Below are 56470 nucleotides of genomic sequence, written 5' to 3'. Positions count from 1 at the left end.
AGACCGACCTGTTGCGTTCCCACATCAAGGGTGCCGACCTGTCGGCCCCGGTCCCGTCCTGCCCCGGCTGGACCGTCAATCAGCTGCTGCGCCACCTCGGCGGCGCGCAGCGCTGGGCGGCGGACCTGGTGCGGAGCAGGGCGACCGAGCCGCTGCCCGACGACCACTTCCGCGATCTTTCTCCGTACGCCGGCGAGGACCCGGCCGAGCTCGACGGCTGGCTCGCCGAGGGGGCGGGGCAGCTCGCGGACGCGCTGGGCGAGGCGGGCCCCGACGGGGAGCTGTGGACCCCCGTTCCGGGCGAGCGGTCCGCGTTCTACGCCCGCCGCTTCGCGCACGAGACGGTGATCCACCGGGCCGACGCGGCGCTGGCCCTCGGCGTGGAGTACGTCCTCGACGAGGAGGTGGCGCTGGACGCGGTCGACGAGTGGCTGGAGCTCGGCTCGCTACCGGTGATGTTCGAGTACCACCCGGAGCTGCGGGAACTGCTGGGCCCCGGCCGCACCCTGCACTTCCACGCCACGGACACCGCGCCCGAAGCGGAGGCGGAGTGGGTCGTCGATCTCACCGGCGAGGTCATCGAGTGGCGCCGGGCGCATGAGAAGGCCGCTGTCGCGGTGCGCGGCCCGCTGACCGAGCTGCTGCTGACGGTCTACCGGCGGCGGCCCGCCCATCGGGACGGCATAGAGATCCTCGGCGACGCGGAGCTGCTGGACTTCTGGCTGGACCGGGTCTCCTTCGGCTGAGGGGAGAGCCGGGCCGGTAGCGGTGGCCGGTGGCTCACACCGTCCAGTCGAAGCGCGGTGCCCGGCGCTCCAGGAAGGCGGCGACGCCCTCCGCCGTGTCGCCGCTGCCGCGCGCCTGCTCCTCCCAGTACGCGATGCGCGCGTCGTCGGCGGGGCCGGCGGCGAACTCCTTCGCCGCCGCCTGGGTCAGCTGCGACCGGCTCGCCAGTACGGCCGAGAAGTCCGCGACCCGCTTGTCCAGCTCGCCCTCCGGCAGCACCTCGTCCACGAGCCCGGTGCGCAGCGCCCGCTCGCAGCCGATCAACTCACCCGAGAAGAGGAGGTACTTGGCGGCCGCCGGGCCGACCAGCCGCACCAGCCGCTGGGTGGACGCGGCCGGGTAGACGATGCCCAGCTTCGCCGGCGTGATGCCGAACAGCGCGCCTTCTTCGGCGAACCGCAGGTCGCAGGCGGCCGCCAGCTGGCTGCCGCCGCCCACGCAGTACCCGCGGATCGCGGCCAGCGACGGCTTCGGGAAGGCGGCGAGCGCCTCCTCGGCGGCCAGCGCGAGGCCCCGGTTCTCGTCCCCCGACTCCCGCAGCGACCCGATGTCCGCGCCCGCGCAGAAGGTGTTCCCCTCGCCGGTCAGCACGAGCACGCGTACGGACCCGTCCCCGGCCAGCCGCTCCACCAGCTCAGGGACCGCGCGCCACATGTCAGCCGTCATGGCGTTCCGCTTGGCGGGGTTGCTGATCGTGACGATCGCGGTGCCGTCGCTGACGCGCGTGCTGAGCCCTGGGTTCATGAAGGGGATCGTAGAGCGGCGGAACCGGCCACGTCCCGGCCCGTGGAGCGTGATCACCACCACGCCCGGCACGTGGGCCGCCTACCCGGCCGCCCGCCCACCGCACCGGCCACGCCACCCGCGCACCCACCGCCCCACCTCCCTCCTCCAACCGAAATCCCGGCGACCGCCCCCCACCCCCGCCGCTACGATCGGCGGTCTGATGTCTGCCACCCTCGTTGCCAAGAATCTCGCCGCCGGGCACGGCGACCGAACCCTCTTCTCCGGGCTCGACCTCGTCGTCGCGCCCGGTGAGGTGATCGGGCTGGTCGGTGCCAATGGCGCGGGCAAGTCCACGCTGCTGCGGCTCTTCGCGGGGCTGGACGGCCCGCAGGAGGGCGAGGTGCGGCTGAGCCCCGCCACCGCGACCGTCGGCCACCTCCCGCAGGAGCCCGAGCGCCGCCCGGGGGAGTCCGTCCGGGACTTCCTCGCCCGCCGCACCGGCGTCGCCGAAGCCCAGCTCGCGCTGGACGAGGCCACCCAGGCGCTGGTCGAGGAGAAGCCGGGCGCGGACGACGCGTACGCCGTCGCCCTGGAGCGCTGGCTCGCGCTCGGCGCCGCCGACCTGGACGAGCGGGCCGAGGAGACCGCGGCCCAGCTGGGCCTGGCCGTCGGCCTGGACCAGCCGATGACCTCGCTCTCCGGCGGCCAGGCGGCCCGCGCCTCGCTCGCCTCCCTCCTCCTCTCCCGGTACGACGTCTTCCTGCTCGACGAGCCGACCAACGACCTGGACCTCGACGGCCTGGAGCGGCTGGAGCGGTTCGTCACCGGGCTGCGCGCCGGCACCGTCCTGGTCAGCCACGACCGCGAGTTCCTGACCCGGACCGTGGACCGGGTGGTCGAGCTGGACCTGACGCAGCAGCAGGTGAACACCTTCGGCGGCGGGTACACCGCGTATCTGGAGGAGCGCGAGCGGGCGCGGCGGCACGCGCGCGAGGAGTACGAGGAGTACGCCGAGACCAAGGCGTCCCTGGAGGCGCGCGCCCACCTCCAGCGCAACTGGATGGAGAAGGGCGTCAAGAACGCCCGCCGCAAGGCCCCCGACAACGACAAGATCGGCCGCAAGGGCCGGGTGGAGGCCACCGAGAAGCAGGCCGCCAAGGCCAAGCAGACGCAGCGCATGATCGAGCGGCTGGACGTCGTCGAGGAGCCGCGCAAGGAGTGGGAGCTGCGGATGGAGATCGCGGCCGCGCCGCGCTCCGGGGCCGTCGTCGCCACGCTGCGCGGCGCGCGCCTCAAGCGCGGCGACTTCCGCTTCGGCCCGGTGGACCTCCAGATCGACTGGGCGGACCGGGTCGCGATCACCGGCCCGAACGGCTCCGGAAAGTCGACGCTGCTCGGTGCGCTGCTCGGCCGGCTCCCGCTGGACGAGGGGCAGGCGTACCTGGGTCCCGGCGTGGTCGTCGGGGAGATCGAGCAGGCCCGCGGGCAGCTCTTCCAGCGCCCGGAGGCGGCCGGCGAACCGCTCCTGGACGCCTTCCGCCGCTCCGTCCCCGAGATGGCGCCGGCGGACGTCCGGACGCTGCTGGCGAAGTTCGGGCTCAAGGCCGGACACGTGCTGCGCCCGGTGGCCACGCTGTCGCCGGGGGAGCGGACCCGGGCGGCGCTCGCCCTCCTACAGGGCCGCGGGGTGAACCTCCTCGTACTGGACGAGCCGACCAACCACCTCGACCTCCCGGCTATCGAGCAGCTGGAGTCCGCGCTCGGGTCGTACCAGGGCACGTTGCTGCTGGTCAGCCACGACCGCCGGTTGCTGGAGGCGGTGCACACCACGCGGCGGATCGAGGTGGCGGACGGGCGGGTCGCCGAGCGCTGAGCACGCGAGCCCGGCGCACGGGCCCGCCCGCGCCCGGGCGTACGGGCCCGCCCGGGCGCGCTGACCGGAAGCCGCCGCACGGCGTCCGGTAATGGATTTGGCCCTGTGGCACGGAACCCGTAAGGTGGTGTTCACCGACGCGGGGTGGAGCAGCTCGGTAGCTCGCTGGGCTCATAACCCAGAGGTCGCAGGTTCAAATCCTGTCCCCGCTACTGACGCAACAGTGCGTGTCAGAGGCCCCTTCCTCCGGGAAGGGGCCTCTGGCGTATGCACGCGCTCTCCGCGAAGATGGCGCTCGGGGCGAAGCGGGAGAAAGGTATCCCTTCCCGGCAGTTCTTGAAACGGGAATAAAAGGGTCAGAGTCGATCCCCGGCGTGATCGCCACGCAGAAAAGCGGTCGGAAGCTGTCGATAATTGCTGACTTTTCGTCAGCAGGCCAGTCCGGACGGTGGGATTCCCAACACTCGAAGGGTGAGGATGCCTTCCGGACCCCCAGCCGAACCCCCCGAGGAGCTGACGGCCCCGCTCGCGTACGAAGGTGTCTGGAGGTTCACCGCTCCGGCACTGGAGTCCTCGGTGCCACAGGCGCGGCACGCGGTACGGGATCTGCTCCGCGACCAGCGCGTACCGACGGGGCCCGACATCGTGGACGGCCTGCTGCTGATCACTTCCGAGCTGGTCACCAACGCGGTGCAGCACGCGGCCCTGCTCTCCCCGCAGATCACCGTCGAGCTCGCGGTCGGCGCCGACTGGGTGCGGGTCGCCGTCGAGGACAACCACCCCTACCGACCCAAGGCGCTGGAGGCCGACGAGGACGACCTCGGCGGCCGCGGCCTCTGGCTGATCAAAATGATCACGGCGGAGGCCGGCGGGAAGAGCGGCGTGGAGCACACGGCGAGCGGCGGCAAGGTCGTCTGGGCCGAACTGCCGCTCGCTCGTGTGCCGACGCCTACCAGCCCGCCGTCGACCCTGTGAGCTCCCGGATCGCCGGACGCGCCGCGTCCAGCACCGTCATGAACCACACCGAGAACGGCGCCTCGGAGTGCCGCCGGGCCAGCTCGTCCGGCGTCACGAAGGCGTACTCCCCGACCTCCTCGGGGTCCGGCTCCGGAGCGTCCCGGACCAGGCCCACGAAGAGGTGGTTGTACTCCTGCTCGACCAGCCCGGACTCCGGGTCCGGGTGGTTGTAGCGCACGGTGCCGGCCTCGCCGAGCAGCGACGGGGCGATGCCCAGCTCCTCGGCGGTGCGCCGCGCGGCGGCCGCGAACGGCTTCTCGCCCGGATACGGATGGCCGCAGGCCGTGTTGGACCACACACCGGGGGAGTGGTACTTCCCCAGCGCCCGGCGCTGCAGCAGCAGCCGGCCCTGCTCGTCGAAGAGGAACACGGAGAAGGCCCGGTGCAGCTGCCCGGGCGCCTGATGGGCGGCGAGCTTCTCCGCCGTGCCGATCGTTCTACCGTCCTCGTCCACCAACTCCAGCATGATCGGCTCGTCGGCCGCGTCCGTCGCCGTCATCGCGGCGGTCCCGGTGGTCTGTCCGTTGGCAGGTGTGATCGGCATGCCCATCCTTCGCGTTTCCTCGGTCCTCGATGGTCAAGTCTGCCCTAGTAGCGCCCGTATCAGGCGTACGGCGACGCCTTATGTGCCGCGTGGCAGAACCCGCGGCGCACAGCAGTGGCCGCGCGCCGTCTCAGACGGACCGGGCGCCCTCTTCCCGGGCCTCCGGGTGCCGCAGGCACCAGCCCTCCCAGGCCGAGGCGACCATCGCGTCGATGCCGTGCCGCGCGCGCCAGCCCAGCTCCTTCGTGGCCAGCTCGCAGGAGGCGACCACCCGCGCGGGGTCGCCGGCCCGCCGCCCCTTGACGACGGGCGCCAGGTCCGAGCGGCCGCTGATCCCGAGGACGAGGTCCGCCATCTCCCGCACGGAGACGCCCTGGCCGGTGCCCACGTTGAGCGTGAGGTCCCTGGGGCCGTCCTGGCCCGTGAGCCGCCGGGCGGCGGCGACGTGCGCGTCGGCCAGGTCCTCGACGTGGATGTAGTCGCGGACGCAGGTGCCGTCCGGGGTGTCGTAGTCGTCGCCGAAGATCAGCGGCGGCTCACCGGCCGTGACCTTCTCGAACATCATCGGGATGATGTTGAAGACCCCGACGTCCGCCAGCTCCGGCGCCGCCGCGCCCGCGACGTTGAAGTACCGCAGGCACGCGGTCTCGATGCCGTGCGCCCGGCCCGCGGCCCGCACCAGCCACTCGCCCGCGAGCTTGGTCTCGCCATAGGGGTTCATCGGCAGGCACGGGGTGTCCTCGGTGACCAGGTCCACGTCCGGCATGCCGTACACCGCCGCCGAGGAGGAGAGGACGAAGCGCCGCACGCCGGCCGCCGCCACCGCCTCCAGCAGCACGGTCAGCCCGTGCACGTTCTCCCGGTAGTACGTCAGCGGCTGCTCCACCGACTCGCCCACCTGCTTCTTCGCGGCGAGGTGGATGACGCCGGTCACGCCGTGCTCCGCGAGCGTGGCGTCCACCACGTCACGGTCCTGTACCGAAGCACGGACTAGGGGCACCCCCGCGGGCAGCCGCTCGGGGAATCCGCTGGAGACGTCGTCCAGTACGACGACCCGCTCACCCGCCGCCGCCATGGCCCTCGCCACATGCGCGCCGATATAACCCGTCCCACCTGTGATCAGCCATGTCATAACCGGCACCCTAACCAGGGCCGCAGTTGTTCATCGACGGCAAGATCGACCATGATGATCGCGGCAGACGCCACCGCCGGACGGTCACCGCCCGGTGAATGCGTGGTGAACGGCCGCATCCGGCGATCCGATAACCTCTGCCGACGTGCCACCGACCCCTGTGGGGCCCGAGGTGTGCCACGACTGCTGCCCGGGTAGTTCGTACCGAATGCGGACCGGCCGGCGGCCTTGCCAGCATTCAGGGAGTGAATTCGTCTGTCGACCGCAATCCTCACCGGTGCGCCGGTCGCCGGGTCGCCGCTCGAAGGCGACCTGCGCGAACTGGGCTTCGATGTCCGCAGCGCGGCCGACGCCGCCGAGGCGGCCCGGCTGCTGGCCGAGGTGCCGGCAGGCCGGCGGGTCGCACTGGTCGACTCGCGGTTCGTCGGTCACCTGCACAGCCTCCGGCTGGCGCTGACCGACCCGCGTTTCCCCGCCGCCGCGGTCACCGGCGCGCTCACGGCGCAGCCCGAGGCGCGCGCCGCGCTCACCCGGGCGCTCGCCACGGCGGGCTCCGCCGACGGGCTCCCGGACGCCGTCGCGGAGAGCCTGGACGCCCAGGGCGTATCGGTGCACCGCCCCGAGCTCGGCTCGCTGGTCGCTTCCGTACCCTCCGGCGCACAGCAGCGTCATGAGGCGCGGGCCGCGGTGAGCGCCGTGGACGACGAGGCCGTGCGGCTGCGGACCGCCGTGAAGTCCCGCGACGGGTTCTTCACGACGTACTGCATCAGCCCCTACTCCCGCTACATCGCCCGCTGGTGCGCGCGGCGCGGCCTGACCCCGAATCAGGTCACCACCGGGTCCCTGCTCACCGCGCTGATCGCGGCGGGCTGCGCGGCCACCGGCGACCGCCTCGGCTTCATCGCCGCCGGCCTGCTCCTCCTCTTCTCCTTCGTCCTGGACTGCACCGACGGGCAGCTCGCCCGCTACTCCCTGCAGTACTCGACGATGGGCGCCTGGCTGGACGCGACGTTCGACCGCGCCAAGGAGTACGCGTACTACGCGGGCCTGGCGCTCGGCGCGGCGCGCGGCGGCGATGACGTATGGGCCCTCGCGCTCGGCGCGATGGTGCTGCAGACGGTCCGGCACGTCGTCGACTTCTCCTTCAACGAGGCGAACCACGACGCGACCGCGAACACCAGCCCGACCGCGGCCCTCTCCGACAAGCTCGACAGCGTCGGCTGGACGGTCTGGGCCCGCCGGATGATCGTGCTGCCCATCGGCGAGCGCTGGGCCCTGATCGCGGTCCTCACCGCCTGCGCCACGCCCCGCATCGTCTTCTGGGTCCTGCTCATCGGCTGTGCGCTGGCCGCCTGCTACACGACCGCCGGCCGGGTGCTGCGCTCGCTGACCCGGCGCGCGCGCCGGACCGACCGGGCCGCGCAGGCGCTCGCCGACCTCGCGGACTCCGGCCCGCTCGCCGAGGGCTTCGCCGCCGCCTTCAAGGGCGCGGCGCGCAGGCTCCCCGGCTTCGCGGCCCCCGTGATCGCCGCCGCCGGCGCCGCTGTGATGATCGCCACCGCCGCGTTCACCGGCTGGGGCAGCCCCTGGGTCTGCGTCGCCGCGCTGGTGTACGCCCTGCTCTCCGGGCTGGCTGTCGCCCGCCCCCTCAAGGGCGCGCTGGACTGGCTCGTGCCGCCTCTTTTCCGCACTGGTGAATACGTCGCGATTCTGGTGATTGCGGCCCGTTCCGAGGTGAACGGAGCGTTGCCGGCGGCATTCGGGCTGGTGGCCGCGGTCGCCTACCATCACTACGACACGGTGTACCGCATCCGCGGCGGCAGCGGCGCGCCTCCGCGCTCTCTGGTGCGGGCGACCGGCGGACACGAGGGCCGTGCCCTCGTGGTCTCGGCCGCCGCGGCCGCACTGTCCACCTCAGGTTTCACAATCGCGCTCACGGTCCTCGCGGGGGCCCTGGCGCTGCTGGTGCTCATCGAGAGCATCCGCTTCTGGGTGTCCTCCCATGCACCCGCCGTACACGACGAAGGAGAACCCGCATGATCGGCCTCGTGCTGGCGGCCGGCGCCGGACGGCGTCTGCGTCCCTACACCGACACTCTGCCGAAGGCCCTGGTGCCGGTCGATGGTGACACCACCATCCTCGACCTCACCCTCGGCAACTTCGCGGAGATCGGCCTGACCGAGGTCGGGATCATCGTCGGCTACAAGAAGGAGGCCGTGTACGAGCGCAAGGAGGCGCTGGAGGCGAAGTACGGCCTCAAGCTCACCCTGATCGACAACGACAAGGCCGAGGAGTGGAACAACGCCTACTCCCTGTGGTGCGGCCGTGACGCGATCAAGCACGACGTGATCCTCGCCAACGGCGACACCGTGCACCCGGTCTCCGTCGAGAAGACCCTGCTCGCCGCGCGCGGCGACGGCAAGAAGATCATCCTCGCGCTGGACACGGTCAAGGACCTGGCCGACGAGGAGATGAAGGTCGTCGTCGACCCCGAGAAGGGCATGACGAAGATCACCAAGCTGATGGACCCGGCCGAGGCGACCGGCGAGTACATCGGCGTCACCCTCATCGAGGGCGAGGCTGCCGACGAGCTGGCCGACGCCCTCAAGACGGTCTTCGAGGCGGACCCGCAGCAGTTCTACGAGCACGGCTACCAGGAGCTCGTGAACCGCGGCTTCCGGATCGACGTGGCCCCGATCGGCGACGTCAAGTGGGTCGAGATCGACAACCACGACGACCTCGCGAAGGGCCGTGAAATCGCATGCCAGTACTGACGAGGCTCATCCCCTCGCCAGTCGTCGTCGACATCCGGCCGGGGGCGCTCAACGACCTGGCCGGGGTCCTCGCCGACCAGAGGATCTCGTCGTCAGGCAAGCTCGCCATCGCCATCAGCGGCGGTTCCGGCGCGGTGCTGCGTGAGCGGCTCGCGCCGGCGCTGCCCAGCGCCGAGTGGTTCGAGGTGGATGGTGGCACGCTCGACGACGCCATCAAGCTCGCCGACGCCATGAAGAAGAAGGGGCGTTACGACGCGGTCGTGGGCCTCGGCGGTGGCAAGATCATCGACTGCGCCAAGTTCGCCGCGGCGCGCGTCGGCCTGCCGCTGGTCGCCGTCGCGACGAACCTGTCGCACGACGGCCTGTGCTCGCCGGTCGCCACCCTCGACAACGACGCGGGCCGCGGCTCGTACGGCGTGCCGAACCCGATCGCGGTCGTCATCGACCTCGACATCATCCGCGAGGCCCCGGTCCGCTTCGTGCGCTCCGGCATCGGCGACGCCCTGTCCAACATCTCCGCGATCCGCGACTGGGAGCTCGCGGCGCGCGAGCGCGGCGAGGACATCGACGGCCTCGCGGCCGCGATGGCGCGCCAGGCGGGCGAGGCCGTCCTGCGCCATCCCGGCGGCGTCGGCGACGACGGCTTCCTGCAGGTGCTGGCCGAGGGCCTGGTCCTCACCGGCATCGCGATGTCCGTCTCCGGTGACTCGCGTCCGGCGTCCGGCGCCTGCCACGAGATCAACCACGCCTTCGACCTGCTCTTCCCCAAGCGCGCCGCCAGCCACGGCGAGCAGTGCGGCCTGGGCGCGGCCTTCGCGATGCATCTGCGCGGGGCGCACGAGGAGTCGGCGTACATGGCGCAGGTGCTGCGCCGGCACGGCCTTCCGGTCCTGCCGGAGGAGATCGGCTTCACCGTGGACGAGTTCGTCCAGGTCGTGGAGTACGCCCCGCAGACCCGGCCGGGCCGTTACACGATCCTGGAACATCTGAACCTGTCCACCGATCAGATCAGGGACGCATACGCCGACTATGCCAAAACCATCGGTAGCTGAACTCCGGCCGGTCGTTCACCCGGAGGGGGTGAAGGACCGGCGGAGCGGTGAGCACTGGGGCGGCCGGCTCTACATGCGCGAGATCTCGCTGCGTGTCGACCGGCACCTGGTGAACACCCGGGTCACCCCCAACCAGCTGACCTACCTGATGACCGTCTGCGGCGTCCTCGCCGCCCCGGCACTGCTGGTGCCGGGCGTGTGGGGGGCCGTGCTCGGCGTCGTCGCGGTCCAGCTGTACCTGCTGCTCGACTGCGTCGACGGCGAGATCGCCCGCTGGCGCAAGCAGTACTCGCTGGCCGGCGTCTGGATGGACCGTGTCGGCGCGTACCTGACCGACGCCGCGGTCCTCGTCGGCTTCGGTCTGCGCGCCGCCGACCTGTTCGGCTCCGGGCGGATCGACTGGCTGTGGGCGTTCCTCGGCACCCTCGCGGCGCTCGGCGCGATCCTGATCAAGGCGGAGACCGACCTCGTCGGCGTCGCCCGGCACCAGACCGGGAAGCCGCCGGTCCAGGAGTCGGCGTCCGAGCCGCGCTCGTCCGGCATGGCGCTGGCCCGCAAGGCCGCCGGGGCGCTCAAGTTCCACCGGCTGATCCTCGGGATCGAGGCGTCCCTGCTGATCCTGGTCCTGGCGATCCTGGACGCGGTCAGGGACGACCTGTTCTTCTCGCGGCTCGGCGTCGCCGTACTGGCCGGTATCGCGCTCCTCCAGACGCTGCTCCACCTCGTGTCCATCCTGGCTTCAAGCAGGCTCAAGTGACCCAGACTCCACAGAACCTGAAGCTCGGCGCGGTCGTCCTCACCATGGGCAACCGCCCCGACGAGCTGCGCGCGCTCCTCGACTCCGTCGCCAAGCAGCACGGCGACGCGGTCGAGGTGGTGGTCGTCGGCAACGGCTCGCCGCTGCCGGAGCTGCCCGACGGCGTACGGACCGTGGAGCTGCCGGAGAACGTCGGCATCCCGGCGGGCCGGAACGTCGGCATCGAGGCGTTCGGCCCCGCGGGCGCCGACAAGGACGTCCTGCTCTTCCTGGACGACGACGGCCTGCTCGCCAACATGGACACCGCCGAGCTGTGCCGCGAGGCGTTCGCCCGCGACCCTGCGCTTGGCATCATCAGCTTCCGCATCGCGGACCCGGACACCGGGGAGACCCAGCGCCGCCACGTACCGCGGCTGCGCGCGGCCGACCCGCTGCGCTCGTCGCGCGTCACGACCTTCCTCGGCGGCGCGAACGCGGTCCGCACGAAGGTCTTCGAGGAGGTCGGCGGGCTGCCCGACGACTTCTTCTACGCGCACGAGGAGACCGACCTCGCCTGGCGGGCCCTGGACGCCGGCTGGATGATCGACTACCGCGCCGACATGGTCCTGCTGCACCCGACCATGGCGCCCACCCGGCACGCCGTCTACCACCGGATGGTGGCGCGCAATCGGGTGTGGCTGGCGCGGCGGAACCTGCCCGCGCCGCTGGTCCCGGTCTACCTCGGGGTATGGCTGCTGCTGACGCTGGCCAGGCGCCCGTCCCTGCCGGGGCTGCGGGCCTGGCTGGGCGGCTTCAAGGAGGGCTGGACCACGTCGTGCGGCCCCAGGCGCCCCATGAAGTGGCGTACCGTGTGGCGCCTGACCCGACTGGGCCGGCCGCCGGTCATCTGACAAGCTCGGGTCGGAGAGCAGCATCCGGCGCGACCCGGGGGTACCCAGAGCCTGTGGCACCCCTGGGAAGCGCACCTTGAGGACGAAAGTGTCAACTGTGAGCGAGACCAGGCACGACAGTGCTGTCGCCATGAATGCGCCGCGGGGCCCCGAGGGCGGGCTCGAGCCGGCGCAGCTGGCCCAGAAGTACGGGCTGACGCAGAGCGGCGCCCGGCCGAGCCTGCCGGAGTACGTCCGTCAGCTGTGGCAGCGGCGTCACTTCATCTCGGCGTTCTCCAGCGCCAAGCTGACCGCCCAGTACAGCCAGGCCAAGCTGGGCCAGCTGTGGCAGGTGGCCACGCCGCTGCTGAACGCGCTGGTCTACTACTTGATCTTCGGCCTGCTCCTCGGCACCAGCCGGGGCGTGCCGGACTTCGTGCCGTTCCTGGTGACCGGCGTCTTCATCTTCACGTTCACGCAGAGCTCGGTGCTGGCGGGGACGCGGGCGATCTCGGGCAACCTCGGCCTGGTGCGGGCGCTGCACTTCCCGCGCGCCTGCCTGCCGATCTCGTTCTGCCTGATGCAGCTCAAGCAGCTGATGTTCTCCATGGGCGTGCTCGTGGTGATCCTGCTGGCCTTCGGGCAGGTGCCGGGCTGGTCGTGGCTGCTGGCGATCCCCGCGCTGTGCCTGCAGTTCGTCTTCAACACCGGCCTCGCGATGATCATGGCGCGGCTGGGCAGCAAGACCCCCGACCTGGCGCAGCTGATGCCGTTCATCCTGCGGACGTGGATGTACGCGTCCGGCGTGATGTACAGCATCGACCAGATCATGAAGAGCAAGCCCGTCCCGGGCTTCGTGCACTTCCTGCTGGACGTGAACCCGGCCGCGGTCTACATCGACCTGGTGCGGTTCGCGCTGATCGACTCCTTCACGTATGAGCAGCTGCCGACCCACGTGTGGGCGCTGGCCCTGGGCTGGGCGGTCGTGATGGGCGCGGTGGGCTTTGTGTACTTCTGGAAGGCGGAGGAGCGGTATGGCCGTGGCTGAGCAGCAGAGCACCGAAGCGCAGGACGCCGCCCCCGCGACCGCGGAGGAGCGCGTCCCGACCGTCATCGCCGATGACCTGCACATCGTGTACCGGGTCTACGGCTCGGGCGCGGGCCGGGGCAGTGCCACCGCGGCGCTGAACCGCATCATCCGCCGCAAGCCCTCCACGGGCGTGCGGGAGGTGCACGCGGTCAAGGGCGTGTCCTTCACCGCCTACCGGGGTGAGTCGATCGGCCTGATCGGCACGAACGGGTCGGGCAAGTCCACGCTGCTCAAGGCGGTGGCGGGGCTGCTGCCGGCCGAGCGCGGCCATGTCTACACCCACGGCCAGCCCTCCCTGCTGGGCGTCAACGCCGCCCTGATGAACGACCTGACCGGCGAGCGCAACGTCATCCTGGGCGGGCTGGCCATGGGCATGACCCGCGAGCAGGTCCGCGAGCGCTACCAGAGCATCGTCGACTTCTCCGGCATCAACGAGAAGGGCGACTTCATCAGCCTGCCGATGCGCACCTACTCCTCCGGCATGGCGGCCCGCCTGCGGTTCTCCATCGCGGCGGCCAAGGACCACGACGTCCTGATGATCGACGAGGCGCTGGCCACCGGCGACCGCAAGTTCCAGAAGCGGTCGGAGGCGCGCATCCGGGAGCTGCGCAAGGAGGCCGGCACGGTCTTCCTGGTCAGCCACAACAACAAGTCCATCCGGGACACCTGCGACCGGGTGCTGTGGCTGGAGAAGGGCGAGCTCCTCATGGACGGCCCCACGGATGAAGTGATCAAGGCGTACGAGAAGGAAACGGGCAAGTAGCCCGTATCCACAGAGAAGGCCCCCGTGCGTCCGGGCGCGGGGGCCTTCGATGTTGAAGAAATGGTCAACTCTGGCCGCGGACGGAACAGTTGCCCGCCCGGTGGAGTTGTCCGGATCGTTGCTGCGCGGTTCGGATCCGCTCGGACGGGTGTGAGATGTACGGCGTAAGCTGTACGGGTGCGGAACGGCACATGTGGTACAAGTCGGGCAAAATAGTCCGACGGCGCAGATGGGCGCCCTGATCGGACGGGCCGTGCGTGCGGCGTGTCCGAAATATGAAGTTTTAGCGTGGCGGTGTAGAACGGGAGACGTGACGGCAATGGCTACGGGATCTCTCCGGCTCCGGAACGCGCCGGGCAGCCTCCGGTGAGCCCGGAGCCTGTCGCGCCCGAGCGCGCCGTCCTCGACAAGGCCGCGCACGAGAACTTCCCCGTCGCGCCGTTCTTCCTGCCCCGCGCCTGGCGCGCCGACCTGATGGCGGTCTACGGGTTCGCCCGGCTGGTCGACGACATCGGCGACGGCGACCTCGCGCCGGGCGGCGCCGACGCGGTACTGCTCGGCCTCGACCGCGCGCGGGACGGGGGCACCTCCCGCTCGAGCGCAGCGGAGAGCGGGGAAGACCGGCTCGCACTGCTGGACGCCCTGGAGGCCGACCTGCGCCGGGTCTACAGCGACCGGGCGCCGGGCCCCCGGCACCCCCTCATGCGCCGCCTCGGCCCGACCGTGCGCCGCTGCGGGCTGAGCCCCGAGCCGTTCGAGCGTCTGATCGAAGCCAATCGGCAGGACCAGCGCGTCACCCGTTACGAGAGCTACGCGGACCTGCAGGACTACTGCGAGCTGTCCGCCAACCCCGTGGGCCGGCTGGTCCTGGGCATCACGGGCACGACCACGCCCGAACGGGTCCGCCGTTCGGATGCCATCTGCACCGCCCTCCAGATCGTCGAACACATCCAGGATGTGGCCGAGGACCTCCGGAGGGACCGTATCTATCTGCCCGCCGAAGACATGAAGCGCTTTGGTGTCGCGGAATCCGACCTGGCTGCTCCGACAGGGGGCGCACAGGCGCGTGCGCTGGTTGCATTCGAGGCGGAACGCGCCCGTGACCTGCTGAATGAAGGTGCCCCGCTGGTGGGTAGCGTCCACGGCAGACTCAAACTGCTGCTCGCCGGCTTCGTCGCCGGCGGACGTGCCGCCCTCCAGGCGGTAGCGGCCGCCGATCATGACGTCCTCCCTGGACCGCCCAAGCCCAGCAAGCTCAGTTTGCTGCGCGCGGTAGGGGCGACACTGCGAAGAGAGGGGTGAGTCGGACCGTGGAGGCAACCGCACACGCGTCCGCGCCGGTGCTCGCTGCGTACCGCTACTGCGAGGCCGTCACCGGGCAGCAGGCACGTAACTTCGCTTATGGAATCAGACTGCTGCCCGCCGACAAGCGCCAGGCGATGTCGGCGCTGTACGCGTTCTCGCGCCGGGTGGACGACATCGGCGACGGCGCGCTGGCGCCCGCCGAGAAGGAGCAGCGGCTCGCGGACACCCGAGGATTGCTGGCGCGCATCAAGGACGGCCGGGTCGCCGAGGACGACACCGACCCGGTCGCGGTCGCGCTCGCGGACGCGGCGCGCCGTTTCCCGCTGCCGCTGGGCGGTCTGGACGAGCTGATCGACGGCGTCCTGATGGATGTGCACGGCGAGACGTACGAGACCTGGGACGACCTCAAGGCGTACTGCCGCTGCGTCGCCGGGGCCATCGGGCGGCTCTCGCTCGGCGTGTTCGGCACCGTGCCCGGCGCCTCGGAGGCAGACCGCGCCCCCGAGTACGCCGATACGCTGGGGCTCGCCCTGCAGCTGACCAACATCCTCCGGGACGTCCGCGAGGACGCGGCCAACGGCCGTACGTACCTCCCCGCCGAGGACCTGGCGAAGTTCGGCTGCGCCGCCGGCTTCCACGGCTCCGTCCCGCCCTCCGGCGCGGACTTCACCGGCCTCGTCCACTTCGAAGTGCGCCGGGCCCGCACCCTGTTCGCCGAGGGCTTCCGGCTGCTGCCCATGCTCGACCGGCGCTCCGGCGCCTGCGTCGCCGCGATGGCCGGCATCTACCACCGCCTGCTGCGCCGGATCTCCGACGACCCCGAGGCGGTGCTGCGCGGCCGGGTCTCGCTGCCCGGCCACGAGAAGGCGTTCGTCGCCGTCCGCGGCCTGTCCGGGCTCGACGCCCGGGCGATCGGCCGCCGCCAGGCCGTCAGGAGGCGCGCATGAGAAGCCGAGCGAGCCAGGGCGCGCTCGCGCAGGTACGCGCCGTGCGACGGGCCCCGGAGCGGCGGGCAACTCCGCGGCGTATTGCTGCGTCCATGACAGCAGCATCCCGGGAGGACGCATGACTTCCGCCGACACACGGCCGGCCACGCACGTCACCGCGGGCACCTCCGGAGACGGGGGCGCCACCGCGGTCGTCGTCGGCGGCGGCCTCGCGGGCACCGCCGCGGCCCTCGCGCTCGCCGACGCCGGGCTGCGCGTCACCCTCGTCGAGGGCCGGCCGCGCCTCGGCGGCCTCGCCTTCTCCTTCCGCCGCGACTCCCCGGCCGGCGAGCTGAGCGTGGACAACGGCCAGCACGTCTACCTGCGCTGCTGCACCGCCTACCGGGACTTCCTGGAGCGCGTCGGCGGCGCGCAGCTGATGCCGATCCAGGACCGGCTGGACGTACCGGTGCTGGACGCCGACCCGGCCCGCGCCGCGGCGGGCATGCGCCTGGGCCGGCTGCGCCGCACCGCCCTGCCCGTACCGCTGCACCTCGCCGCGAGCCTGGCCGGCTACCCGCACCTCTCGCTCGCCGAGCGCGCCTCCGTCGGCCGCGCCGCGCTCGCCCTGAAGGCCCTGGACCCCGCCGACCCCGCGCTGGACCGCATCGACTTCGCGACCTGGCTCGCCCGGCACGGCCAGTCGCCGCGCGCCGTCGAGGCCCTGTGGGACCTGGTCGGCGTCGCCACGCTGAACGCCCGCGCCGCCGACGCCTCCGCCGGGCTCGCCGCCATGGTCTTCAAGACCGGCCTGCTCTCCGACCCCGGCGCCGCCGACATCGGCTGGTCCCGCGTCCCGCTCGGCGAGGTCCACGACACGCTCGCCCGGGCCGCGCTGGAGAAGGCCGGGGTGCGCGTCGAGACGCGTACCCGCGCGAGCGCCGTGACCCGGACCGACGAGCAGCGCTGGCAGGTCACCGTCGAGAACGGGCCGCACAGCCAGGAGCAGCTGGCCGCCGACACGGTCGTACTGGCCCTGCCGCAGCGCGAGACGCACGGCCTGCTGCCGCCCGGCGCGCTGGACCGCCCGGACCGGCTGCTGGACATCGGCACGGCCCCCATCCTCAATGTGCACGTGCTCTACGACCGCAAGGTCCTGCGCCGCCCGTTCTTCGCCACGCTCGGCTCGCCGCTGCAGTGGGTCTTCGACCGCACGGAGGCGTCCGGGCTGCAGGGCGGCGGGCAGTATCTCGCCGTCTCGCAGTCCGCGGCGCAGGACGAGATCGACCTGCCGGTCGGCGTGCTGCGCGAGCGGTACCTCCCGGAGCTCGCGCGGGTGCTGCCCGCCGCGCGCGGCGCGAAGGTCCGCGACTTCTTCGTCACCCGTGAGCGCACCGCGACGTTCGCACCCGCACCGGGCGTCGGCAGGCTGCGCGCCGCTGCCCGCACTCAGTCCACCGGCCTGTACCTGGCCGGTGCGTGGACCGCCACAGGGTGGCCCGCGACCATGGAAAGCGCTGTTCGCAGCGGCATCAGTGCCGCCCGCGAGGCACTCATCGAACTCGGCTTCCCCCAGGGATCACTGCCCCAGGAGGCGGCATGACAACGAGTACGCGCGCTCGCACGAGCACGAGCACCGGAAACAGAGGAGAAACCGTGAATCCGGCTTCCCCAGTAATCGACACCGAGGCGGTCACCGCACTCCTGGAGCGCGGGCGCAGGCTTGCCACTCCGGTGCTGCGGGCCGCCGTTGACCGGCTCGCGCCTCCGATGGACACCGTAGCCGCGTACCACTTCGGCTGGATCGACGCCGCGGGAGCGCCGTCGGCCGGCGACGGCGGCAAGGCCGTGCGCCCGGCCCTCGCCCTGCTCTCGGCCGAGGCCGCGGGCGCCGCGCCCGAGGTCGGCATCCCCGGCGCCGTCGCCGTGGAGCTCGTGCACAACTTCTCGCTGCTGCACGACGACCTCATGGACGGCGACGAGCAGCGCCGCCACCGCGACACCGTATGGAAGGTGCACGGACCCGCCCAGGCCATCCTGGTCGGCGATGCGCTCTTCGCGCTCGCCAACGAGATACTGCTGGAGCTGGAGACCGTGGACGCCGGGCGCGCGACGCGCCGGCTCACCGTCGCCACCCGCAAGCTGATCGACGGCCAGGCCCAGGACATCTCCTACGAGCACCGCGACCGGGTCACCGTCGCGGAGTGCCTGGAGATGGAGGGCAACAAGACCGGCGCGCTGCTGGCCTGCGCCGTCTCCATCGGCGCGGTACTGGGCGGCGCGAGCGACCGCACCGCCGACGTCCTGGAGAAGTACGGCTACCACCTCGGCCTCGCCTTCCAGGCCGTCGACGATCTGCTCGGCATCTGGGGCGACCCGGAGGCCACCGGCAAGCAGACCTGGTCCGACCTGCGGCAGCGCAAGAAGTCGCTGCCGGTCGTCGCCGCCCTGGACGCGGGCGGCCCGGCATCCGAGAAGCTCGCCCGCATTCTGGCCGAGGACGCCAAGAAGAGCGAGACCGAGATCGCCGATTTCACGGAGGCGGAGTTCGCCTCCCGCGCAGCCCTCATCGAGGAGGCCGGCGGCCGCGAGTGGACCTCGGAGGAGGCCCGCCGCCAGCACGCCACCGCGATCGCCGCACTCGACGAGGTCGATATGCCCGAAGCGGTCCGCGGCCAGCTCGTCGCCCTCGCGGACTTCGTCGTCGTACGGAAGAGATGATCACGATTACACCGAACTAGTTCGCAGTCGCCGGCCGGTGCCGGCCGCCCCGGTACGCCATACCGGGGCCGGCACCGGCCGACGGAAGCCCCATGCATTTGTCTTTGATTACTGCAGAAGGGGAAGCCATGACAGCGACGACCGACGGAAGCACCGGGGCACTGCCGTCCCGGGCACCCGCGGCCAGCGATGCCACCGCTGAGACCACCGACCAGAGGCCCGCGACCCCGCCCCCGGCGCCCGACGACCTGACGGGCGCGGCGCGGCAGGCGACCGCCCGGGCCACCGAATATCTCCTCTCCCTCCAGGACCCCGCCGGCTGGTGGAAGGGCGACCTCGACACCAATGTGACGATGGACGCCGAGGACCTGATGCTCCGCCAGTTCCTGGGCATCAGCGACCCGAAGACCACCGAGGCCGCGGCCCGCTTCGTACGCGGCGAGCAGCGCGACGACGGCACCTGGGCCAGTTTCTACGGCGGCCCCGGCGAGCTCTCCACCACCATCGAGGGCTATGTCGCCCTCCGCCTGGCCGGCGACCGGCCCGACGAGCCGCACATGGCCAGGGCCTCCGCCTGGATCCGTGCGCAGGGCGGCATCGCGGCGGCCCGCGTCTTCACCCGCATCTGGCTGGCCCTCTTCGGCTGGTGGAAGTGGGAGGACCTGCCGGACCTGCCCCCCGAGCTCATCGCCCTCCCGAAGTGGTTCCCGCTCAATATCTACGACTTCGGCTGCTGGGCCCGGCAGACCATCGTCCCGCTGACGATCGTCTCGGCCCACCGGCCCGTACGCCCCGCGCCGTTCGCCCTCGACGAGCTGCACACCGACCCGCGGAATCCGAACCCGCCGCGGCCGCTCGCCCCCGTCACCACCTGGGACGGCCTCTTCCAGCGCCTGGACAAGGCGCTGCACGCCTACCGCAAGGTCGCGCCGCGCCGGCTGCGCCGCAGTGCGATGCGCACCGCGGCGCGCTGGATCATCGAGCGGCAGGAGAACGACGGCTGCTGGGGCGGCATCCAGCCGCCCGCGGTCTACTCGGTCATCGCGCTGCATCTGCTGGGCTACGACCTGGACCACCCCGTGCTCCGCGAGGGCCTGGCCTCCCTGGACCGCTTCACGGTCTGGCGCGAGGACGGGCACGGTGCTCCCGTTCGCATGATCGAGGCGTGCCAGTCCCCGGTCTGGGACACCTGCCTCGCCACCATCGCGCTCGCCGACGCGGGACTGCCCCGCGACCACCCGCAGCTGGTCAAGGCCGCCGACTGGATGCTGGACGAGCAGATCGACCGGCCCGGCGACTGGGCCGTGCGCCGGCCGACGCTGCCCTCCGGCGGCTGGGCCTTCGAGTTCGAGAACGACAACTACCCGGACATCGACGACACCGCCGAGGTCGTCCTCGCGCTGCGCCGGGTCGAGCACCCGGACCCGCAGCGCGTCGAGGACGCCGTGCGCCGCGCCGTGCGCTGGAACCTCGGCATGCAGTCCCGCAACGGTGCCTGGGGCGCCTTCGACGCCGACAACACCAGCCCCTTCCCGGACCGGCTGCCCTTCTGCGACTTCGGCGAGGTCATCGACCCGCCGTCGGCCGATGTCACCGCGCACGTCGTGGAGATGGCGGCGGACGTCGGCAGCACCCACGACCCGCGTATCCGGCGCGGCATCGAATGGCTGCTGGCCGAGCAGGACCCGACCGGCGCCTGGTTCGGCCGCTGGGGCACCAACTACGTCTACGGCACCGGCTCCGTACTGCCCGCGCTGGTCGCGGCCGGCATCCCCGCCTCGCACCCCGCGATCCGCCGCGCGGTCGCCTGGCTGGAGAGCGTGCAGAACGACGACGGCGGCTGGGGCGAGGACCAGCGCTCCTACAAGGACCGCGACTGGATCGGGCGCGGCGCCTCGACCGCCTCGCAGACCGGCTGGGCGCTTATGGCGCTGCTCGCGGCCGGCGAGCGGGAGAGCAAGGCCGTGGAGCGCGGCGTGCGGTGGCTGGCCGCCACGCAGCGCCCCGACGGCTCCTGGGACGAGCCGTACTTCACCGGTACCGGCTTCCCCTGGGACTTCTCCATCAACTACCACCTCTACCGGCAGGTCTTCCCGCTCACGGCCCTGGGCCGCTATCTGGGCGGCGGTCCGGCCGGAGCGGCCGTGAGGTCCTAGATGACCGTCCCGGACGGCCCGTCCCCGGGCCCGCCGCCACCGCTGCTGGTCGCCTGCGCGCTCGGCATCGAGCGCCTCGCGCTGCGCGGCGGCCCGGCCGGCACGGTGCTCCGCACGGGCATGGGCCCGCAGGCGGCGGAGCGGGCCATCGGCGCCGCGCTCGGCGCCGGCTCGCCCACCGCGGCCTCGCCGGTCGTCGCCAGCGGCTTCTGCGCCGGGCTCGCGCCGGGCATGCGCCCCGGTGACGTGGTCGTCGCGGACGCCACCCGCGAGCACCAGCCGGACCGCCCCGAGGCCGTCTGCCGCGACAACGCGCCGCTCGTCGCGGCCCTGAAGGAGCGCGGCCTGACCGTGCACTCCGGGCTGCTGCTCGGCAGTGACCACGTCGTACGCGGCGCCGAGCGGACCGCGCTGCACGCCGCCGGGGCGGTCGCCGTGGACATGGAGTCCGCGGCGACGCTCGGCAGTGCGCTGCGGGCCGGGCCCCGCCCCGTTGCCGCCGTCCGGGTGGTCGTGGACGCTCCAGAGCACGAACTCGTTCGTATTGGGACGATACGCGGGGGAATATCGGCCTTCCGTGTCTTGTGTGCCGTCCTTCCCGTTTTCTTTGAATGGCACCGTTCTTTGCTGCTCCCCAGGAGGTGAGCCAGATGGCCATGCCGCTCCGTCAGACCATCAGGGTCGGGACGTATCTCTTTGAACAGAAAGTGCTCCGGCGGCGTGCGAAGTTCCCGCTCATCGTCGAGCTGGAGCCGCTTTACGCGTGCAACCTCGCGTGCGAGGGCTGCGGAAAGATCCAGCACCCGGCCGGGGTGCTGAAGCAGCGGATGCCGGTCGCCCAGGCGGTCGGTGCCGTACTGGAATCCGGCGCCCCGATGGTCTCCATCGCGGGCGGCGAGCCCCTGATGCACCCTCAGATCGACGAGATCGTGCGCCAGCTGGTCGCCAAGAAGAAGTACGTCTTCCTGTGCACCAACGCCATGCTGCTGCGCAAGAAGATGGACAAGTTCACCCCGTCGCCGTACTTCGCCTTCGCCGTGCACATCGACGGGATGCGCGAGCGGCACGACGAGTCCGTGGCCAAGGAAGGCGTCTTCGACGAGGCCGTGGCGGCCATCAAGGAGGCCAAGCGCCGCGGCTTCCGCGTCACCACCAACTCCACCTTCTTCAACACCGACACCCCGCAGACCATCATCGAGGTGCTCAACTACCTCAACGACGACCTCAAGGTCGACGAGATGATGCTCTCGCCCGCCTACGCCTACGAGAAGGCCCCCGACCAGGAGCACTTCCTCGGCGTCGAGCAGACCAGGGAGCTGTTCAAGAAGGCGTTCGCCGGCGGCAACCGGCGCCGCTGGCGGCTCAACCACAGCCCGCTCTTCCTGGACTTCCTGGAGGGCAAGGCGGACTTCCCCTGCACCGCCTGGGCGATCCCGAACTACTCCCTGTTCGGCTGGCAGCGCCCCTGCTACCTGATGAGCGACGGGTACGTCCCCACGTACCGGGAGCTGATCGAGGAGACGGACTGGGACAAGTACGGCCGCGGCAAGGACCCGCGCTGCGCCAACTGCATGGCGCACTGCGGCTACGAGCCGACCGCCGTCCTGGCGACCATGGGCTCCCTGAAGGAGTCGCTGCGCGCCGCCCGCGAGACCGTCGCCGGAAGCCGCGGGTGACGTCATGACCATTGGTGAGCCTGTCAGGTTGGGGCTCCCCGAGGTTCCGGCCCGGCCCCTGGCCATCCGGCGCGTCTCGCGCCGGATCCAGGTCGGGCCGGTGGCCGTGGGCGGGGGTGCGCCCGTCTCCGTGCAGTCGATGACGACGACGCGGACCGCGGACATCGGGGCGACGCTGCAGCAGATCGCGGAGCTGACGGCTTCGGGCTGCCAGATCGTGCGGGTGGCGTGCCCGACGCAGGACGACGCGGACGCGCTGCCGGTGATCGCGAAGAAGTCCGGTATCCCGGTGATCGCCGATATTCACTTCCAGCCGAAGTACGTGTTCGCGGCGATCGACGCGGGCTGCGCGGCGGTCCGGGTGAACCCGGGCAACATCAAGCAGTTCGACGACAAGGTCAAGGAGATCGCCAAGGCGGCCAACGACGCCGGCACCCCGATCCGCATCGGCGTGAACGCGGGCTCCCTGGACCGCCGCCTGCTGCAGAAGTACGGCAAGGCCACCCCCGAGGCGCTGGTGGAGTCGGCGCTGTGGGAGGCGAGCCTCTTCGAGGAGCACGGCTTCCGCGACATCAAGATCTCGGTGAAGCACAACGACCCGGTGGTCATGGTCAACGCCTACCGGCAGCTGGCCGCGCAGTGCGACTACCCGCTGCACCTGGGTGTCACCGAGGCGGGCCCGGCCTTCCAGGGCACCATCAAGTCGGCCGTCGCCTTCGGCGCGCTGCTGTCCGAGGGCATCGGCGACACGATCCGCGTCTCGCTCTCCGCGCCGCCGGCGGAGGAGGTCAAGGTCGGTATCTCCATCCTGGAGTCGCTGAACCTGCGGCAGCGCCGCCTGGAGATCGTCTCCTGCCCGTCGTGCGGGCGTGCGCAGGTGGATGTGTACAAGCTGGCCGAAGAGGTCACCGCGGGACTGGACGGCATGGAGGTGCCGCTCCGCGTCGCAGTGATGGGCTGCGTGGTGAACGGTCCCGGTGAGGCCCGCGAGGCCGACCTGGGTGTCGCCTCCGGCAACGGCAAGGGGCAGATCTTCGTCAAGGGCAAGGTCATCAAGACCGTCCCGGAGTCGAAGATCGTGGAGACCCTCATCGAGGAGGCCATGAAGATCGCCGAACGCATGGCAGCCGAGGGAGCGGCCACCGGCGCCCCCGACGTCACCGTCGGCTGAACCGACATCCGGCGGAGCCGCCGGCCGCGACCCCGACGGCTCCGCCGGCAGGAAAAAGAGGAGGGGGACCCAGCATGTCGATGCTCGAATACATCCGGGAACCGCAGGACCTCAAGGAGGTACCGGTCGACCGCCTCGGCGAACTGGCCGCGGAGATCCGCCAGTTCCTCATCCAGGCGGTCGCCCGCACCGGCGGCCACCTCGGCCCCAACCTGGGCGTGGTGGAGCTGACCATCGCCCTGCACCGGGTGTTCGACTCGCCCGCCGACCGCATCCTGTGGGACACCGGGCACCAGTCGTACGTCCACAAGATCCTGACCGGCCGGCAGGACTTCTCCAAGCTCCGCGGCAAGGGCGGTCTGTCCGGGTACCCCTCGCGCGAGGAATCCGTCCACGACGTCATCGAGAACAGCCACGCCTCCACCGTCCTCGGCTGGGCCGACGGGCTGGCCAAGGCCAACCAGGTACTGGGGAAGAGCGACCACGTCGTCGCGGTCACCGGGGACGGCGCGCTCACCGGCGGCATGGCCTGGGAAGCGCTCAACAACATCGCGGCCGAGGACCGGCCGCTGATCATCGTCGTCAACGACAACGAGCGCTCCTACGCGCCCACCATCGGCGGCCTCGCTGACCACCTCGCCACCCTCCGCACCACCGACGGCTACGAACGCTTCCTGTCCTGGGGCAAGGACGTCCTGCACCGCACGCCGGTCGTCGGCAGGCCGCTGTACGGGTCGCTGCACGGCGCGAAGAAGGGCTTCAAGGACGCCTTCGCGCCCCAGGGGATGTTCGAGGACCTGGGCCTGAAGTACGTCGGCCCGATCGACGGGCACGACATCGAGGCCGTGGAGTCCGCGCTGCGCCGCGCCGCCCGCTTCCACGGTCCCGTACTGGTGCACTGCCTCACCGAGAAGGGCCGCGGCTACCGGCCGGCCCTGGAGGACGAGGCCGACCGCTTTCATACCGTCGGCGTGATGGACCCGCTGACCTGCGCGCCGGTCGCGCCGCCCGGCCCGCCGTCCTGGACCTCCGTCTTCGGCGACGAGATGGTCCGCATCGGCGCCGAGCGCCCGGACGTGGTGGCCCTCACCGCCGCCATGCTGCAGCCCGTGGGCCTGGGCAGGTTCGCCGAGGCGTACCCGGACCGGATCTGGGACGTGGGCATCGCCGAGCAGCACGCCGCGGTCTCGGCGGCCGGGCTCGCCACCGGCGGCCTGCACCCGGTCTTCGCGGTCTACGCGACCTTCCTCAACCGCGCGTTCGACCAGATCCTGATGGACGTCGCGCTGCACAGGTGCGGGGTCACCTTCGTACTGGACCGGGCCGGCGTCACCGGCACCGACGGGCCGAGCCACAACGGCATGTGGGACATGTCGATCCTCCAGGTCGTGCCGGGCCTGCGGATCGCCGCGCCGCGCGACGCCGACCAGCTCCGCGCCCAGCTGCGCGAGGCCCTCGACGTCGACGACGCGCCGACCGTCGTGCGCTACCCCAAGGAGTCCGTCGGCGACCCGGTCCCCGCGCTGGAGCGGACCGGGGGAGTGGACGTCCTCGCCCGCGGCGGCCGGGAGGACGTGCTGCTGGTCGCGGTCGGCGTGATGGCGCCGGTCTGCCTGGAGGCGGCGGCCCTCCTCGAAGCGCGCGGCATCGGCACCACCGTCATCGACCCCCGCTGGGTCAAGCCGGTCGACCCGGAGATCCCGCGGCTCGCCGCGCGGCACGCCGCGGTGGCCGTCGTGGAGGACAGCAGCCGCACCGGCGGCGTCGGCTCGGCGGTCGGCCAGGCGCTGCGCGACGCCGACGTGGACCTGCCGCTGCGCACCTTCGGCATCCCCGAACAGTTCCTCGCGCACGCCAAGCGGGGCGAGGTGCTGGCCGACATCGGCCTGACCCCGGCGGAGATCGCGGGCCGCATCGCCGAGAGCCTGCCCCGTACGGACGACCGCGCGGCGGCCGTCGCGGCCGTCAAGGAGACCAACGACGCATGACCGGATTCGACCTCACCAAGCTGCTCGCCGAGCGCGGCGCCGAACGCTACGACCTGCACGCCAAGTACCTGAACCACCAGCTGCCGCGGATGCTGCACACCATCGGCTTCGACAAGGTCTACGAGCGGGCCGAGGGCGCGTACTTCTGGGACGACCAGGGGCAGGACTACCTGGACATGCTCGCCGGGTTCGGTGTGATGGGCCTCGGCCGGCACCACCCCGTGGTCCGGCAGGCGCTGCACGACGTACTGGACGCCGGGCTCGCCGACCTCACCCGCTTCGACTGCCCGCCGCTGCCCGGACTGCTCGCCGAGAAGCTGCTCCGGTACGCGCCGCACCTGGACCGGGTCTTCTTCGGGAACAGCGGCACGGAGGCCGTCGAGACGGCGCTGAAGTTCGCCCGGTACGCGACGGGCCGCCCGCGCGTCCTGTACTGCACGCACGCCTTCCACGGCCTGACCACGGGCTCGCTCTCGGTCAACGGCGAGGCCGGCTTCCGCGACGGCTTCGCGCCGCTGCTGCCGGACACCGCAGTCGAGATGGGCGACCTGGACGCGCTGGAGCGGGAGCTGAAGCGCGGCGACGTGGCGGCCTTCGTCGTGGAGCCGATCCAGGGCAAGGGCGTGCACCCCACTCCGCCGGGCTTCCTGCGCGCCGCACAGGACCTGCTGCACAAGCACAAGGCGCTGCTGATCGCCGACGAGGTGCAGACCGGCCTCGGCCGCACCGGCGACTTCTTCGCCTACCAGCACGAGCCCGGCGTCGAGCCGGACCTGGTCTGCGTGGCCAAGGCGCTGTCCGGCGGCTATGTGCCGGTCGGCGCCACGCTCGGCAAGGAGTCGGTCTTCAAGAAGGTCTACTCCTCGATGGACCGGGTGCTGGTGCACTCCGCCAGCTTCGGGTCCAATGCGCAGGCGATGGCCGCGGGGCTGGCGGTCCTGACCGTCATGGAGGACGAGGGGATCGTCGCCGGGGTGCGGTCGACGGGCGACCTGCTGCGCGCCCGCCTGACCGAGCTGATCCCGAAGTACGAGCTGCTGCACGACGTGCGGGGCCGCGGCCTGATGATCGGCATCGAGTTCGGCCGCCCCAAGTCGCTGGCCCTGCGCGGCCGCTGGACGATGCTCCAGGCGGCCCGCAAGGGACTCTTCGCGCAGATGGTCGTCGTACCGCTGCTGCAGAAGCACCGCATCCTCACCCAGGTCTCCGGCGACCACCTCGAAGTCATTAAGCTCATCCCGCCGCTGATCATCGGCGAGCCGGAAGTGGACCGCTTCATCGAGGCGTTCACGGCCGTCATGGACGACGCCCACGCGGGCGGCGGCCTGATGTGGGACTTCGGGCGGACGCTGGTGAAGCAGGCGGTCGCCCACAGATGAGGCGATGACGGGGGAGGCGGACGGTGGTCGCACCGACGACGGTACGGGCCGTGAACGCGATGACGGCGGGCTGGGCGCGGGCCGCGGCAGGTGAGGGCGGGGGAGCGGAGCGTGGCACCGTCCTCACGACGGCCGGTGTCTGGCCGCTGCTCGCTCTGCTCGCTGGCCCGGCGCACGGCCCGGCCCGCGCGGAGCTGGCCGCTGCCCTGGGCGTGCCCGCCGAGTCCGCCGCCGCGGCGGGCCGGGAGCTCCTCGCTGCGCTGGAAGCCGCGCCGGGCGTCCGGGCTGCGATCGGCCTGTGGGCGCGCCGCTCGCTGGAGTTGCGCGCGGAGTGGCGCGCCGAACTGCCCCTGGACACCTACGGCGAGCTCACCGGGGACGTCGAGGCGGACCTGGCGGAGCTGAACGCCTGGGCCGCGCGGCGCACCGACGGCATGATCGGCAAGATGCCGCCGGTCGTCGGCCCGGACACGCTCTTCGTGCTCGCCTCCGCGCTGGTGGTCCGGACGACCTGGACGACGCCGTTCACCGAGACGCTGCTCACCCCGCAGGCCGGACCGTGGCGCGGGCGCCGGCTGGCCGGACTGCTCCGCTCCGGCTCCCTGGACGACCTCCTCGCGGTGCACAGCACGCCGCGGGGCCCGCTCACCCGGCTGCGCGTCGAGGGCGACAACGGGCTCGATGTGCATCTGGTGCTCGGCCCCGAGGGCCACGCCGGTGGCGAGGTACTGGACGCCGGGATCGCGGCCCTGGACGGCGCGTACCCCACCACGTACGGGGACGCGCTGCCCAAGGGCGACGAGGTTGCCCCGGGCGTCGGCGTCACCGCCGTGCCGAGCTGGGACAAGCAGCCGACCCTCGTGACCCGGTCCGTCCCGTTCACCGTCGACGCAGAACACGACCTGCGCGACCACGCGGCGCTGTTCGGCCTGGAGAGCGCGCTGGACACCACGCGGGGCCACTTCCCCGGCATCAGCGCCTACCCGCTGGCCGTCTCGGCGGCCAAGCAGTCCGCCACCGCGACCTTCGGCCCGCTGGGCTTCCGCGCCGCGGCGGTCACCGCCGTCGCCGCGATGCCCGGCAGCGCCCCGATGACCCCGCCGTACAAGGCCCGGCAGGTCGAGGCGCGCTTCGACCGGCCCTTCGGGTTCCTTGCCGTACAGCGGGAGACCGGCCTGGTCCTCGCCGCCGGCTGGGTGGCCGGCCCCGACGCGCGCTGACGGGCCGGCACCCCGGAGCGCCCGGCCCGTCAGCACCGCACGTCGGTCAGTCCTCCAGCAGGCGTTCCCGCAGCCGGCCGCGGGTCTCCGGGGTGAGCTTCAGGCCCTCGGTGAGGTAGGTCTCCGTCGAGCCCCAGGTGGACTCGATGGTGTCGAAGGCCGCGTGCAGGTACTCGGCGCGGGCGTCGAAGAGGGGCGCGAGCAGCGCCATGACCTCCTCGGACATGCCGGCCGCCGAGCGGTCCGAGCGGCGCACCTTGTACCGCCGGCGCGGGTCGTTGGACTCCAGGTAGTCCGCCTCGATGGCCTCGCGCTCCACGCCCACCGCGAGCAGCGTGATCGCGATCGACAGGCCCGCGCGGTCCTTGCCGGCCGCACAGTGCATCAGCGCGGGCACGCTCTCCTCGGCTATGGAGTGCAGTATTCGGCTGTGGTCGGCGGTGCGGGTCGAGATGATGTGCCGGTACGTGCGCGCCATCCGGCTCGCGGCCTGCCCGTCGCCCAGCACCGCGCGCAGCTGGTCCAGCTCGCCGTCGCGCACCATCGCCCAGAACTCCGCGCCGTCGGCCGGGTCGGTGAGCGGGATGTTGATGTGCCGCACGCCGGGCAGGGTGACGTCCGGGCCCTCCAGCTTGATGTCGGCGGCGTTGCGGAAGTCGAAGATGGTGTGCAGGCCGAGGGTGCTGAGGAAGGCGGCGTCCGCCTCCGTGGCGTGCGCCAGGTGACCGCTGCGGAAGAGCCGCCCCTGCCGCACCCGCCGCCCGTCGACCGTCGGCAGCCCGCCGACGTCCCGGAAGTTGCGCACCTCGGTGAGCAGGGGCTCGGTCGACCGGACCTGGGGCGGCTGCTGCGTCGTCACGGGCGCGCTCCTTATTACGTCGGCCGCCGACGCTGCTCGTCGGCGAGCGGGCTGTTTCGACCATACGGCACTGGTGCAATAGGCAACTAGCTCGTCCGGCCACTGATCGTGACCGATGAATGTGACCGTCTGCGGTCGGGGCGCGCGCGGTATCGCTCGCGCCGCCTTCGCTCGGCGTCCGTCTCAGGGCGGGGCTGCTGTCCACTCGTATTCCGACTTGGGCAGAATTTGACTGAGTGGCGATCATCACCTGCCGTCAACCCATGGTTACGGTGGCGTAGGTCACTCCTGAAGGTGAAGTATGTCCTGACGTGGCAGAGGATTCGAAGAAGATAAGCAGCAGGGAAAGTGACCCGTTCGGGTCGTACGCGGCCATCGGGGACAGCTTCACCGAGGGCGTCGGCGACCCCGGTCCGGACGGCACGTTCATCGGGTGGGCGGACCGCCTCGCGGTACTGCTCTCCGACCGCCGCCCGGAGCACGACTTCCGGTACGCCAACCTCGCCGTACGGGGCCGGCTCCTGGACCAGATCGTCGCCGAGCAGGTCCCGCGGGCCAAGGAGCTCGGCCCGGACCTGGTGACCTTCTGTGCCGGCGGCAATGACATCCTCCGGCCCGGCTCCGACCCGGACGCCGTCGCCGAGCGCTACGCCGCCGCGGTCGCCGACCTCAAGGAGTCGGTCGGCACGGTCCTGCTGTGCACCGGCTTCGACACCCGCGACATCCCCGTGCTCAGGCACCTGCGCGGCAAGATCGCCACGTACACCGCCCATGTACGGGCCATCGCCGACCAGTACGGCTGCCCGGTCCTGGACCTGTGGTCGCTGAAGTCCGTGCAGGACCGCCGCGCCTGGAGCGAGGACCGGCTGCACCTCTCGCCCGACGGGCACACCCGGGTGGCGCTCCGTGCGGCGCAGGTGCTCGGCCTGGACGTGCCGGCCGAGCCGGACCAGCCCTGGCCGCCGGAGGCAGCGCGCAGCGCGGCCGACGCCCGCCGCGAGACCATCCACTGGGCGCGCGAACACCTCGTGCCGTGGATCGGGCGGCGGCTGCGCGGCGAGTCCTCGGGCGACCGCGTCACGGCGAAGCGGCCGGAACTGGCGCTGCTGGAGGCCGACGCGGCCGCCCTCACGCAGACGGCCGCCTCGATCCGCTAGTACGCGAGATCTGCCGGTACCCGAGGTCCCCTAGTGCCCAGGACCCACTAGTACGCGAGGTCCGCCCACACGACCCGGCCCCGGCCGGTGTCGGCGGGCCGGACGCCCCAGTCCTCCGACACCGCGCCGACCAGCAGCAGGCCGCGGCCGGACTCGCGGTCCGTGCTGCGGGGCTGGGTCTGCGGCCGGGAGTCGCTGTGTCCCTGGTCCGTGACCGCCACGCGCAGCCGCGCGCCGTCGAGGGACAGCTCGCAGGAGACCCGCTCACTGTCGGTGTGCCGCACGGCGTTGGTGAACAGCTCCGAGACCACCAGCTCGGCGTCGTCGCGCAACTGCTCGGTGACGCCCCATGCCCGCAGCGCGGTCGTGACTCTTCGGCGGGCCTCCGGAACGGAGGTGCGCAGCGCCGGCAAATGGAAGGCGTCGCTGAGGAGTTGGACGGCGACGCCGCCGCATCCCCTTAACGATTCCGCGTCGTGGGAGGAAGGCACTCCGTAACTATGTGCGATGTTGAACAAGCTTGGCAAGGACCAACCTGTAAATTGCAGAATCGTCATGACAGTCTGTTGGCGCTTCTGATGGCATGACACACTGCTGAGCACGTAACTCAGTTGGAGGAGATCACAAGTGGTGGACGCACGGTCGGGCGGGGCGCCGACCGTCCTGCGGGTGGTCCTCGGCAAGAGGCTGCAGGACCTTCGCGAGAAGGCCGGACTCTCCTTCGAACAGGCCGCAGAGGCACTGGACGTCACGCACGCGACCGTACGCCGCATGGAGAAGGCCGAGGTCGGGCTGAAGATCCCGTACGTGGAGAAGCTGCTCGCCACCTACGGCGTCACCGACGCGGAGGAGAGTGAGACCTTCGTCGCACTCGCCCGGGAGGCCAACCGCCCCGGCTGGTGGCACCGCTTCCGCGACGTACTGCCCGACTGGTTCAGCGCGTACGTCAGCCTGGAGAGCGCCGCCAACCTCATCCGCGCCTACCAGCCGCACTACGTACCCGGCCTGCTGCAGACCGAGGGCTATGCGCGCGCCGTGCTGCGCGCCGGCATGCCGCACGCCGCGCCCGAGGAGATCGACCGCTCCGTCGACCTGCGCATGGAGCGCCAGTCGCTGCTCCGCCGAGACAACGCGCCCATGCTGTGGGCCGTGCTGGACGAGACGGTGCTGCGCCGCCCGGTCGGCGGCTCCGACGTCATGCGCGAACAGCTCGACCGGCTGATCGAGGCCACCGAACTGCCCAACGTACGGCTGCAGATCATCCCCTTCGCCACCGGCCCGCACCCCGCCATGTACGGGCCGTTCCACATCTTCCGGTTCCCCATCCCGGAGCTGCCCGACATCGCGTACGCGGAGAGCCTGGTCGGCGCCGTGTACTTCGACCAGCGCGGCGATGTCTCGCAGTTCCTGGAGGCGCTGGACCGGATGTGCGCGCAGGCCGTGCCCGCACACCGCACCGCAGCCCTTCTGAGTGGCTTTCGCAAGGAGATCTAACCCCCCATGGATCGCATACGTATCTACAACGGCATGCCTGCCAGCGAGCTGGGCAGCGAGGGCTGGCACAAGCCGTGGAGCGGCGGCAACGGCGGCGAGTGCGTCGAGGCGATGAGACTCAAGGACGGCCGGGTGGCGCTGCGCCAGTCCACCGACCCCAACGGCCCGGCACTGATCTACACCCACGGCGAGATCGAGAGCTTCATCCGGGGCGCGAAGGCCGGCGAAGCGGACTTCCTGCTGCACGCGGCGCCCTGTGTGTGCGGGGACCGGAGGAGCGCATGAGCGACCTGGCCTTCCCGGCGGACCACAGCCTTCCGGCGGAGCGGGGCTTCACGGCGGACGAGATCGACACCAGCAGGCCGCATCCCGCGCGGATGTACGACTACTACCTCGGCGGCTGGGACAACTACGCGATCGACCGCGAGGCCGCCGACGAGGTGATCCGCGTCCACCCGCAGGTCCGCGACAGCGCCCGCGCCAACCGCGCCTTCATGCAGCGCGCGGTCCGGGACGCGGCGGGCGCCGGCATCCGGCAGTTCCTCGACCTCGGCACCGGCATCCCCACCTCGCCCAACACCCATGAAGTGGCGCGCGAGTCGGCCCCGGACGCGCGGGTGGTCTACGCCGACAACGACCCGATCGTGGCCACCCACGCGGGCGCCCGGCTCACCAACGCGCCGGGCACCGGCTTCGTCCTCGGCGACGTCCGCGCCCCGGCGAAGCTGCTGGCCGACCCCGAGGTCCGGTCGCTGATCGATTTCGACCGGCCGGTGGCCGTGCTGCTCGTCGCCGTACTGCACTTCGTACGCGACGACGAGGACCCGGCCGGCCTGGTCGCCGCGCTTGCGGAGGCGCTGCCCGCCGGCAGCCGGCTGATCCTCTCCCACGCCACGGGCGAGCCGTACGAGGCGTACGCGGAGGGCCGCACGGACGAGGTGGCGCGGGACGGCGTCCTGAACGTCTACAAGAACACCACCGCCACGCTCAGCCTCCGCGACAGGGCCGCGGTCGAGCGGCTCTTCGGTCCGTTCCGGCTCCAGGAGCCGGGCGTCGTCCGGGTACCGCTGTGGCGCCCGGACGGCCCCCTGCCCACCCCCGAAGAGATCAACAACACGATCTTCTACGGCGGGGTGGGCATCAAGGAGTGAGCCCCGCCCGGGGCTTCACGGGGTGAGCGAGGGGGCCCGCAGCTCTGCCGCGGGCTCCTCCTCTTCCGCCGCTGCCGCGAGCAGCTCCTCCGCTGTGATGAGCGCGGTGTGCGTGCCCTCCGACGTACAGGCGTGCGCGCCCGCGAGCGTACCGAGCCGGGCGCACTCCTCCAGGTCGTGCCCGGCCAGCCGGCCGTGCAGGAAGCCGCACACGAAGGCGTCGCCCGCGCCGTTGCTGTCCACCACCGGGGCCGCCGGGATGGCGGCGGGGACGTGCCGCGGCGTGGAGTCGTCCGGCGTGAGCAGATACGCGCCGCCCGCGCCCGCCGTGGCGATCACCGCCTCGGCGCGGCCCTCGCGCAGGATCTCGCGCATCACCGCGCCGATCCGCTCCCCGGCGCCCGCCGCGCTGAGGAACACCAGGTCCGAGCGGAGCGCGAACTCCCGGTGGTGGTCGGCCAGCCCGTCCCAGTCGTGCAGATCGGTGGAGACGGGGACGCCCAGCTCCCTGATGTCGTCGAAGAGGAAGCGGGCGAAGTGCATGATCGACAGATGCACGTGCCGGGTCCGGCGGAGGTACGGGAAGTAGTGCTCGGGCGGCATCCGCAGTTCGAGCGGGTCCCGGCCGTCGTAGAAGGACGTGCGGCGGCCGTCGGGGGAGACGAGGTTGACCGCGCGGCGGGTCCCGTGCGGGGAGATCATCGGATCGAAGTCGACGCCGGTGCCCTTCAGCCGCTCCCTGACCAGCTCCCCCTCGTGGTCCGCACCGATGAAGTCCACGAACGCGGTGGACAGCCCGAGCGCCGCACAGCCGAGCGCGACGCCCGTACCCGTATGCCCGGCCCATTCCCGGATCGGCGGTACGGCGAAGGAGTCGGCCTGCGGTACCGGCAGTGCGCCGACCCGGACGATCGTGTCCACACCCGATCCGCCGACGACCAGCACGTCGTACGGCTGCGTCGGCCGGGTGTCCTGGTGGAGTCCCTGCTGGAATGTCACAAGTGTCCTTGAATCCCTGGCTGGTGAGACCGATAACGGCCCATTGGGGTCGCTTCGGGGAGTGTAGACGCCACGCACCCCGCGCAACGGCAAGTCGTCGCTCCGTCACCCACCGGAACGTGCCCGGCACCGCTCCCACCACCGCATTCCGGACAGCTCGCGTGCCGCACCCGTCCCGTGCGGTCCGCCCGGCGGGGCCGTCTCCGCGTGTTGCTCAGCCCGCGGGACCCGCCCCCGCGGGCCGCCGGGCGCGGCGCCACTTGGCCGATACCCGACGGCGCGCGGCCCGGGGGATGATGGAGACATGGAGGGCGAAGCGGACGGACTGTTTCCGCGCGAGGTGTTCCCGCGCGAGCGGACGGAGGTGGCGCCCGGCGCGGTACACGTGCCGGGCTGGCTGGACCCGGGGGAGCAGCGGGAACTGCTGGCGGCGTGCCGGGAGTGGGCAAGGCCGCCGGCCGGGCTGCGGACCGTACGGACCCCGGGCGGCGGCGTGATGTCCGTCCGTCAGGTCTGCCTGGGGTGGCACTGGAGCGCGGTGCCGCGCTGCCCGGACTGCGGCCGCGCGGTCCGGGTGAACCCCGGCTGCCCGGGCCGGCACTCCTACCCGTACGCCTACACCCGTACCGTCGTGGACGGCGACGGCGCGCCCGTGAAGCCCTTCCCCGAACGGCTCCGCGCGCTCGCCGGCCGGGCGCTGCGGGCGGCGTACGGCAGCGGAGCCGACGCGGCACCGTACGCGCCCGACGCGCCGTACGACATCGCCCTGCTCAACTTCTACGGCGACGACGCCCGGATGGGCATGCACCAGGACATCGACGAGCGCTCCGCCGCGCCCGTGATCTCCGTCAGCCTCGGCGACACCTGCGTCTTCCGGTTCGGCAACACCGAGACCCGGAACCGGCCCTGGACCGACGCCGAGCTGCGCAGCGGCGACCTCTTCGTGTTCGGCGGCCCGTCCCGGTGGGCGTACCACGGCGTACCCCGTACCGCACCCGGCACCGCCCCCGAGGCGCTCGGTCTGAAGGGGCGCGTGAACCTCACGCTCCGAGTGGGCGCCCTGGGGCCCTGAAAAACCGGGTGCACGTCCGCCGCGCCCGGCGGCACGCTGGACCATGAGCTGGACGACGACGGACGACCTCGACACCTTCCTGACCGGCGCGGGCGGCTTCCTGCGCGCCCGCCCCGCCGAGCACACGGTGCTGCTCGGCGTCACGGCCACGCTGGCCGCCGCGGGCCCGGCGGCCTACGGCGACGAGCCACCCCGGTACGGCTGGTGGCGCGGCCCGGACGGCCGGATCACGGGCGCGTTCCTGTGGACCCCGCCGCGCCCGCCGGTGCTCTCGCCGATGCCCGACCGGGCCGCCGCCGGGCTGCTGGACATCCTCGCGGCCGGGCCGCTGCCGGTCGGCGGGGCCAATGGCGCGCGGCCCGCCGCCGACGCGTTCACCGCTGCCTGGGAGCGCCGCACGGGCCGCGCCGCGCGGCTGCGGACGCACCTCCGGCTCTACCGCCTGGGGGAGCCGGACCCGCCGGACCCGGCGCCGCGCGGCAGCGCCCGTGCCGCCACCGCCGCCGACCGCGCGCTCCTCGTGGACTGGTGGGGCGCGTTCGCCCGCGAGAGCGGCGGCGAGCCGTACGGACACGACCGCGCGGTCGACGACCGGCTGTCCTACGGCGGGCTCACGCTCTGGGAGGCCGACGGGCGCCCGGCGTCACTCGCCGGCCGCACCCGTACGGTCGGCGGCATGGCCAGGGTCGGCCCCGTCTACACGCCGCCCGCGCTGCGCCGCAACGGCTACGCGGCAGGCGCCACGGCCGCGGTGACGCGCCGCGCGCTCGCGGCCGGCGCCGAGCAGGTGCTGCTGTTCGCCGACACCGCCAACCGCACCAGCACCGCCCTGTACGAGCGGCTCGGCTACCGGCCCGTCGGGGAGCACCGCCGTTACGACTTCCCGCAGGGCACGCCGGCCCCGTAAGGCACTCGGTGTCCCCCGCCGTCCGGCTGGGTACCCGTCCCCCGACCGGCGGTACGCGGAATGCGTGGGCCGGTCGCGAGGTTGTCCGTTGAGGGTGATGGTGTGGTGACCGTCCCGGACCTGGAGGTGTCGTGACCGCTCCCCGTTCTTGGCGCATGAGTACCGGCTCGTGGCGCACCGCCGCATTCGGCGCCGTGCCCACAGGTGAGCGCCTGGCCAGAATCCGCCGCTCCCCGCAGTTCGTGGACGGACAGTTCCGCAACCCGGTCGAGACGCGGCAGCTCAGCCAGGGCCAGACCCTGCCGATGGTCCGTACGCAGCTCAACCGGGACGGCAGGCTGCGCAGGTCCCCGGTGGGCGAGGTACCCGTCCACCGGCCGACCCTCGCCGACTGGGGCCGGCCGCCCGCCTCGGGCCTGCGCATCACCTGGATGGGCCATTCGAGCGTGCTGGCGGAGATCGACGGGCAGCGGGTGCTGTTCGACCCGGTCTGGGGCGAGCGCTGCTCGCCGTTCACGTGGATCGGGCCGCGGCGGCTGCACCCCGTGCCACTGCCCCTGACGGAGCTGGCGCCGGTCGACGCCGTGGTCATCTCGCACGACCATTACGACCACCTCGACATGCCGACCATCCAGGGCCTGATCGCCTCCGGCACCGCCTTCGTCGTGCCGCTCGGCATCGGCGCCGACCTGGAGTACTGGGGCGTACCGCCGGAGCGGATCACCGAGCTCGACTGGCACGAATCGACGCGCGTGGGCGAGCTGACGCTGACCGCCACCCCGGCTCAGCACTTCTGCGGGCGGGGGCTGCGCGGCCCGCAGCACACGCTGTGGGCGTCCTGGGTGGTCGCCGGGCCCGAGCACCGCGTGTTCCACAGCGGCGACACCGGTTACTTCGGCGGCTTCGCGGAGATCGGGAAGGCGCACGGCCCGTTCGACCTCACCATGATCCAGATCGGCGCGTACAGCGAGGAGTTCTGGCCCGACATCCACATGACGCCCGAAGAGGGCCTGCGCGCCCACCTCGACCTCGGCGGCGGCCGCCCCGCGGGCGTCCTGCTGCCGATCCACTGGGGCACCTTCAACCTCGCGCCGCACCCATGGGCGGAGCCGGCGGAGCGCACGGCAGCGGCGGCCATGGAGGCGGGCGCGAAGCTCGCGGCGCCGATTCCCGGCAAGCCGTTCGAGCCCGCCGACGAGCTGACCGTGGAGCCGTGGTGGCGGGCCGCCGCCGTGCCGCCGGTGCACGGCTGGCCGGCCTGGCCGCCGAGGGGGCCCGTGGCGATGGCGAGCGGGGCGGGGAGCGCGCCGGCCGCCGGGGAGTGAGCGGCGGCGGAAGCGGAGTCGAAGGGAATGAACACCCGGGCAGCGAACGGCAGTTCGTACCACCTCGTACTGGCGTGCGGGGGACGGTAACTCAAGGAGGTGGCGCGGGGTAGCGAAACCTCGAAGTCCATCTGATCGGCCCCTCCGCAACAACTAGCGTGCGTGCTCCGCGAACCGCAGACGGCCGATCCGGAGGGCGCCGATGCCTGCTGCATTTCCCCAGGGGACGGGGACCGACGTGTCCCAGGATTCCCCCGAATCCCACGGGGCCGGAGGGACAAGGGGAATGGTTCCCGCACCGCTGCCCGGGCGGCGGCGGGACCGCGAAGGCGCCCGGCACAGCCGCGTACCGCACCGCGAGACGGCCGCCGACTCCGTCATACGCGTCCGCCTCGTCCGCCTCGCGGCCGTGCCCTGCCTGCTCGTCGCCGCGACCTGCTCCGCCGTGACCGCCTTCATCGCCCGGTCCGGCGGACAACCGCTGAGCGGCGCCGCCTGGACCGTCCTCGGCTGCGGCTTCGCCCTCGTGTGCGGCATCACCGCGGTCGCCTGCGCCGCCGCCACCTCCGAGGCCCGCGCCACCATCCAGCGCTACGCCCGCCTGCGGGAGGTGTGCGCCCGCAGCCAGTCCGACCTGTACGCCCTCGTGCACCGCGTACGCCAGGGCGAATGGCTCCAGCAGCGCGCCCCCGAACCGCTCTCCCGCCCGGCCGGCGACACCCTGGACCTCCTCGTCCACGACGTCGCCGCCGCCGGCCGCGCCGCCGAGACCGCCGTCATCGACGCGGTCGCCATCGCCCGCGGCAACGCCAGCGGCAGCGAGCAGAAGGTCGAGGTCTTCGTGAACCTCGCCCGGCGCCTGCAGTCCCTGGTCCACCGCGAGATCGAGCTGCTGGACGAGCTGGAGAACCGGGTCGAGGACCCCGATCTGCTCAAAGGTCTCTTCCACGTGGACCACCTCGCCACCCGCATCCGCCGGCACGCCGAGAACCTCGCCGTCCTCGGCGGCGCCATCTCCCGCCGCCAGTGGTCCCGCCCGGTCACCATGACCGAGGTCATGCGCTCCTCCATCGCCGAGGTCGAGCAGTACCCGCGCGTCAAGCTCGTACCGCCCATCGAGGGCACGCTCCGCGGCCACGCCGTCGCCGACGTCATCCACCTCCTCGCCGAACTCGTCGAGAACGCCACCGTCTACTCGGCCCCGCACACCCACATCCTGCTCCGCGCCCAGCTGGTCACCGCCGGGCTCGCCGTCGAGGTGGAGGACCGGGGCCTGGGCATGGACGTCGAGGAGCAGGACCGGATGAACGCGCTGCTCGCCGACCCCGACCACGTCGACGTCGCCGAGCTGCTCAACGACGGCCGCATCGGCCTGTTCGTGGTCTCCTCGCTGGCCCGCCGGCACGGCGTCGTCGTCCGGCTGCAGAGCAACATCTACGGCGGCGTACAGGCCGTACTCATCCTGCCGCAGGGCCTGCTGGGCGACGAGCCGGCCGAGGGGGAGCCCGCAGCGGCCGACGCTGCCGCCCGGCCCGCCGCCGTCGCGGCGCCGCCCGCCGAGGCCCCGCGCCGCCGCGTCCTGCGGACCGCCAACGGCCACGCCGACCTCGACGCCGGCCCGCTGCCGCCCGCGGCACCCCCGCGGCCGGACCGCCCGGCACCGGCCCCCGGCCCCGCCGCTGCCCCGGCCCCCGCCCGGCCCGCACCGGCAGCACGCCCCGCCACGGCCGGCGCCCACACCGCGACGGGCGCCCACACCGCGACGGGCGCCCCGGAAGGCGCCGCCGCGGGGCCCAACGAACCGCGCCGGGACGCCGCTCACGCCGATGCGCGCGCCCCCGGCGGCGGCCGGACCGCGGCGGCGGACGCTCCCACCGCCGCCGCGGCCCCCGGGCCCGAGACCGGACCCGGCCCCGTCGTCCTGCCCCCGCCCCCGCCCGAGAACACCGGCGACCGCCCCCGGCTGCCACGCCGCCGCAAGCAGGAGCATCTCGTCCCCGAACTGCGCGCCGACCCCACCCCGCCCGGCGGCACCCGCACCGCGGGACGCCCCGAGCCCGAGCACGACCCGGACCTGATGGCCGCCTTCCGGCGCGGCATCACCCGCGCCGACGACACCTACGCCGCGGCAGCGGACCGGGGCACCGGCTACGACAGCAGCAGCAGCAGCGCCGCCGACAGCACCGCCTACGACAGCGGCGCCCCGTACGACAACACCCGCACCGGACTGGCCCAGAGCCGCCCCCGAGGAGACGACCAGAATCATGGTGAGTGACGTTCACGTACAGTCCCAGCGACACGTCGCCCGGCCGACGACGGACCTGTCGTGGCTGCTGACCGGGCTCGTCCAGCGCGTACCGCACGCCCGCAGCGCCCTGCTGCTCTCCTCCGACGGGCTCGTCAAGGCCGCACACGGCTTCGAGCCCGACAGCGCCGACCACATGGCGGCGCTCGCCTCCGGCCTGTACAGCCTGGCCCGCAGCGCCGGTGTCCGGTTCGGCGAGGGCGACGACGTCCTCCAGGTCGTCGTCGAGCTGGAGTCGACCCTGCTCTTCGTCTCCACCGCCGGCTCCGGTGCCAACCTCGCCGTGCTCGCCTCCCGCGAGGCCGACGTCGCCGTCCTCGGCTACGAGATGGGGATGCTGGTCAAGAGCGTTCGGCCCTACCTCGCCACGCCCGCGCGGCATCAGGCGCAGGCAGGCGGGCACTGAATATGGCGGTACGTCGCCGGCGACGGCAGGGGTCGGAGCCGCTCTGGCTCGACGACGAGGCCGGCCGCCTGGTCCGTCCGTACACGGTCAGCAACGGACGGACCCGCCCGACCGCGCACTTCGACCTGCTGACGATGGTGATCGCCACCGGCAAGCGACCGGTGACGTGCCAGGGCCCGGACTACATGCAGGTCCTCGGGCTGTGCGGCGGCCCGGTCTCGGTGGCCGAGGTCGCCGCCCACATACGGCTGCCGGCGGTGGTCACCAAGGTGCTCCTCGCCGACCTCGTGGACTGCGGAGCCCTCACCGCACGGGCCCCCGCGCAGTCCCCGGAAGGCGCGTCGCCCCATACCGACCGAGCACTCCTGGAGGCGGTGCTGCATGGACTCCGACAGCGCCTTTGACATGACCAGCACTTTTGAACCGTATGCCCCGGACACCACACCCAACGGCGACCCCTTTCCCTCCGCACTGAAGATCCTCGTCGCGGGCGGCTTCGGGGTCGGCAAGACCACCTTCGTCGGTGCCGTCAGCGAGATCGAACCGCTGTGCACGGAAGAACTCCTCACCCAGGTCAGCATCGGCACCGACTGCCTGGACGGGGTCGAGCAGAAGACCACCACCACCGTCGCGATGGACTTCGGGCGGATCACCGTCAGCACCGACCACGTGCTGTACCTCTTCGGCACGCCCGGCCAGCAGCGTTTCTGGTTCATGTGGGACGAGCTGTCGGCGGGCGCGCTCGGCGCCGTGGTCCTCGCCGACACCCGGCGCCTGGAGGACTGCTTCTCCGCCGTCGACTTCTTCGAGCGCCGCGGCATCGAATTCATCGTCGCGGTCAACCAGTTCGACGGCTCCTTCCATTACGAACCGGACGAGGTGCGCGCCGCGATAGACCTCTCACCCAGCACCCCGGTCGTGCTGTGCGACGCCCGGCACTGCAGTTCCGCGACCAACGTCCTGGTCTCCCTCGTCCAGCACCTTCTGACCCCCGCCTTCGCTACGGAGCTGCCATGAACCGGCCCGCGTCCCGTCTGCCTGCCCCCACCTACGACCCCACCCGGCACCTCCTGCTGACGCCCGACGACGACGAGGCGCCGGCGCGGGTCGCCCGGCTGCGTACGCTCGGCATCGGAGAGGCACCGCTGCCCGCCTTCGACGACTTCGCGCGCAACCTCGCGCGGACCACCCAGGCCCCGTATGCCATGGTCAACTTCATCGACGAGCACCGGCAGTACTTTGCCGGTCTCTACACCCCCGCCGAGGAGCAGGCACCGGTCGAGCTGGGGCCCGCGCCGGCCAGCGCGCAGCCGGGCCGGGTGATGGCCCGCGACCACGGTTACTGCCCGCACGTCATCGTCCGCCGCAAGGCCCTGGTCCTGGAGGACGTCTGCGACTACCCGCGGTTCGCCGGCAACCCGGTCGTCGACGAGATCGGCATCCGCTCCTACCTCGGCGCGCCGCTGATCGACCGTACGGGCATGGCGCTGGGCACCGTGTGCGTCGTGGACCTCGAACCGCGCCCGTGGGGCCGTGAGGGCCTGGCCACCATCAAGTCCATGGCGGCCCGGCTGGTCGACCAGATCCATCTGATGGAGCAGGAGCGGACGGAAGGGCTGTGAGCCCGCCCGCGCTCGGGGACCGACAGGCCGGTGGGGCCTCGCTGTGACAGCGAGGCCCCACCGGCCCGTTGTGCGTGGTCTCCCGCAGCGCTCCTCCCGCAGTAAGCCTTGTGACATCACCCGGTGAGCAGGCCCGCTCCCGCGTACGCGTGGTGATGCTCGTACGGGTCGTACTCCTCCGTCCGGTCCTCCGCGTCCGTCCGGCCGTCCGTGTCCATCCGGTCCTCCGTGCGGACCCGGTCCGAAAGGCGGCCGGACCATTCGCCCTGTGCCGCGCCCAGGGCCAGTTCGCCCAGCCGTAGCAGCTGGACGTCGGAGGTGCCGGCCGGCGCGAAGATGTGATGCGCGTCCCGCAGGTAGCGCTCCACCGGGCGGTCGGTGAACAGCCCGCACGCGGCGTGGATGTCCATCGCGTCGCGCGCCGACTCGATGGCCGACTCGACGTTGACGAGCTTGGCGTTCATCAGCTCCGCGTCGCAGTTCTCGCCCCGGTCCAGCAGATGCACCGCGTGGTACGCCGCGAGCCGTGCGGTCATCAGCCGGGACTGGATCCGGCCCAGCTTGAGCTTGATGTTGGTCAGGGCGTGCAGCGGCTTGCCGTAGCGGTGCCGCTCCGCGCAGAACCGTGCGGTCTCCTCCAGGACCGCCTGGTGGATGCCGAGGGAGACGGCGGTGAGGTTCGGGCGGCCGTACAGCACGCTGGAGGAGTAGGCGACGGACAGTCCGTCGCCCTCCCGGCCGAGCAGATTCGCCGCCGGGACCCGGCAGTTGTCGAAGAAGAGCTCGCCGAAGCTGAAGCCGTGCAGGCCCATCGTGGCCGCCTGCGGGCCGACCCGGAAGCCGGGACGGTCGTGCTCCACGAGGAAGGCGGACAGGCCGTGCGAGCCCTCGCCGGTGCGCACGACGACGCCGTGCAGGTCACCGACATGGCTGTTGCCGACGTATATCTTGCGGCCGTTGAGGATGTAGTCGTCGCCGTCGCGGATCGCGCTGCTGGTCATGCCGAGCACATGACCGCCGGAGTGCGGCTCGGTGACCGCGATGGTCGGCAGGCACTCGCCCGCGGCGATGGCGGGCAGCCAGGTCTTCTTCTGCTCCTCGCTGCCGAAGTGGATGATCTTCGCGACGCCGAGCTGGGACGCCTGCACCATCGCGCCCATGGCGGCGCTGACCCGGGAGAGCTCCTCGATGATCAACGTTTTGGCCAGGTGACCGGCGCCCATGCCGCCGTACCCGCGCTCGACGGTCGCGCCGATCCACCCCTGGCGGGCGATCCGGCGCGACAGGACATGGCAAACGGAACGGCTTGCCTCCATCTCTGCTATGCGGGGGCGTACTTCGCGCTCGGCGAAGTCGCGCACCCTCTGCCGGAGTGCCTCATGTCGCTGGTCGGTGAAGTAGCGATGCAAGACGAGCCCTCCTCCGCGATGCGTCCGTGCTAGTTGCTCTGTGTCATCCGGTGGGTCATCCCTCGATCGAATCCGGACAGTTGTTCTGCGGTTACCCCGAGTGCAATACCCGTTGGCATACCTGGTGCAGGACGCATAAAACCTCTACTCACCGCATTTATGCGAAGACATTGGAGTGCGCATTGATCCTTCACCACCCCGTGGGGCTGTCACATGCGGAAATGCAGAACTGAGGCGGGAGTGATCAGAGTTGCTCGTCGAGTAGGTACGTGTGACCGAATTTCATCGTGATCTCGTCACCCACTGAAGGCGTAGCGCACGCACGTAGGCCACTCGTCCCGGCGGACCGGGGGCGGGTCAGGTGGCGGCGGGCAACGGTCTGCCGGTGCCGTACACCCGTGCACGCCGCCCGCGCCACCCGACGCCTCCCCTCACGTACGGCCGGTGGTCCCGCGTACGGTCAGTGCTCGGGTCCGCAGCAGGAGTCCCGCCGGAGCTGCCGGCCCACCGCCCGCCAGTCCTCGGCCCCGGCCGCCCGGGCCACCCGCGGCCGCTCCGCCGCGAACGCGCCCACCAGATCCGCCTGTTCGTACAGCCGCCCGCCGCGCAGCACTCCCGTCGTGCGGACCAGCGTGTCGAAGTCGTGGAACGGATCGCCGTCCACCAGAGCCAGGTCCGCGAGCTTTCCCTCCTCCAGCGTCCCCAGGTCCCGCTCGGCGCCGAACACCCGGGCCGGCAGCGCCGTCGCCGTGCGGAGCGTCTGCGCGACGGTCAGACCGGACCCGTGCAGCGCGCGCAGCGCCAGGTGCAGCGCGAGCCCGATCGGCATCAGCGGCGCATCCGTGCCCAGCGCGACCAGCCCGCCCTGCGCCAGCACCCGCCGGTAGAACGCCGTCTCCCGGGCGACGTCCGCCAGCTCCGTCTCCGTCGGCCGGTGCGCCGCGTCCTCCTCGACCAGCGCCACGTCCCACGGCGGCATCAGCGCCGTCACCCGCGGATCGTCCGCGAGCCCCGGATCGGCACCCAATAGCACCCCCGCCGTGAAGGGCGTGGCGACCAGATGGAAATTGGTCCCGGTGTAGACCTCGGCGACATCGCTGTACGTACGGGCCGCCGCCGACGTCGCATGCCCGAACTCCAGCCGCTGTGTTGCCTGCAGATGGGTCGTCAGGTCCTGCCCCAGCTGCACGCCCGGCGTCAGCAGATGGCTGCCGGACCGCACCCCCAGCCGCTCGTGCGCGAACTCCGCCGCCTCCTGCATGATCCAGCCCGGCGCCCGCACGTACGTCTTCACGAAGTCCCAGTCCAGCGCCGCACCCCGGGCCAGCGACCGGCGCAGCCCCGCACGCGTCCGGTGGGCGCGCCCCATGCTGTACGCCACCCGCGCCCCGTCCAGCAGCTCCCCGCAGCTCAGCAGCCGCGGCCCGGCGAGCACCCCGGCCGCGACCGCCTCCCGCAGCCGCGCCTGCTCGTACGAGAAGCCACCGAACGACACCGCCGTGGTGATCCCGTACGCCAGCTGCAGCGCCGTCTGCCGCCCGCCGTACGTCAGCTGCCACGGGTGGGTATGCGAATCCCACAGCCCCGGGATCACCGTGCGCTCGGAGGCGTCCACCCGGTTCGCCGCGCGGCGCCCGGCGCGGTGCGGCGCGACGGACGCGATCCGCCCGTCCCGGATCACCACGTCCACGTCGTCCCGCACGCCTTCGCCCACGCCGTCCCAGAACCGGCCCGCGTGCACGACCGTGTCCGCCGTCGGCGCCCGCCGGTGATCCAGCCGCAGCGGTACCGTACGCGGCGTCCCGCCGCCCGCGTCGACCAGCCGCAGCCGCCCGGCCGAAAGGTAGAGCAGCGTACGGGAATCGCCCGACCAGGACGGATGGTCCGCCGGCTCCTCCGTCAGCTGCCGCGGCGCGCCGTCCGGAGTACCGTCGGGCCGCACCGGCAGCAGCCACAGCGCGGACTCGGCGACCAGCGCCAGCCACTTCCCGTCCGGCGACCACACCGGGCCGGAGTCGTACCGGTCGGAAATCGAGACGTGCGCGTCGACCGCGTGCAGCCGGCTCGCGCCCGTCGTCGTGTCCACCACCCGGATGAGGTTGTAACCCTCGCGGAAGCGCTGGTTGAGCCGGTTGCGGTCGCACAGCGCGAGGTACCGGCCGTCCGGCGACCAGCTCGGCCGCCCCGGCAGCCCGCCCGCGCCGAGCGGCGCCGCCAGCTTCCGCTCCGTACCGGCATCGAGATCCCGCACCACGAGATTGCCCGACATGTCCAGCGCGGCCAGCCGCCGCCCGTCGGGAGAGAGCGCCGGATGCACCCGGCCGCCCTCCGCGAGCACGCTCTCCTCGCCCGTCGCCACATCCCGGCGGCGCACCGCGTACAGCCCGTCCCGGTCGTCCGCGTACACCAGCGCCCGGCCGTCCCGCGTCCAGGACGGCGCAAGAAGGTAACGCGTCGGGCCCGTCTTCACCATGCGGCGCGGCACGCCCCCCGAAGTGGACGCCACCCACAGCCCGTTGAGCGCGGCGAAGGCGAAGCGGCGGCCGTCGGGGGAGAGCGCGGGCAGATGGACGCCGCGCACCGGGCGCGCCCCGCCCCGCTCGAAACCGTAGTCCTTGACCCGGTACCGCGGCCGCTCCACCGGCATCGCCGCGGTGAACGGGATGGCCTCGGCGTCCTTGGGCCGCTCCGGCCGTACGACGGTGAACTGCCCGCCCACGGTCACCAGCAGCTCCTCGCGCGAAATCCAGCGCGGCGGCACGGGCATCACGTCACCCTCGACCGGCACCGCGGCGCCGTCCACGACGAGCGTGCACGTGGGCCCCGGTGCCGCGGTGGTACGCACGTAGGCGAGCCGCCCGGCGGGTGACAGCGCGGGCACCATGACCTGCGCGGCGGCCGTCTCGGTGTGCTCGGTGGCCACCGGCCCGCGGCCGTCCGCCGGCACGGACGCGACCGTACGGGACTCCAGCGCGGCCCCTGCCATCCGGCCCCGCACGAACCAGATGCGCGCGCCGTCCGGCGCCCACACCGGGTCGAAGTCCTCCCACGCGCCGCCCTGGTGCGGGCCCTCCTGGTCCGGCACCCCCGTGACCCGCGTCAGCCTCCCGCTCGCGAGCTCCAGGACCCAGATCCGGTACGGGCTCCCCGCCACCGGATCGCCGCCGCGCTCCGAGGCGAACGCGATCCGCGTGCCGTCCGGCGACCAGGCGGGCCCCCGGTCGTCCCACGGCCCGTCGGTGACCTGGCGCAGCGCCGAGCCGTCCGGGGCCAGCGTCCAGATGTGGAACTGGCCGCCCTGGTACCCGCAGACCGCCAGCCGCTTGCCGTCCGGCGCGAAGACCGGACGAGTCGGCTCCAGGAGAGGCGGGGTGAGCGCCGTCGCCGTACCGCCCGAACGCGGCACCGACCACAGCACGTTCTGGATCTCCGCGATCAGCCGCCCGCCATCGGGGGCGAGGGTGGCGGCGCCATTGGTGGCGGCGGTGAAGGAGAGAGTGTCGGCGGCCCGGGCGGTGGCCGGCACGGGCACGCCCGCCAGGCCCACGGCGGCCGCGGCCGTCGCGGTGCCCTGCAGGAAGCGGCGGCGGGAGAAGGGGGCGGGGCCGGCGAGGGCGTCCGGGGAGCTGTCCGTGGTGTCCAACGGTCCTCCTACGACAGGGGATACGTGTGGTGCACAACCGGTCAGGAACCCGCCGATCTTTCCATGCACCGGACCGGACAGGTCAACACCGCGCACACCACCCCTTGGCGCGCCCGGCCACCGGAGGAGAAGGTGTCCTGGTCCGCCCACCCGCGTCAGCAGTCAGGAGACGACGCCATGCAGCAGGACTTCCACGAGGCGCCCGACGGCACCCGAGTGGCCACCTACCGCTGGCTCCCCGAGTCGGGCCGCCCGCACGCCCTCGTACAGATCGCGCACGGCGCCGCCGAACACGCCCGCCGCTACGACCGCTTCGCCCGCTTCCTGACCGCACACGGATACGGCGTACTCGCCTCCGACCACCGCGGGCACGGCGCCACCGCCGTGTCCACCGGCGGCCGCGGCGTCGTCGGCGAGGACGCCTGGCGCCGCATCGTCGACGACCTCAAGGCCATCGGCGACACGGCGCGCGGGCTGCACCCCGGTGTGCCCCTGGTGCTGCTCGGCCACAGCATGGGCTCGATGCTCGCGCGCGACTACGCCCAGGAGTACGCCGACGGGCTGGCCGGACTGATCCTCTCGGGCACCTTCCGCACGCTGCCCGGCGCCGAGATCGAGGGCGCGATCGGCGCGTTGGAGGCCGAGGCGGCGGAGCGCGGCCGCACCGCGCTCTCCGACTTCATCCCGCGCCTCTTCAGCTCGTTCAACGATCCTTATCCGCACCGCACCGGCTTCGAATGGCTCTCCCGGGACGAGGCCGAGGTCGACGCTTACGTGGCCGACGAGGACTGCGGCTTCCCCTTCTGCGCGGGGCTCGCGCTGGACTGGGTACGCGCGGCCCGCAAGGTCAACGACCCCGCCAACCTGGCCCGTACGCCCCGCGACCTGCCGGTCCACCTCGCCGTCGGCGACCAGGACCCCTGCAACCAGCGGATGACGCTGGTCTACGAATTGCTGGAGGACTTCCGCTACCTGGGGACCGAGGACCTGACCTGGAAGGCGTACCCGGACGCCCGCCACGAGATCCTCAACGAGACGAACCGGGAGGAGGTGCAGCAGGACCTGCTGGCGTGGCTGGACAAGCACATTGTCAGTGGCGGCCGCTAGCTTGAGGAGTGTGTGGCGGCGGTGGGGGAGGGGGCCTCGTCACTTCCCCGAATTGGGGAGAGGGAGGGGCCCTGCCCAGGAACGCGCGCCCCGCCGCCCCCACCCCTCGCCCCCCACCCCCACCCCTCACCCCCCGATGAACCCCGCGATCCGCCCCCGCAGCGACCCCGCGTCCAGCCCCTGCGCCGCCAGATGGGCCGCCATGTCCCCGTAACGGCGCAGCTCCTCGCGCCGCACACCGAGGCCCAGCACGCGGTGCGGGGTGTCCTGCAGCGCCTCGCCCGCGGCCGCCGCCGACGTGCCCGCCAGATACGGCTCGACCAGTACGACGTCGGCGGCGTCCGCCGCCCCGGCCGCCGCCCGCAGCGCCGCGCCGTCGAAGGGCCGTACGGTCGTGGCGTACAGCACCGTGACGTCCAGTCCCTCGGTCGCCGCCAGCACACTGTCCAGCATCGGCCCGACCGCGACGACGGTCCCCGCCCGCCCCTCACGCACCGTCAGGAACCGCCGGCCGTCCACCGCCCGCGGTGCCTTGTTGGTCTGCAGGGACAGCCGTACGTACGCCTTGTCGTCGCCGGCCGCCGCGGCGTGCCGCAGCAGCGCCTCCGCCTCGTCCGGATGCCCCGGCACATGCACGGTCCACCCGTCCAGCGTGTCCATCAGGGCCACGTCCCCCGGCGCCATATGGGTGAAGCCCCCGGCCGGCCAGTCGTACGACCCACCGGCGCTGACCAGCACGCCGCCCACCCCCTGATGCCCGAAGTCCAGCTTCACCTGCTCGAAGGGCCGCTCGACCAGGAAGCTGGCGAAGGTGTGCACGATCGGGCGCATCCCGGTCAGCGCCAGCCCGCCGCCCACGCCCACGAGCAGCTGCTCCCGGATACCGACGTTCAGGACGCGGTCCGGGTGCCGGTCCATCGCCTCCCGGAAGCCGGCCACGCCGATCTCGGCGAGCACGACGGCCAGCCGCGGATCGTCGTCCAACAGCTGCGAGGTAACCGTGGCGAAGCGTTCCCGCATGGTGTCCGTCATGGTGTCCATGGCTCATGCCTCCTTCGGCTCGACGCGGGCGACGACGGCGTGCGGCCGTCCCGGATGCGGCGCGGTGTACGCCGCGTACAGCGCGTCGTGGTCCCGCCCGTCGACCGTGCGCGTGGACCACCCCGCCGCCTCGAACCGCGCGGCGATCCCACCGTCCCTCGGATACGAAGCCGACCCGTTGTCCAGGACGACCACATGCAGCCTGTCCAGCCCCGCGGGCCCCGCATAAGCAATCGCCTCGTGGTTACTGCCCTCGTCCAGCTCGGCGTCGCCGATCAGCACCCATACCGCGGGCCCGGTCAGCCCCTGCGCCCGCAGCCCGAGCGCGGTACCCACCGCGAGCGGCAGCCCGTGCCCGAGCGACCCGCTGCCGATCTCCGCGCCCGGCACGAGCCGCCGGTCCGGATGGTGCCCGAGCGGCGAGTCGTACCCGCCGAACCCCGGCAGCCACTCCACCGGAAAGAATCCCTTCGCGGCGAGCACCGCGTAGTACGCCATCGGCCCGTGCCCCTTGGACAACAGGAACCGGTCCCGGTCCGGGGCCTCGGCACTGTCCGGCGAGACCCGCAGCACCCGGTCGTACAGCACCCAGAGCGCGTCGAGCGTGGAGGTCGCCGCGGGCCCGTGCTTCTCGTCCCCGGTCATCAGCCCCATGAGGTACGCCAGGCGGTCGTACGAAAGCGGTGCGTACCCGTCCCGCTCCCTCGTGAGGTCGCTCATCACATCCGTCATGCCACCCACCGTGCAACCTCAACCAAAGTTGAGGTCAAGCGCTCAAGCCGATGAGGCGAGCGGCGATGGGCCAAGCCGCGCTCCTCAAGGCCGATGGGCGTCATCCGCGCTCAGGAAGGCAGTCGTCGTCGGACGCTGAAGGGATGGTGTGCTCATGAGAAGCAGCGTGCCGCCCGGCGACCCGCGCAACATGAGTAGAGCTACTCACCCCGCCCCGGCCATCCCACTCACCTCACCCACCTCACTCACCCCTCCCGCTATCCCGCAGCGCGCACCCTCTGACATGGGGTATTGTTCTCGTGCACGGCCGCCCGGGAATCCCCCGAGCCGGCCCGGCACCGGGACGTGGCGCAGCTTGGTAGCGCACTTGACTGGGGGTCAAGGGGTCGCAGGTTCAAATCCTGTCGTCCCGACAGCGATGTCGGTTCAATCCGCAGCTCAGGGGCCATCTTCGGATGGCCCCTGACGCATGTCCGGGAGCAACTTGGGAGCGCTCGTTCGCTCCCAAGTTGCTCCCATCGCTCCCAAGCACCGCGAGCGCCGTGAACTCTGATCGATTCCTGGTCGCCCGTTCGGGTCGATCTCGGCGTGCTCCCACCCCACGGACCAGGTGCTCCCCGACTTTTCCGGCCAAGGGGTCGGCATGCTCCCAAGAGTGCGAAGGGGGTCGTGGAGAGTGGTCTCTTTTGCGCTCCGGGAGTGGTCCCCCCCACCCATGCCCAACCAACGACCCACCAGTCACACCAGTTACGGGACAACATTTAGCAGAGAAGTACTCCCGCCACCCCTTGTCGTCGACAGGGGGGTGTGATGGTGACAGCGCGCGGGTCGGCGGCCGACCCGGAGACGCCTGGTCAGGGTGTCGGCGGCGGTTCACCGATTCGCCCGTTGCCGAGAAGGGGCCCCCTCTGGCGCCTCCGGGCCGCGCCCGCTGCACGTCAACGCCGCGAGGGGATGCCGTCAGCTGACCGACTGGGGGCTCGGTGGAAGCTCCGACCGTGTCGACGGCCGGCCGCTGCTCGGTCCAGATGGTCGTGCCTTCATGCGCGTAGCGCACCCCCCAACGCTCGGTGAACTGCCCCCTTTGTCAAAGTAGGTCGGCGGCAACCTGGGACTCGATCAGCTTTCGGGCCGCGGCCCAGCGGGCCCGGTCGAGGAAATGACCGCCTGGACTGAGCCGGACCTCGGCTCCGCGGGTAGTCCAGGCAGACCAGCCCGGCAGGTCAGCGGCTGGGACAATCGGATCCTCGGTGCCGCCCAGCACGGTGATCGGGGTGTCGATCGGCCCGCCCGTCACCCGGTAGGTGCAGCAGATTTCCAGGTCGGCCCGGATCGTCTTCAGTGCCTGGCGCCGTAGCCGGGGGTGGTCCGCCAACTCCGCCGGCACCTGCCCGTGCGGGCGCAGGTGTCTGAGGATGGCATCGTCGTTCAGCTTGTGCAGGTCGCCGGGGAGCGGCCAGGTGTCCGGTGGCCGGGCGGCTGCGACGAACAGCCGTACTGGCGCCGGCAGACCGAGCGTCGGCAGCGTTCTGGCGAGTTCGAACGCCGTAAGCGCGCCCAGGCTGTGTCCGAACAGGGCGTACGGCCGGGTGATCCGGGTGACCAGCGCCGCCGCGCAGGCGGTGACGAGTGCGGCCATCGTGCGCAGCGGTTCCTCCCCGCCCCGGCCCTCCCGGCCGGGAGGCTGGACGGTGCACAGGTCCGCCCCCAGCGGCCCGGCGCTGCGCCACGGCAGGTAGGCGCTGGCACCCCCACCGGCATACGGCAGGCAGATCAGAGTGTGCCGGGCGGTAGCGGCCGGGCGGTCGTAGGGGAACCAGGCGCCGGCCGGCGTTGTGGTCTCCCTATGGGTGTTCATCGGACCTCCTGCTCGATGGGCGCGGGCCGGTCGGTGGGCAACGCCCCTGCGATGTACGCGCGGGCGAGATCTGCCCGGCGTACCTTGCCGATCGCGGTCCGGGGAAAGGCTTCGGGTGGGATCACCACGACGGCAGCGGGAGCGAGCCCGGTGTCCGCCATGATGCGGGCCGCCACCCGATCGGCAAGGCGGCCCGTGTCGGCTGAGGCCGCCGCCGATACCGAGACGAACATCAGGAACGAACTGTCAGTGCCGGCCCCCGACGCCGAGCAGGCCGCGATGCACCCCTGCCGGACGCCGTCGACCCGACCCGCAGAGCGTTCCAGTTCCTGGAAGGAGACGACCCTGCCGGTGGCGGTGACGATGTCCCTGGCCCGGCCGTCCATGACGAGGAGACCATTGATGATGCGTGCGGTGTCCCCGGTTCGAAACCAACTGCCGGCGGGCGGGGCGGACTCCTCTACGCCTTCGGCCGACGGCGGCCGGAGGTACCCAGCGATGACGCTCGGCCCGCGGACCTCGAGGGAACCGCGGGTGCCGGCAGGAGCGACGGCCCCCGCGTCGTCGCAGATCCGGATCTCCCAGCCGGGCAGTGGTGTGCCGATCACCACCTCGTCGGCCGCGCCGTCCCGGTCGGGGGCGAAATCCGTTGAGTACACCACGGCTGTGGAGGTCTCGGTCATCCCCCAGGCCGGAACCATGGCCGTGGATCGCAGTCCGAAGGGTGCCAGGCGGGAGAGGAACTCGGCGGCGACCCCGGCGTCGATGGGTTGTCCGCCGTTGACGATCACCTTTAGAGCGTCGAACTGCCAGTCGGGCCGCTCCGTAGCCGTGGCCAACGCCTCGTTGACCTGGGCAAAGGAGAAATTTGGTGCCCAGCTTCCGGTGACCCGATGCGTGCTGAGCAAGTCGAGCCACCGCAGCGGATCGGCGCCGATGTAGGCAGTGGCTACGTGCACCTGAGCCGCGCCCAGACAGACGTCGGCCACATGCGACATCACCAGACCGGCGGCGTGGTCCAGCGGGAACCAGTTGAGCGTGGTGTCGGCGGCGGTGGTGCCGAGCAGCGCCGCCGCGGCGAACGTCCGTACCAGGATCTGCCGATGGGACAATGCGACGCCCTTGGCGGATCCCGTGGTGCCGGAGGTGAGCAGGACGACTGCGGTATCGTCCGGTTCGCCCGGTGGGGTGCGAGGGTTGCCCGGCGCGGGGAGGGTGCCGGAGTCGTCGTCCAGGTCCAGCACTCTGGCCGCCAGGTCCGGCCGGCCGGTGGGCAGTGACAGTGGCTGGTCGTCGACGATCAACCACGGGTCGTCCAGCAGGTCACAGAGTCTGCTGAGCGCTCGGGGATCCCGGTTCATTCCCTCACGGGTCATCGGGGCGACGGTGACCCCGGCGAGCAGGCAGCCCCAGAACTGCACCACGAACCGCTGATTGGTGCTCAGCAGGATTATTGCGCTGTCGCCCCGGCGGACACCCGATGCGATCAGCCTCGCCGCATAGCTCTCCGCGTCCGCAATGAGCGTGCGATACGTGCTGGTGTGCGAGTGTCCGCTCTTATCGTAAAAAATCAGCGGACGATCGGGGTTCTTGGTGGCGGTTCGGAACAAGGCATCCGGAAGGTCGACCGGCCGGGTGAACTCCCGCAGCCGGTCCCGGTCGAGCTTCCCGTTGGGTTTCTTCGGAAACTCGCGCAGCGCGATGATTTCCTCGGGCACCATGTAGGAGGGCAGGCGGGCGCACAGATCCCGGCGGATCGCCAGTAGGTCCAGGTCGTAGCAGGCAGGTACCACGAAAGCGATCAGGCGTCGGTCGACGCCGTCGCCTTGGACCAGCGCCGCCGCCCGGGCTACGTGCGGGTGCCCGGCCAGTGTGTTCTCCACTTCGGTGAGTTCGATCCGGTGTCCACGGATCTTGACCTGAGTGTCGTCCCGGCCCAGGAAGACCAGCCGTCCGTCCGGCTCGCGCCGGGCCAGGTCGCCGGAGCGGTACATCCGGGCGTTCAGGTCGGCTGTCGTGGGGTCGGGCCGGAAGCGTTGCGCGGCGACGTTGTCGGAGCCGAGATAGCCTCGGGCCACGCCGGCGCCGCCGATCCAGATCTCGCCCGGCGTGCCGTCCGGCACCGGTCGGCCCTCGGGGTCGAGCAACCGGATGTAGGTGCCATCGATGGCCGTGCCGATGCGCGGGAGCCCGTCCTCGGTTCCTTCGGGAGGTACATCGCCGGCGCACGCGACGACGGTCGTCTCTGTGGGCCCGTACGCATTGATGACCCGGGCCGGAAAGTCGGGGGTCGGCCGGGCCTGCAGCCGATCCCCGCCAGTGAGCAGTACCCGCAACGTAGCGTCCGGTGGCAGGCCCAGCCTCATCAATTCCTCGGCCGTATTGGTGGGCAGAAAGGTGTGGGTGATCCGTCGGTCGAGCAGCCATCGCCGCAGCGCATGCGGGAAGACCCTCACCGATTCGGGCACCACGTGCACCGATGCGCCACTTGCCAAGTATGGCCAGGTCTCCAGGATCGACGCGTCAAACGTCAGAGTAGAGACCTGGGTCGTGCGGTCCAGCGGGCCGATCCCCAACGTGCGTACCTGCCAGCCGATGAGGTTCACGACTCCGGCGTGCTCGATGGCCACACCCTTGGGCCGCCCAGTGGAGCCGGAGGTGTACATCACGTACGCGAGATCGCCACCGGCGACGGATGCCGACCGGACCGAGCTGGCATCGTCCACCAGGTCGCGTGCCGGTTCCAGCAGTGGACAGTCGTACACCTTCGCGGCCGTTGCCGGGTCCGCGGTGACGATCGCGGCGACGGCCGCTTCGCGCGCTACCAGGCTCAGCCGGTGCATCGGCAGCCGGGGGTCCATGCTGAGGTAGGCAGCGCCGGCTCGCAGAACCCCGAGCATCACGGCGATGGTGTCGGCAGCCCGCGGCAGGTGCAGGCCGACGAGGTCACCAGGACGAACGCCCATGGCGCCCAGCCGCGCGGCGACCCTGCCGGAGCGACGCATCAGCTCGGCGTAGGTGTAGTGGGCGTCGGGTCCGCTGAGGGCGGTGGAGTTGGGCCACTGCGTGGCGGCCCGTTCGACCAGTTCGTGGACAGTCGACGGGCTCATCCGGTCACCACCGGGCAGAACTGCAGCGGCAGGGCGGCCACACCGCGGAACAACCGGCCTTGGATGGCTGTGCCCTGCCCGTCGGCGAATTCCAGCCGGGGGGCGCGGGCGACCAGCGCGGTAAGCACCGCCTCCAACTCACGCAGGGCCAAGCCGGAGCCCAGGCAGCCATGCGGCCCGAGGCCGAAGCCGAGCATGTCGCGGGGGTCGCGGGTGAGATTCCATCCATCGGGGTCGGGGAATCGTGCCTCGTCCCGGTTGGCGCTGGCCAGGCAGAGGTGCACCGGAGCCCCGGCGGGGACGATTGCCTCGCCCACGGTGACGTCGGTGGTCGCGAACCGGGTGACGATGTGCAGCGGCGGTTCCAGCCGCAGGCTCTCCCGCACCGCGGCGGGGATCAGGCTCGGATCGGCGACCAATTGCTGATAGACGCCCGGTCGGCGCAGGACCACGGTCAACAGGTTGCCGATGGCAAGCGTGGTGGTCACAGTACCTGCGGCCAACAGCATCAGCAGGTTGTTGAGTGCGGCGGCGTGGGTGATCACGCCGGCAGCGGCGGCGGCGGCGAACCGGCTGACCAGGCCGTCGCCGTACGCCTCAGTGGAGATCACCCGGTCGAGGTAGTCGCGCAGTTCGGTGCGGCGGGCGAGCACGTCGGCCAGGGGCACGACGCCGAGGTCGAGGTGATCAACGAGCGTGGCCAGCGCGGCGTAGAGAGCATCGGCGTCCCGCTCAGGCAAGCCCATCATTCCTACGATGATCCGGACAGGGAGTTTCTCCGCGAGCAGGGCGATCAGGTCGGCCGGATCGTGGTCAATCTGATCCAGCAGGTCCGCCACGGTCGGTTCGATGGCCGCCACTCGTAAGTCGTCAAGATGGGCTGAGCCGAAGCTGCTGGAGGCGATGCGCCGCAGCCGGCGGTGCTGGTCGCCGTCCTGATCGATCATGGACGGTCCAAAGACCCGACGGGTGGTCCGGAAGGGGTGTTCCATGGCCAGCTGACGAGCGCTGAGGGCGAAACGCACGTCCACATGCCGGAACAGGTACCAGGATCCGTCCGCCGCGGGCAGCTGTGGGTGCTCTCGGCGCAGGCGTGCATACACGGGCCACGGGTTGCGCTGGAAAGCCAGGTCGGTGACATCGAAGGTCGGCGGGGATTGATTCGCGACGCTGCCGGCCCCGCTCATGGCGCCGGCTCCGCCGCGACCAGGGCTTCGTACATACCGCGGAGAGTGAACAGCGACTCCGGCTCGTACTGGGTGACGTCTATCTCCAGCCCCAGGAACTCCTCGACGCGAACCAGGAGGCGCACCATCGACAGGGAGTTGAGTACTCCAAGGTCGAAGAAATTGTCGCACTCCTGAAGTGGCTTCACCTCATCCTCACCCTGGGAATTGTTGATGTCGCAGATGAAGTCATTGATAACGGCGTAGAAGTCGTGACGATTCATTGTGTTCCTTTGCGGATGATCATTATCAGGCGCATTATTTGCCTTCCAAAGGTGTTGCGGGTGTTCGTGGCAAGCGCCGTCTTGCGCTCTTCTGGTAGGCGTGCTGTTGGACGCGAATGGTGTGAGGGAGGGGGCCGCGACCTCGTGGGTGTGACCGCTTGTCGAGGTCCGGATCACCGATTTCGGTGTGGCCAACAGGTCTGCTGCCCTCGGCAGGTGCAACCGACCAACTGCGCGTATTCCGGCGGGACCGCCTGCGGTGGCTGCCGCCCGGCCTCCCACAAGGCCCGCAGGCGCGTGGACCGCCGTGGCGTCCACGGCGGTCCACCGAGAAAAGCAGATGCATGTGCTGGAACAGCCCTAGAAACGTGTGCGGGTGATTTACCTGTGGGACTCGGGGATCGACGCCCGTACTCGTCGATCCCCGAGGGTTGGTGGGTGGTGCCGCACCGCTTCCGAATGGCGCCCACTCATCCGCTGACCATCCGTCACCGTAGGCTTCCGGGGAGCCGCCGCTGCCCGGGCCGACGACGATGTCGACAGCGAGGCGGGTGGCCTCCAGCGCCCGTACTGGCTCGCGCCCATCCGGAAGGGGGGCCCCGGCGACCCGCCCGAGCAGCGCATCCGCACCGCCGGCCCGGCACTCGCCGCGCAGGGAGCACCTCGGTGAACTGCCGTTGCAGCAGCGGACGGATTGGTGGAAGATCAGCGGCCCGTGCCGCTCGGCGAGTTGGCGGAGCAGCCGCTCTGCGGCCGGGCGGAGTGCCGGGAGTGTCCGTTAGAAGAAGCCGAGCTTCTTGGGGGAGTAGTTGACCAGCAGGTTCTTGGTCTGCTGGTAGTGGTCCAGCATCATCTTGTGGTTCTCGCGGCCGAACCCGGAGTTCTTGTAGCCGCCGAA

49 protein-coding genes and 2 tRNA genes (1 of these 51 cut by a window edge) are annotated in these 56470 nt (G+C 71.9%); 36 read left to right on the top strand and 15 right to left on the bottom strand.

The annotated features are described in order from the left end of the window. A protein-coding gene (locus ACIGXO_RS26425) for a maleylpyruvate isomerase family mycothiol-dependent enzyme (RefSeq protein WP_399791665.1) crosses the window boundary here: on the top strand, positions 1 to 746 show its 3' portion. The gene continues 46 nt to the left of window position 1, outside the view; only the last 746 of its 792 coding nucleotides appear in the window; the start codon falls outside the window, past its left edge; its stop codon occupies positions 744 to 746. A gap of 34 nt (positions 747 to 780) precedes the next feature. On the opposite strand, the gene ACIGXO_RS26420 is transcribed toward ACIGXO_RS26425, so the two are convergent. Next, positions 781 to 1530: an enoyl-CoA hydratase/isomerase family protein gene (locus ACIGXO_RS26420; protein WP_399791663.1), complete on the bottom strand. Its 750-nt coding sequence runs from the start codon at positions 1528 to 1530 to the stop codon at positions 781 to 783. 202 nt (positions 1531 to 1732) lie between these two features. On the opposite strand from ACIGXO_RS26420, the gene ACIGXO_RS26415 reads away from it, so the two are divergent. The 3 genes from ACIGXO_RS26415 (at position 1733) to ACIGXO_RS26405 (ending at position 4360) form a co-directional block, all read left to right on the top strand. Beyond that, positions 1733 to 3385: an ABC-F family ATP-binding cassette domain-containing protein gene (locus ACIGXO_RS26415; protein WP_399791661.1), complete on the top strand. Its 1653-nt coding sequence runs from the start codon at positions 1733 to 1735 to the stop codon at positions 3383 to 3385. Between the two features lie 138 nt (positions 3386 to 3523). Next, positions 3524 to 3597: transfer RNA gene (locus ACIGXO_RS26410), tRNA-Met, on the top strand. Between the two features lie 265 nt (positions 3598 to 3862). Next, complete coding sequence (locus ACIGXO_RS26405) at positions 3863 to 4360, top strand: ATP-binding protein (protein WP_399792157.1); 498 nt, start codon at positions 3863 to 3865, stop codon at positions 4358 to 4360. Here the strand turns inward: ACIGXO_RS26405 and idi are convergent. Together idi and galE are read right to left on the bottom strand one after the other, a co-directional pair. Continuing rightward, the gene (idi, locus tag ACIGXO_RS26400; protein WP_399791659.1) at positions 4335 to 4946 is read right to left on the bottom strand and encodes an isopentenyl-diphosphate Delta-isomerase; all 612 of its coding nucleotides are present in this window, start codon (positions 4944 to 4946) and stop codon (positions 4335 to 4337) included. The genes ACIGXO_RS26405 and idi overlap by 26 nt on opposite strands. Positions 4947 to 5076: 130 nt before the next feature. Continuing rightward, entirely contained in the window at positions 5077 to 6078 is a 1002-nt protein-coding gene (gene galE, locus ACIGXO_RS26395; protein WP_399791657.1) for a UDP-glucose 4-epimerase GalE, read from the bottom strand. Positions 6079 to 6333: 255 nt separating this feature from the next. Here galE and ACIGXO_RS26390 point away from each other — a divergent pair, with 255 nt between their 5' ends. From ACIGXO_RS26390 to ACIGXO_RS26305, 18 genes are all read left to right on the top strand, one after another. Then, positions 6334 to 8118, top strand: a complete 1785-nt coding sequence (locus ACIGXO_RS26390; RefSeq protein ID WP_399792155.1) for a DUF5941 domain-containing protein — start codon at positions 6334 to 6336, stop codon at positions 8116 to 8118. Then, a complete protein-coding gene (locus ACIGXO_RS26385) occupies positions 8115 to 8852 on the top strand; it encodes a sugar phosphate nucleotidyltransferase (protein WP_030253244.1) in 738 nt (245 codons plus the stop codon). Before ACIGXO_RS26390 ends, ACIGXO_RS26385 begins: the two co-directional genes overlap by 4 nt. Then, entirely contained in the window at positions 8840 to 9904 is a 1065-nt protein-coding gene (locus ACIGXO_RS26380; protein ID WP_399791654.1) for an iron-containing alcohol dehydrogenase family protein, read from the top strand. The genes ACIGXO_RS26385 and ACIGXO_RS26380 overlap by 13 nt, the downstream gene beginning before the upstream one ends. After that, positions 9882 to 10661, top strand: coding sequence for a CDP-alcohol phosphatidyltransferase family protein (locus ACIGXO_RS26375; RefSeq protein WP_399791652.1), 780 nt, complete (start codon positions 9882 to 9884; stop codon positions 10659 to 10661). The genes ACIGXO_RS26380 and ACIGXO_RS26375 overlap by 23 nt, the downstream gene beginning before the upstream one ends. Positions 10662 to 10705: 44 nt before the next feature. Beyond that, positions 10706 to 11551: a glycosyltransferase family 2 protein gene (locus ACIGXO_RS26370; protein ID WP_399792153.1), complete on the top strand. Its 846-nt coding sequence runs from the start codon at positions 10706 to 10708 to the stop codon at positions 11549 to 11551. 97 nt (positions 11552 to 11648) lie between these two features. Next, entirely contained in the window at positions 11649 to 12578 is a 930-nt protein-coding gene (locus ACIGXO_RS26365) for an ABC transporter permease (protein WP_399791650.1), read from the top strand. Continuing rightward, a complete protein-coding gene (locus ACIGXO_RS26360) occupies positions 12565 to 13383 on the top strand; it encodes an ABC transporter ATP-binding protein (protein WP_399791648.1) in 819 nt (272 codons plus the stop codon). Before ACIGXO_RS26365 ends, ACIGXO_RS26360 begins: the two co-directional genes overlap by 14 nt. Positions 13384 to 13749: 366 nt before the next feature. Beyond that, the gene (gene hpnC / locus ACIGXO_RS26355) at positions 13750 to 14685 is read left to right on the top strand and encodes a squalene synthase HpnC (protein WP_399791646.1); all 936 of its coding nucleotides are present in this window, start codon (positions 13750 to 13752) and stop codon (positions 14683 to 14685) included. Continuing rightward, a complete protein-coding gene (gene hpnD / locus ACIGXO_RS26350) occupies positions 14682 to 15635 on the top strand; it encodes a presqualene diphosphate synthase HpnD (protein WP_399791644.1) in 954 nt (317 codons plus the stop codon). The genes hpnC and hpnD overlap by 4 nt, the downstream gene beginning before the upstream one ends. 118 nt (positions 15636 to 15753) lie before the next feature. After that, on the top strand, positions 15754 to 17217 hold the full coding sequence (hpnE, locus tag ACIGXO_RS26345) for a hydroxysqualene dehydroxylase HpnE (RefSeq protein WP_399791642.1): 1464 nt from the start codon (positions 15754 to 15756) through the stop codon (positions 17215 to 17217). Beyond that, on the top strand, positions 17214 to 18335 hold the full coding sequence (locus ACIGXO_RS26340; protein WP_399791640.1) for a polyprenyl synthetase family protein: 1122 nt from the start codon (positions 17214 to 17216) through the stop codon (positions 18333 to 18335). The genes hpnE and ACIGXO_RS26340 overlap by 4 nt, the downstream gene beginning before the upstream one ends. 128 nt (positions 18336 to 18463) lie before the next feature. Next, positions 18464 to 20491: a squalene--hopene cyclase gene (gene shc, locus ACIGXO_RS26335; protein ID WP_399791638.1), complete on the top strand. Its 2028-nt coding sequence runs from the start codon at positions 18464 to 18466 to the stop codon at positions 20489 to 20491. Continuing rightward, on the top strand, positions 20492 to 21136 hold the full coding sequence (locus tag ACIGXO_RS26330; protein ID WP_399791636.1) for a 1-hydroxy-2-methyl-2-butenyl 4-diphosphate reductase: 645 nt from the start codon (positions 20492 to 20494) through the stop codon (positions 21134 to 21136). Positions 21137 to 21141: 5 nt separating this feature from the next. Beyond that, a complete protein-coding gene (hpnH, locus tag ACIGXO_RS26325; protein ID WP_399791634.1) occupies positions 21142 to 22167 on the top strand; it encodes an adenosyl-hopene transferase HpnH in 1026 nt (341 codons plus the stop codon). Between the two features lie 4 nt (positions 22168 to 22171). Continuing rightward, positions 22172 to 23338 (top strand): flavodoxin-dependent (E)-4-hydroxy-3-methylbut-2-enyl-diphosphate synthase, encoded by a 1167-nt coding sequence (ispG, locus tag ACIGXO_RS26320; protein WP_399791632.1) that lies wholly within the window; start codon positions 22172 to 22174, stop codon positions 23336 to 23338. A 74-nt stretch (positions 23339 to 23412) separates the two neighbouring features. Beyond that, complete coding sequence (gene dxs / locus ACIGXO_RS26315) at positions 23413 to 25326, top strand: 1-deoxy-D-xylulose-5-phosphate synthase (RefSeq protein ID WP_399791630.1); 1914 nt, start codon at positions 23413 to 23415, stop codon at positions 25324 to 25326. Further along, complete coding sequence (locus tag ACIGXO_RS26310; RefSeq protein WP_399791628.1) at positions 25323 to 26705, top strand: aspartate aminotransferase family protein; 1383 nt, start codon at positions 25323 to 25325, stop codon at positions 26703 to 26705. The genes dxs and ACIGXO_RS26310 overlap by 4 nt, the downstream gene beginning before the upstream one ends. A 23-nt stretch (positions 26706 to 26728) precedes the next feature. Next, entirely contained in the window at positions 26729 to 27925 is a 1197-nt protein-coding gene (locus ACIGXO_RS26305) for a serpin family protein (RefSeq protein WP_399791626.1), read from the top strand. A 46-nt stretch (positions 27926 to 27971) separates the two neighbouring features. On the opposite strand, the gene ACIGXO_RS26300 is transcribed toward ACIGXO_RS26305, so the two are convergent. Further along, positions 27972 to 28784 (bottom strand): tyrosine-protein phosphatase, encoded by an 813-nt coding sequence (locus ACIGXO_RS26300; RefSeq protein ID WP_399791624.1) that lies wholly within the window; start codon positions 28782 to 28784, stop codon positions 27972 to 27974. 311 nt (positions 28785 to 29095) lie between these two features. Between ACIGXO_RS26300 and ACIGXO_RS26295 the strand changes: the two genes are divergently transcribed. Then, positions 29096 to 29941, top strand: coding sequence for an SGNH/GDSL hydrolase family protein (locus ACIGXO_RS26295; RefSeq protein ID WP_399791622.1), 846 nt, complete (start codon positions 29096 to 29098; stop codon positions 29939 to 29941). 47 nt (positions 29942 to 29988) lie between these two features. On the opposite strand, the gene ACIGXO_RS26290 is transcribed toward ACIGXO_RS26295, so the two are convergent. After that, a complete protein-coding gene (locus ACIGXO_RS26290; protein WP_399791620.1) occupies positions 29989 to 30432 on the bottom strand; it encodes an ATP-binding protein in 444 nt (147 codons plus the stop codon). A 136-nt stretch (positions 30433 to 30568) separates the two neighbouring features. Between ACIGXO_RS26290 and ACIGXO_RS26285 the strand changes: the two genes are divergently transcribed. Genes ACIGXO_RS26285 through ACIGXO_RS26275 form a run of 3 tightly spaced genes read left to right on the top strand, consistent with a single transcriptional unit; the run spans position 30569 to position 32586 of the window. Continuing rightward, a complete protein-coding gene (locus ACIGXO_RS26285) occupies positions 30569 to 31435 on the top strand; it encodes a helix-turn-helix domain-containing protein (RefSeq protein ID WP_399791618.1) in 867 nt (288 codons plus the stop codon). Between the two features lie 6 nt (positions 31436 to 31441). Then, complete coding sequence (locus ACIGXO_RS26280; RefSeq protein ID WP_399791616.1) at positions 31442 to 31720, top strand: DUF397 domain-containing protein; 279 nt, start codon at positions 31442 to 31444, stop codon at positions 31718 to 31720. Next, positions 31717 to 32586: an SAM-dependent methyltransferase gene (locus ACIGXO_RS26275; protein ID WP_399791614.1), complete on the top strand. Its 870-nt coding sequence runs from the start codon at positions 31717 to 31719 to the stop codon at positions 32584 to 32586. Before ACIGXO_RS26280 ends, ACIGXO_RS26275 begins: the two co-directional genes overlap by 4 nt. A gap of 15 nt (positions 32587 to 32601) precedes the next feature. Here the strand turns inward: ACIGXO_RS26275 and ACIGXO_RS26270 are convergent, their stop codons facing one another. Continuing rightward, positions 32602 to 33528 carry a carbohydrate kinase family protein gene (locus tag ACIGXO_RS26270; protein ID WP_399792151.1) on the bottom strand — a complete coding sequence of 309 codons (927 nt, stop codon included), beginning with the start codon at positions 33526 to 33528 and terminating at the stop codon, positions 32602 to 32604. 361 nt (positions 33529 to 33889) lie between these two features. Between ACIGXO_RS26270 and ACIGXO_RS26265 the strand changes: the two genes are divergently transcribed. From ACIGXO_RS26265 to ACIGXO_RS26230, 8 genes are all read left to right on the top strand, one after another. Continuing rightward, positions 33890 to 34657, top strand: a complete 768-nt coding sequence (locus ACIGXO_RS26265; RefSeq protein WP_399791612.1) for an alpha-ketoglutarate-dependent dioxygenase AlkB — start codon at positions 33890 to 33892, stop codon at positions 34655 to 34657. Positions 34658 to 34700: 43 nt separating this feature from the next. Further along, positions 34701 to 35564, top strand: coding sequence for a GNAT family N-acetyltransferase (locus ACIGXO_RS26260; RefSeq protein WP_399791610.1), 864 nt, complete (start codon positions 34701 to 34703; stop codon positions 35562 to 35564). A gap of 155 nt (positions 35565 to 35719) precedes the next feature. Beyond that, a complete protein-coding gene (locus tag ACIGXO_RS26255; protein ID WP_399791608.1) occupies positions 35720 to 36889 on the top strand; it encodes an MBL fold metallo-hydrolase in 1170 nt (389 codons plus the stop codon). Positions 36890 to 37175: 286 nt separating this feature from the next. Next, positions 37176 to 39164: a sensor histidine kinase gene (locus ACIGXO_RS26250; protein ID WP_399791606.1), complete on the top strand. Its 1989-nt coding sequence runs from the start codon at positions 37176 to 37178 to the stop codon at positions 39162 to 39164. Continuing rightward, positions 39154 to 39600: a roadblock/LC7 domain-containing protein gene (locus ACIGXO_RS26245; RefSeq protein WP_399791604.1), complete on the top strand. Its 447-nt coding sequence runs from the start codon at positions 39154 to 39156 to the stop codon at positions 39598 to 39600. Before ACIGXO_RS26250 ends, ACIGXO_RS26245 begins: the two co-directional genes overlap by 11 nt. A gap of 2 nt (positions 39601 to 39602) precedes the next feature. Further along, positions 39603 to 40004, top strand: coding sequence for a DUF742 domain-containing protein (locus ACIGXO_RS26240; protein ID WP_399791602.1), 402 nt, complete (start codon positions 39603 to 39605; stop codon positions 40002 to 40004). 1 nt (position 40005) lies between these two features. Further along, positions 40006 to 40617: a GTP-binding protein gene (locus ACIGXO_RS26235; RefSeq protein ID WP_399792149.1), complete on the top strand. Its 612-nt coding sequence runs from the start codon at positions 40006 to 40008 to the stop codon at positions 40615 to 40617. Continuing rightward, the gene (locus tag ACIGXO_RS26230) at positions 40614 to 41222 is read left to right on the top strand and encodes a GAF domain-containing protein (RefSeq protein ID WP_399791600.1); all 609 of its coding nucleotides are present in this window, start codon (positions 40614 to 40616) and stop codon (positions 41220 to 41222) included. Before ACIGXO_RS26235 ends, ACIGXO_RS26230 begins: the two co-directional genes overlap by 4 nt. A gap of 116 nt (positions 41223 to 41338) precedes the next feature. Here the strand turns inward: ACIGXO_RS26230 and ACIGXO_RS26225 are convergent, their stop codons facing one another. After that, complete coding sequence (locus ACIGXO_RS26225; protein WP_399791598.1) at positions 41339 to 42631, bottom strand: acyl-CoA dehydrogenase family protein; 1293 nt, start codon at positions 42629 to 42631, stop codon at positions 41339 to 41341. A 460-nt stretch (positions 42632 to 43091) separates the two neighbouring features. Next, positions 43092 to 46274: an amidohydrolase family protein gene (locus tag ACIGXO_RS26220; protein ID WP_399791596.1), complete on the bottom strand. Its 3183-nt coding sequence runs from the start codon at positions 46272 to 46274 to the stop codon at positions 43092 to 43094. A 177-nt stretch (positions 46275 to 46451) separates the two neighbouring features. Between ACIGXO_RS26220 and ACIGXO_RS26215 the strand changes: the two genes are divergently transcribed. Beyond that, the gene (locus ACIGXO_RS26215) at positions 46452 to 47381 is read left to right on the top strand and encodes an alpha/beta fold hydrolase (protein WP_399792147.1); all 930 of its coding nucleotides are present in this window, start codon (positions 46452 to 46454) and stop codon (positions 47379 to 47381) included. A gap of 126 nt (positions 47382 to 47507) precedes the next feature. On the opposite strand, the gene ACIGXO_RS26210 is transcribed toward ACIGXO_RS26215, so the two are convergent. Then, positions 47508 to 48422, bottom strand: coding sequence for a transketolase family protein (locus tag ACIGXO_RS26210; protein ID WP_399791594.1), 915 nt, complete (start codon positions 48420 to 48422; stop codon positions 47508 to 47510). A gap of 3 nt (positions 48423 to 48425) precedes the next feature. Further along, the gene (locus ACIGXO_RS26205; protein WP_399792145.1) at positions 48426 to 49142 is read right to left on the bottom strand and encodes a transketolase; all 717 of its coding nucleotides are present in this window, start codon (positions 49140 to 49142) and stop codon (positions 48426 to 48428) included. Between the two features lie 351 nt (positions 49143 to 49493). Here ACIGXO_RS26205 and ACIGXO_RS26200 point away from each other — a divergent pair. Continuing rightward, a tRNA-Pro gene (locus ACIGXO_RS26200) sits at positions 49494 to 49567 on the top strand. Positions 49568 to 50241: 674 nt separating this feature from the next. Here the strand turns inward: ACIGXO_RS26200 and ACIGXO_RS26195 are convergent. From ACIGXO_RS26195 to ACIGXO_RS26175, 5 genes are read right to left on the bottom strand one after another with little or no spacing between them, the layout of a single operon-like run. Next, positions 50242 to 51012, bottom strand: a complete 771-nt coding sequence (locus tag ACIGXO_RS26195) for a thioesterase II family protein (protein ID WP_399791592.1) — start codon at positions 51010 to 51012, stop codon at positions 50242 to 50244. Continuing rightward, positions 51009 to 54122 (bottom strand): amino acid adenylation domain-containing protein, encoded by a 3114-nt coding sequence (locus tag ACIGXO_RS26190; protein ID WP_399791590.1) that lies wholly within the window; start codon positions 54120 to 54122, stop codon positions 51009 to 51011. The genes ACIGXO_RS26195 and ACIGXO_RS26190 overlap by 4 nt, the downstream gene beginning before the upstream one ends. Beyond that, on the bottom strand, positions 54119 to 55309 hold the full coding sequence (locus ACIGXO_RS26185) for a cytochrome P450 (protein WP_399791588.1): 1191 nt from the start codon (positions 55307 to 55309) through the stop codon (positions 54119 to 54121). Before ACIGXO_RS26185 ends, ACIGXO_RS26190 begins: the two co-directional genes overlap by 4 nt. After that, complete coding sequence (locus ACIGXO_RS26180) at positions 55306 to 55572, bottom strand: phosphopantetheine-binding protein (RefSeq protein ID WP_399791585.1); 267 nt, start codon at positions 55570 to 55572, stop codon at positions 55306 to 55308. Before ACIGXO_RS26180 ends, ACIGXO_RS26185 begins: the two co-directional genes overlap by 4 nt. 34 nt (positions 55573 to 55606) lie before the next feature. Beyond that, complete coding sequence (locus ACIGXO_RS26175; protein WP_399792143.1) at positions 55607 to 56278, bottom strand: DUF779 domain-containing protein; 672 nt, start codon at positions 56276 to 56278, stop codon at positions 55607 to 55609. Between the last annotated feature and the right edge of the window lie 192 nt (positions 56279 to 56470).

It is taken from the genome of Streptomyces sp. NPDC053542 (assembly GCF_044544685.1).
Classification (GTDB): Bacteria; Actinomycetota; Actinomycetes; order Streptomycetales; family Streptomycetaceae; genus Streptomyces.
Note: the sequence above shows the minus strand (reverse complement) of the source record. Positions and strands in the feature narration are given on the sequence as shown.

Bases quoted from the DNA above. Each gene is read 5' to 3' on its own strand.
- ACIGXO_RS26420 (WP_399791663.1), bottom strand. From the start codon at position 1,530: ATGAACCCAGGGCTCAGCACGCGCGTCAGCGACGGCACCGCGATCGTC.
- ACIGXO_RS26415 (WP_399791661.1), top strand. From the start codon at position 1,733: ATGTCTGCCACCCTCGTTGCCAAGAATCTCGCCGCCGGGCACGGCGAC.
- ACIGXO_RS26405 (WP_399792157.1), top strand. From the start codon at position 3,863: ATGCCTTCCGGACCCCCAGCCGAACCCCCCGAGGAGCTGACGGCCCCG.
- idi (WP_399791659.1), bottom strand. From the start codon at position 4,946: ATGCCGATCACACCTGCCAACGGACAGACCACCGGGACCGCCGCGATG.
- galE (WP_399791657.1), bottom strand. From the start codon at position 6,078: ATGACATGGCTGATCACAGGTGGGACGGGTTATATCGGCGCGCATGTG.
- ACIGXO_RS26385 (WP_030253244.1), top strand. From the start codon at position 8,115: ATGATCGGCCTCGTGCTGGCGGCCGGCGCCGGACGGCGTCTGCGTCCC.
- ACIGXO_RS26380 (WP_399791654.1), top strand. From the start codon at position 8,840: ATGCCAGTACTGACGAGGCTCATCCCCTCGCCAGTCGTCGTCGACATC.
- ACIGXO_RS26375 (WP_399791652.1), top strand. From the start codon at position 9,882: ATGCCAAAACCATCGGTAGCTGAACTCCGGCCGGTCGTTCACCCGGAG.
- ACIGXO_RS26370 (WP_399792153.1), top strand. From the start codon at position 10,706: ATGGGCAACCGCCCCGACGAGCTGCGCGCGCTCCTCGACTCCGTCGCC.
- ACIGXO_RS26360 (WP_399791648.1), top strand. From the start codon at position 12,565: ATGGCCGTGGCTGAGCAGCAGAGCACCGAAGCGCAGGACGCCGCCCCC.
- hpnE (WP_399791642.1), top strand. From the start codon at position 15,754: ATGACTTCCGCCGACACACGGCCGGCCACGCACGTCACCGCGGGCACC.
- ACIGXO_RS26340 (WP_399791640.1), top strand. From the start codon at position 17,214: ATGACAACGAGTACGCGCGCTCGCACGAGCACGAGCACCGGAAACAGA.
- shc (WP_399791638.1), top strand. From the start codon at position 18,464: ATGACAGCGACGACCGACGGAAGCACCGGGGCACTGCCGTCCCGGGCA.
- ACIGXO_RS26330 (WP_399791636.1), top strand. From the start codon at position 20,492: ATGACCGTCCCGGACGGCCCGTCCCCGGGCCCGCCGCCACCGCTGCTG.
- hpnH (WP_399791634.1), top strand. From the start codon at position 21,142: ATGGCCATGCCGCTCCGTCAGACCATCAGGGTCGGGACGTATCTCTTT.
- ispG (WP_399791632.1), top strand. From the start codon at position 22,172: ATGACCATTGGTGAGCCTGTCAGGTTGGGGCTCCCCGAGGTTCCGGCC.
- dxs (WP_399791630.1), top strand. From the start codon at position 23,413: ATGTCGATGCTCGAATACATCCGGGAACCGCAGGACCTCAAGGAGGTA.
- ACIGXO_RS26310 (WP_399791628.1), top strand. From the start codon at position 25,323: ATGACCGGATTCGACCTCACCAAGCTGCTCGCCGAGCGCGGCGCCGAA.
- ACIGXO_RS26280 (WP_399791616.1), top strand. From the start codon at position 31,442: ATGGATCGCATACGTATCTACAACGGCATGCCTGCCAGCGAGCTGGGC.
- ACIGXO_RS26275 (WP_399791614.1), top strand. From the start codon at position 31,717: ATGAGCGACCTGGCCTTCCCGGCGGACCACAGCCTTCCGGCGGAGCGG.
- ACIGXO_RS26265 (WP_399791612.1), top strand. From the start codon at position 33,890: ATGGAGGGCGAAGCGGACGGACTGTTTCCGCGCGAGGTGTTCCCGCGC.
- ACIGXO_RS26260 (WP_399791610.1), top strand. From the start codon at position 34,701: ATGAGCTGGACGACGACGGACGACCTCGACACCTTCCTGACCGGCGCG.
- ACIGXO_RS26255 (WP_399791608.1), top strand. From the start codon at position 35,720: ATGAGTACCGGCTCGTGGCGCACCGCCGCATTCGGCGCCGTGCCCACA.
- ACIGXO_RS26250 (WP_399791606.1), top strand. From the start codon at position 37,176: ATGGTTCCCGCACCGCTGCCCGGGCGGCGGCGGGACCGCGAAGGCGCC.
- ACIGXO_RS26245 (WP_399791604.1), top strand. From the start codon at position 39,154: ATGGTGAGTGACGTTCACGTACAGTCCCAGCGACACGTCGCCCGGCCG.
- ACIGXO_RS26240 (WP_399791602.1), top strand. From the start codon at position 39,603: ATGGCGGTACGTCGCCGGCGACGGCAGGGGTCGGAGCCGCTCTGGCTC.
- ACIGXO_RS26235 (WP_399792149.1), top strand. From the start codon at position 40,006: ATGACCAGCACTTTTGAACCGTATGCCCCGGACACCACACCCAACGGC.
- ACIGXO_RS26230 (WP_399791600.1), top strand. From the start codon at position 40,614: ATGAACCGGCCCGCGTCCCGTCTGCCTGCCCCCACCTACGACCCCACC.
- ACIGXO_RS26215 (WP_399792147.1), top strand. From the start codon at position 46,452: ATGCAGCAGGACTTCCACGAGGCGCCCGACGGCACCCGAGTGGCCACC.
- ACIGXO_RS26210 (WP_399791594.1), bottom strand. From the start codon at position 48,422: ATGGACACCATGACGGACACCATGCGGGAACGCTTCGCCACGGTTACC.
- ACIGXO_RS26205 (WP_399792145.1), bottom strand. From the start codon at position 49,142: ATGAGCGACCTCACGAGGGAGCGGGACGGGTACGCACCGCTTTCGTAC.
- ACIGXO_RS26195 (WP_399791592.1), bottom strand. From the start codon at position 51,012: ATGAACACCCATAGGGAGACCACAACGCCGGCCGGCGCCTGGTTCCCC.
- ACIGXO_RS26190 (WP_399791590.1), bottom strand. From the start codon at position 54,122: ATGAGCCCGTCGACTGTCCACGAACTGGTCGAACGGGCCGCCACGCAG.
- ACIGXO_RS26185 (WP_399791588.1), bottom strand. From the start codon at position 55,309: ATGAGCGGGGCCGGCAGCGTCGCGAATCAATCCCCGCCGACCTTCGAT.
- ACIGXO_RS26180 (WP_399791585.1), bottom strand. From the start codon at position 55,572: ATGAATCGTCACGACTTCTACGCCGTTATCAATGACTTCATCTGCGAC.